Annotated in this window: 50 protein-coding genes and 5 pseudogenes (1 of these 55 running past the window's edge); 24 read left to right on the top strand and 31 right to left on the bottom strand. The window is 69.0% G+C overall.

Annotated features, from left to right (window positions below; all coding sequences use genetic code 11):
- The 4 genes in view from OG953_RS33680 to OG953_RS33665 are tightly spaced (at most 49 nt apart) and all read right to left on the bottom strand, a layout consistent with a single transcriptional unit that may run on beyond the window.
- On the bottom strand, positions 1 to 468 hold the 5' portion of the coding sequence (locus OG953_RS33680; protein WP_405689008.1) for a TetR family transcriptional regulator. It extends 153 nt beyond the left edge of the window; 468 of the gene's 621 nt are visible here — the first part of the coding sequence; its start codon is at positions 466 to 468; its stop codon lies off the left edge, out of view.
- Between the two features lie 49 nt (positions 469 to 517).
- Positions 518 to 1801 carry a hypothetical protein gene (locus OG953_RS33675; protein ID WP_405689007.1) on the bottom strand — a complete coding sequence of 428 codons (1284 nt, stop codon included), beginning with the start codon at positions 1799 to 1801 and terminating at the stop codon, positions 518 to 520.
- The gene (locus OG953_RS33670; protein ID WP_405689006.1) at positions 1798 to 2646 is read right to left on the bottom strand and encodes a hypothetical protein; all 849 of its coding nucleotides are present in this window, start codon (positions 2644 to 2646) and stop codon (positions 1798 to 1800) included. The genes OG953_RS33675 and OG953_RS33670 overlap by 4 nt, the downstream gene beginning before the upstream one ends.
- Positions 2643 to 4736, bottom strand: coding sequence for a right-handed parallel beta-helix repeat-containing protein (locus tag OG953_RS33665; RefSeq protein WP_405689005.1), 2094 nt, complete (start codon positions 4734 to 4736; stop codon positions 2643 to 2645). Before OG953_RS33665 ends, OG953_RS33670 begins: the two co-directional genes overlap by 4 nt.
- A 121-nt stretch (positions 4737 to 4857) precedes the next feature.
- Between OG953_RS33665 and hmgA the strand changes: the two genes are divergently transcribed.
- The 3 genes from hmgA to OG953_RS33650 all read left to right on the top strand — a co-directional run bounded on the left by hmgA (position 4858) and on the right by OG953_RS33650 (position 8326).
- Entirely contained in the window at positions 4858 to 6186 is a 1329-nt protein-coding gene (gene hmgA / locus OG953_RS33660) for a homogentisate 1,2-dioxygenase (RefSeq protein WP_405689004.1), read from the top strand.
- A 92-nt stretch (positions 6187 to 6278) separates the two neighbouring features.
- A complete protein-coding gene (locus OG953_RS33655; RefSeq protein WP_405692211.1) occupies positions 6279 to 7037 on the top strand; it encodes a GntR family transcriptional regulator in 759 nt (252 codons plus the stop codon).
- Between the two features lie 62 nt (positions 7038 to 7099).
- Positions 7100 to 8326: a type ISP restriction/modification enzyme gene (locus tag OG953_RS33650; protein WP_405689003.1), complete on the top strand. Its 1227-nt coding sequence runs from the start codon at positions 7100 to 7102 to the stop codon at positions 8324 to 8326.
- A gap of 22 nt (positions 8327 to 8348) precedes the next feature.
- Here the strand turns inward: OG953_RS33650 and OG953_RS33645 are convergent, their stop codons facing one another.
- The gene (locus OG953_RS33645) at positions 8349 to 9056 is read right to left on the bottom strand and encodes a TetR/AcrR family transcriptional regulator (protein ID WP_405689002.1); all 708 of its coding nucleotides are present in this window, start codon (positions 9054 to 9056) and stop codon (positions 8349 to 8351) included.
- A 64-nt stretch (positions 9057 to 9120) separates the two neighbouring features.
- Here OG953_RS33645 and OG953_RS33640 point away from each other — a divergent pair, with 64 nt between their 5' ends.
- Positions 9121 to 10098, top strand: a complete 978-nt coding sequence (locus tag OG953_RS33640) for an ATP-binding cassette domain-containing protein (RefSeq protein WP_405689001.1) — start codon at positions 9121 to 9123, stop codon at positions 10096 to 10098.
- A gap of 71 nt (positions 10099 to 10169) precedes the next feature.
- Positions 10170 to 10922 (top strand): ABC transporter permease, encoded by a 753-nt coding sequence (locus OG953_RS33635; protein ID WP_405692208.1) that lies wholly within the window; start codon positions 10170 to 10172, stop codon positions 10920 to 10922.
- A gap of 417 nt (positions 10923 to 11339) precedes the next feature.
- Here OG953_RS33635 and OG953_RS33630 read toward each other — a convergent pair whose 3' ends face one another.
- Positions 11340 to 11603, bottom strand: a complete 264-nt coding sequence (locus OG953_RS33630) for a hypothetical protein (RefSeq protein WP_405689000.1) — start codon at positions 11601 to 11603, stop codon at positions 11340 to 11342.
- 272 nt (positions 11604 to 11875) lie between these two features.
- A complete protein-coding gene (locus OG953_RS33625) occupies positions 11876 to 12685 on the bottom strand; it encodes an SGNH/GDSL hydrolase family protein (protein WP_405688999.1) in 810 nt (269 codons plus the stop codon).
- Positions 12686 to 12900: 215 nt separating this feature from the next.
- Between OG953_RS33625 and OG953_RS33620 the strand changes: the two genes are divergently transcribed.
- Entirely contained in the window at positions 12901 to 14004 is a 1104-nt protein-coding gene (locus tag OG953_RS33620) for a DUF5925 domain-containing protein (protein ID WP_405688998.1), read from the top strand.
- Between the two features lie 141 nt (positions 14005 to 14145).
- Here the strand turns inward: OG953_RS33620 and OG953_RS33615 are convergent, their stop codons facing one another.
- Positions 14146 to 14523, bottom strand: coding sequence for a GntR family transcriptional regulator (locus OG953_RS33615; RefSeq protein WP_405688997.1), 378 nt, complete (start codon positions 14521 to 14523; stop codon positions 14146 to 14148).
- A gap of 69 nt (positions 14524 to 14592) precedes the next feature.
- Between OG953_RS33615 and OG953_RS33610 the strand changes: the two genes are divergently transcribed.
- From OG953_RS33610 to htpG, 3 genes are all read left to right on the top strand, one after another.
- Complete coding sequence (locus OG953_RS33610; RefSeq protein ID WP_405688996.1) at positions 14593 to 15513, top strand: GNAT family N-acetyltransferase; 921 nt, start codon at positions 14593 to 14595, stop codon at positions 15511 to 15513.
- Entirely contained in the window at positions 15494 to 15988 is a 495-nt protein-coding gene (locus tag OG953_RS33605) for a DUF402 domain-containing protein (RefSeq protein ID WP_405688995.1), read from the top strand. Before OG953_RS33610 ends, OG953_RS33605 begins: the two co-directional genes overlap by 20 nt.
- A gap of 480 nt (positions 15989 to 16468) precedes the next feature.
- Positions 16469 to 18406, top strand: coding sequence for a molecular chaperone HtpG (gene htpG / locus OG953_RS33600; RefSeq protein WP_405688994.1), 1938 nt, complete (start codon positions 16469 to 16471; stop codon positions 18404 to 18406).
- Positions 18407 to 18422: 16 nt separating this feature from the next.
- Here htpG and OG953_RS33595 read toward each other — a convergent pair whose 3' ends face one another.
- From OG953_RS33595 to OG953_RS33560, 8 genes and pseudogenes are all read right to left on the bottom strand, one after another.
- The gene (locus tag OG953_RS33595) at positions 18423 to 19970 is read right to left on the bottom strand and encodes a trifunctional class I SAM-dependent methyltransferase/NUDIX hydrolase/VOC family protein (RefSeq protein ID WP_405688993.1); all 1548 of its coding nucleotides are present in this window, start codon (positions 19968 to 19970) and stop codon (positions 18423 to 18425) included.
- A 119-nt stretch (positions 19971 to 20089) separates the two neighbouring features.
- Positions 20090 to 21430, bottom strand: a complete 1341-nt coding sequence (locus tag OG953_RS33590) for an MFS transporter (RefSeq protein ID WP_405688992.1) — start codon at positions 21428 to 21430, stop codon at positions 20090 to 20092.
- Positions 21431 to 21637: 207 nt separating this feature from the next.
- Positions 21638 to 22369 carry an IclR family transcriptional regulator gene (locus tag OG953_RS33585; protein ID WP_405688990.1) on the bottom strand — a complete coding sequence of 244 codons (732 nt, stop codon included), beginning with the start codon at positions 22367 to 22369 and terminating at the stop codon, positions 21638 to 21640.
- A 169-nt stretch (positions 22370 to 22538) separates the two neighbouring features.
- On the bottom strand, positions 22539 to 22985 hold the full coding sequence (locus tag OG953_RS33580) for a MarR family winged helix-turn-helix transcriptional regulator (protein WP_405688989.1): 447 nt from the start codon (positions 22983 to 22985) through the stop codon (positions 22539 to 22541).
- 103 nt (positions 22986 to 23088) lie between these two features.
- A complete protein-coding gene (locus OG953_RS33575; RefSeq protein WP_405688988.1) occupies positions 23089 to 23955 on the bottom strand; it encodes a fumarylacetoacetate hydrolase family protein in 867 nt (288 codons plus the stop codon).
- Between the two features lie 42 nt (positions 23956 to 23997).
- The gene (locus OG953_RS33570) at positions 23998 to 25035 is read right to left on the bottom strand and encodes a cupin domain-containing protein (RefSeq protein WP_405688986.1); all 1038 of its coding nucleotides are present in this window, start codon (positions 25033 to 25035) and stop codon (positions 23998 to 24000) included.
- A 21-nt stretch (positions 25036 to 25056) separates the two neighbouring features.
- Positions 25057 to 26271, bottom strand: coding sequence for an FAD-dependent monooxygenase (locus OG953_RS33565; RefSeq protein WP_405688985.1), 1215 nt, complete (start codon positions 26269 to 26271; stop codon positions 25057 to 25059).
- Between the two features lie 205 nt (positions 26272 to 26476).
- Positions 26477 to 26710 (bottom strand): annotated as a pseudogene (locus OG953_RS33560) (hypothetical protein); the annotation flags it as partial.
- Between the two features lie 289 nt (positions 26711 to 26999).
- Here OG953_RS33560 and OG953_RS33555 point away from each other — a divergent pair.
- Positions 27000 to 27302, top strand: a pseudogene (locus tag OG953_RS33555) (class I tRNA ligase family protein); the annotation flags it as partial.
- Entirely contained in the window at positions 27248 to 27799 is a 552-nt protein-coding gene (locus OG953_RS33550) for a class I tRNA ligase family protein (protein ID WP_405692205.1), read from the top strand. The pseudogene OG953_RS33555 and the gene OG953_RS33550, both read left to right, overlap by 55 nt.
- Positions 27800 to 27854: 55 nt before the next feature.
- Here the strand turns inward: OG953_RS33550 and OG953_RS33545 are convergent, their stop codons facing one another.
- Positions 27855 to 28106: a hypothetical protein gene (locus OG953_RS33545; RefSeq protein WP_405688984.1), complete on the bottom strand. Its 252-nt coding sequence runs from the start codon at positions 28104 to 28106 to the stop codon at positions 27855 to 27857.
- A 600-nt stretch (positions 28107 to 28706) separates the two neighbouring features.
- On the opposite strand from OG953_RS33545, the gene OG953_RS33540 reads away from it, so the two are divergent.
- From OG953_RS33540 to OG953_RS33530, 3 genes are all read left to right on the top strand, one after another.
- Positions 28707 to 29687 (top strand): SIS domain-containing protein, encoded by a 981-nt coding sequence (locus tag OG953_RS33540; RefSeq protein WP_405688983.1) that lies wholly within the window; start codon positions 28707 to 28709, stop codon positions 29685 to 29687.
- 496 nt (positions 29688 to 30183) lie between these two features.
- Entirely contained in the window at positions 30184 to 33645 is a 3462-nt protein-coding gene (locus OG953_RS33535; RefSeq protein ID WP_405688982.1) for a DNA polymerase III subunit alpha, read from the top strand.
- Complete coding sequence (locus tag OG953_RS33530; RefSeq protein WP_405688981.1) at positions 33642 to 34679, top strand: ImpB/MucB/SamB family protein; 1038 nt, start codon at positions 33642 to 33644, stop codon at positions 34677 to 34679. The genes OG953_RS33535 and OG953_RS33530 overlap by 4 nt, the downstream gene beginning before the upstream one ends.
- 311 nt (positions 34680 to 34990) lie before the next feature.
- Here the strand turns inward: OG953_RS33530 and OG953_RS33525 are convergent, their stop codons facing one another.
- From OG953_RS33525 to OG953_RS33510, 4 genes are all read right to left on the bottom strand, one after another.
- The gene (locus OG953_RS33525) at positions 34991 to 35746 is read right to left on the bottom strand and encodes an MFS transporter (protein WP_405688979.1); all 756 of its coding nucleotides are present in this window, start codon (positions 35744 to 35746) and stop codon (positions 34991 to 34993) included.
- Between the two features lie 153 nt (positions 35747 to 35899).
- A complete protein-coding gene (locus OG953_RS33520) occupies positions 35900 to 36625 on the bottom strand; it encodes a cation transporter (RefSeq protein WP_405688978.1) in 726 nt (241 codons plus the stop codon).
- Positions 36625 to 36960 (bottom strand): ArsR/SmtB family transcription factor, encoded by a 336-nt coding sequence (locus OG953_RS33515; RefSeq protein ID WP_405688977.1) that lies wholly within the window; start codon positions 36958 to 36960, stop codon positions 36625 to 36627. Before OG953_RS33515 ends, OG953_RS33520 begins: the two co-directional genes overlap by 1 nt.
- 110 nt (positions 36961 to 37070) lie before the next feature.
- Complete coding sequence (locus tag OG953_RS33510; RefSeq protein ID WP_405692484.1) at positions 37071 to 37286, bottom strand: hypothetical protein; 216 nt, start codon at positions 37284 to 37286, stop codon at positions 37071 to 37073.
- A 275-nt stretch (positions 37287 to 37561) separates the two neighbouring features.
- Between OG953_RS33510 and OG953_RS33505 the strand changes: the two genes are divergently transcribed.
- The 4 genes and pseudogenes from OG953_RS33505 to OG953_RS33490 all read left to right on the top strand — a co-directional run bounded on the left by OG953_RS33505 (position 37562) and on the right by OG953_RS33490 (position 39997).
- Positions 37562 to 38599: a DUF3533 domain-containing protein gene (locus OG953_RS33505; protein WP_405688976.1), complete on the top strand. Its 1038-nt coding sequence runs from the start codon at positions 37562 to 37564 to the stop codon at positions 38597 to 38599.
- 346 nt (positions 38600 to 38945) lie between these two features.
- A complete protein-coding gene (locus tag OG953_RS33500) occupies positions 38946 to 39152 on the top strand; it encodes a hypothetical protein (RefSeq protein WP_405692482.1) in 207 nt (68 codons plus the stop codon).
- Positions 39083 to 39334, top strand: a pseudogene (locus OG953_RS33495) (hypothetical protein); the annotation flags it as partial. The gene OG953_RS33500 and the pseudogene OG953_RS33495, both read left to right, overlap by 70 nt.
- A gap of 150 nt (positions 39335 to 39484) precedes the next feature.
- Positions 39485 to 39997 carry a hypothetical protein gene (locus OG953_RS33490; protein ID WP_405688975.1) on the top strand — a complete coding sequence of 171 codons (513 nt, stop codon included), beginning with the start codon at positions 39485 to 39487 and terminating at the stop codon, positions 39995 to 39997.
- A gap of 573 nt (positions 39998 to 40570) precedes the next feature.
- On the opposite strand, the gene OG953_RS33485 is transcribed toward OG953_RS33490, so the two are convergent.
- A complete protein-coding gene (locus tag OG953_RS33485; protein ID WP_405688974.1) occupies positions 40571 to 41008 on the bottom strand; it encodes a hypothetical protein in 438 nt (145 codons plus the stop codon).
- Between the two features lie 469 nt (positions 41009 to 41477).
- Here OG953_RS33485 and OG953_RS33480 point away from each other — a divergent pair, with 469 nt between their 5' ends.
- Positions 41478 to 42356, top strand: coding sequence for a septum formation family protein (locus OG953_RS33480; RefSeq protein WP_405688973.1), 879 nt, complete (start codon positions 41478 to 41480; stop codon positions 42354 to 42356).
- 193 nt (positions 42357 to 42549) lie between these two features.
- Positions 42550 to 42894: a DUF2750 domain-containing protein gene (locus OG953_RS33475; protein WP_405688972.1), complete on the top strand. Its 345-nt coding sequence runs from the start codon at positions 42550 to 42552 to the stop codon at positions 42892 to 42894.
- On the opposite strand, the pseudogene OG953_RS33470 reads toward OG953_RS33475, so the two are convergent.
- The 3 genes and pseudogenes from OG953_RS33470 to OG953_RS33460 all read right to left on the bottom strand — a co-directional run.
- A pseudogene (locus tag OG953_RS33470) lies at positions 42891 to 43097 on the bottom strand (transposase); the annotation flags it as partial. The gene OG953_RS33475 and the pseudogene OG953_RS33470 overlap by 4 nt on opposite strands.
- Before the next feature lie 9 nt (positions 43098 to 43106).
- Positions 43107 to 43313, bottom strand: a pseudogene (locus OG953_RS33465) (transposase); the annotation flags it as partial.
- A gap of 91 nt (positions 43314 to 43404) precedes the next feature.
- A complete protein-coding gene (locus OG953_RS33460; RefSeq protein ID WP_405688971.1) occupies positions 43405 to 43854 on the bottom strand; it encodes an ATP-binding protein in 450 nt (149 codons plus the stop codon).
- A 240-nt stretch (positions 43855 to 44094) separates the two neighbouring features.
- Here OG953_RS33460 and OG953_RS33455 point away from each other — a divergent pair, with 240 nt between their 5' ends.
- From OG953_RS33455 to OG953_RS33445, 3 genes are all read left to right on the top strand, one after another.
- Positions 44095 to 44949: a helix-turn-helix domain-containing protein gene (locus OG953_RS33455; protein ID WP_405688970.1), complete on the top strand. Its 855-nt coding sequence runs from the start codon at positions 44095 to 44097 to the stop codon at positions 44947 to 44949.
- A complete protein-coding gene (locus OG953_RS33450) occupies positions 44946 to 45152 on the top strand; it encodes a DUF397 domain-containing protein (RefSeq protein ID WP_405688969.1) in 207 nt (68 codons plus the stop codon). Before OG953_RS33455 ends, OG953_RS33450 begins: the two co-directional genes overlap by 4 nt.
- Before the next feature lie 237 nt (positions 45153 to 45389).
- Positions 45390 to 46265 carry an alpha/beta fold hydrolase gene (locus OG953_RS33445; protein ID WP_405688968.1) on the top strand — a complete coding sequence of 292 codons (876 nt, stop codon included), beginning with the start codon at positions 45390 to 45392 and terminating at the stop codon, positions 46263 to 46265.
- A gap of 66 nt (positions 46266 to 46331) precedes the next feature.
- Here the strand turns inward: OG953_RS33445 and fxsT are convergent, their stop codons facing one another.
- The 4 genes from fxsT to fxsA all read right to left on the bottom strand — a co-directional run bounded on the left by fxsT (position 46332) and on the right by fxsA (position 54283).
- The gene (fxsT, locus tag OG953_RS33440) at positions 46332 to 50267 is read right to left on the bottom strand and encodes an FxSxx-COOH system tetratricopeptide repeat protein (protein ID WP_405688967.1); all 3936 of its coding nucleotides are present in this window, start codon (positions 50265 to 50267) and stop codon (positions 46332 to 46334) included.
- On the bottom strand, positions 50251 to 51606 hold the full coding sequence (fsxC, locus tag OG953_RS33435) for an FxsC protein (RefSeq protein ID WP_405692202.1): 1356 nt from the start codon (positions 51604 to 51606) through the stop codon (positions 50251 to 50253). The genes fxsT and fsxC overlap by 17 nt, the downstream gene beginning before the upstream one ends.
- 210 nt (positions 51607 to 51816) lie before the next feature.
- Positions 51817 to 54051, bottom strand: coding sequence for a radical SAM/SPASM protein FxsBH, inactivated beta-hydroxylase extension form (gene fxsBH, locus OG953_RS33430; RefSeq protein ID WP_405688966.1), 2235 nt, complete (start codon positions 54049 to 54051; stop codon positions 51817 to 51819).
- Between the two features lie 64 nt (positions 54052 to 54115).
- On the bottom strand, positions 54116 to 54283 hold the full coding sequence (gene fxsA, locus OG953_RS33425; RefSeq protein ID WP_405688965.1) for an FxSxx-COOH cyclophane-containing RiPP peptide: 168 nt from the start codon (positions 54281 to 54283) through the stop codon (positions 54116 to 54118).
- Positions 54284 to 54509: 226 nt separating this feature from the next.
- On the opposite strand from fxsA, the gene OG953_RS33420 reads away from it, so the two are divergent.
- Entirely contained in the window at positions 54510 to 55436 is a 927-nt protein-coding gene (locus tag OG953_RS33420; protein WP_405688963.1) for a DUF4231 domain-containing protein, read from the top strand.
- 58 nt (positions 55437 to 55494) lie between these two features.
- Here OG953_RS33420 and OG953_RS33415 read toward each other — a convergent pair whose 3' ends face one another.
- Positions 55495 to 55974, bottom strand: coding sequence for a hypothetical protein (locus OG953_RS33415; RefSeq protein ID WP_405688962.1), 480 nt, complete (start codon positions 55972 to 55974; stop codon positions 55495 to 55497).
- Between the two features lie 212 nt (positions 55975 to 56186).
- Positions 56187 to 57086 (bottom strand): S1 family peptidase, encoded by a 900-nt coding sequence (locus OG953_RS33410; RefSeq protein ID WP_405688961.1) that lies wholly within the window; start codon positions 57084 to 57086, stop codon positions 56187 to 56189.
- Positions 57087 to 57231: the final 145 nt, after the last annotated feature.

The following is a 57231-nucleotide window of genomic DNA, read 5'->3' as shown; positions in this document are numbered from 1 at the left end:
GGGGGAGCGGCCGAGGTGCCCGGAGAGCAGTCCGGCGAGCCTGTCGGCGACCCGGTGGTTGGCGTCACCGGCCGGGTCGTCGTCGGGGGCCGGAACGCCGAAGTCGACGAGGGCGAAGCCGGCCACGGAGCGCTTCATGGCCAGGTATTCGTCCAGGACGGCATCGATGGCGCTGCGCCAGTCGGCGGCCGGGATGGCGGCGAGGCGGGCGGTGATGCGTTCGGCGTAGCTGTCCAGGTTGCGCCGGGCGAGTGCATCGGTCAGCGCGCGCTTGTTGGAGAAGAACCGGTAGACGGAGCCGATGGGGACCTCGGCGCGGACGGCGACGGCGCGGGTGGACAGCTGCTCGTATCCGGTCTCGTCGAGGAGTTCGGCGCAGGCGTCGAGTATCCGGGCGAGGCGTTCGGCGCTGCGCTGCTGCACGGGGGCGCGGCGGAGGTTCGTGTTCGCATGGGGCACGGGATCCATGATGCCGTGGGTCTCCTCTGCGGGTGGCAGGTCGGTACCGGTGCGGCCGTCATGCGATGAGCAGGGACAGCCCGCCGATGGTGTACGTGATCATCAGGACCAGCAGCGGGAGTTGCCCCGCCACGGCGCGGCCGGGCGGGAAGAAGCGCACGGACCTGTCGTGGGCTGCGATGACGCCGAGTACGTGGCCGAGGACGATCGCGACGACCTGGAGCGTGGCGACGCCGCCCGGACCCAGGAGCGGCTCGGGCGGGACGGGATTGTCAGTGCCGGATGCCACCATGACTGTGCGCGGCCCTTCGGTGACGAAGAGTGTGAAGTAGTGGGCGATGAGATAGCCGAGGGCGATCGGGACGAGTGAGTGCGCGAAGGCGGTGAGGGGGTGGCGGAGTTGACCGGAGATCAGCCGGGTGACGCCGGCGCAGAGGGCATAGAGGGTGGCTACGAGGGCGACGGCGCCCAGGAGTCCGAGCGTGGCCGCGGTGGTGCGGCCCAGGGGTGAGGTCTGGACCGTGGCGATCCAGGAGGGGGCGTCCGAGAAGCCGTCGTAGGCGGTGGAGCCGAGCATGACGCAGACGGTGGCGACGAGTCCGGGGGTCTGCGGGGTGGCATCGAGGCCGTTGAAAGGGGAGCGGAGTACGAGGCAGCGGTCGGCGGGGCGGCGGCCGAGCGGGGAGAGCCGGGCGAGCAGCCCCGAATAGACCTCGAAGGCGTCCGCGTGGTCGAACCATCCGGCGCCGTGGCGGGCGGCGCCTGCGAGGTGGGCGGCGGCGTAGAGGGAGAGGAAGAGGAGGAGGGCGGTGGTCGATGCGGGGTCGGGGGCGACGAGTTCGAGCCAGGTGAAGGCCAGGAGCCCGGCCGCGGCGGGCCGGAGACCGAGGCGCAGGGGAAGGGGGCGGCCTGCGGCGGGATCGCGGCCGAGCGCGCGGCAGCCGAGGAGGTGGACGGTACGGAGCGGGTTCAGCAGTCGCCAGACGGGGCCGAGAAGGAGTGAGGCGGGGACGAGCCCGACCCAGAGGAGTACGTAGACGGCGCCGGGGGCCGGGTTGCGGTCCGGGTCGTCCGGACCGAGGAGGAGGTGGAGCGTGACGAACAGGGCGGCGGCCAGCCCGAGTGCGCGCACGGCGATACGGGTGGGGCGCGCATCGGCGAGGCGCTGGACGGCGGCCGGGAGCGGGCGGCCCGCCCGGTCGCCGCGGAATCGGGAGGAGGACCAGAGCAGGCCGAGCGCGAGAAAGGAGACGAAGAGCGCGGCGAAGGCCCCGGCGAAGGCGTAGAAGGGGGACAGCGGAAGGTCGTGCTGGGCGCCGATGCCATGGGCGAGGACGCTCACCGTACGACGAGTTGGGTCAGGAGCAGGTCGGACTCATGTGTCTCGACTTCGAAGAGCCCGGTGCGGTCGGCGGTGAACGTGAGGGTGACGGTCTTTCCTGCGGGCAGCCGGGCCTCCTTGTCGTAGCCGTGGACGTGGAGGGTGTCGGCGTGGTCGCTGCGGACCCGGAGTTCGATGATCCGGCCCTTCTTGATCTCGGTGCGGCCGGGGGCGGGGCTGACCTTGCCGTGGGAGACGACGATCTCAAGTGTCGTGTCGGGCCGGGGCGTTTCCGGTTGGTGCGGCGCGGGGGCGGTGGGCTGTGCGGAGGCAGTGGCGAGGGAGGTGGTGGCCTGGATCGGGGCGGAGTTCACGGCCCAGGCGGTGTGGTCGTCGGCGTAGAGGCGGGCGGTGAGGCCGGCGCCGCCGCCGGCGCTGCGGACGAGGGAGTCGGGGAGGTGGTACCAGGAGCCGTAGACCCGGGCGAGGGGGTGGCCGTCGAGGAAGAGGCGGGCGTGGCCGCGCCCGAGGAGAGCGGCGCCGCCCACGCTGTCCGGGGTGAACCGGAAGTTCTGTACGGAGAGATGGACGTTCCACCCGTCCTCGGAGTCCGGCCGCACGGCGACCGTCACCGCGGGGGCGCCCTTGGCGTCGACCTGGCGCAGCCGGTGGCCGGAGCCGTCGTCGGCGGCGAGGAGCCGGCCGACGCTGCCACTGGTCTGCTCATGGCTGGTGCCGGGTTTGTGGTGGGTGGTGGCTCGCCCACCACAGGCGCTCGCACCGAACACGAGGGCGCCTGCGGTGAGCACGGTGACGGCTGCGACGCCCGGCCGGGCGGGCCGCAGTCGCCTGCGGGAACGCTTCACGATGCATCTCCTTCCGGAGCGGCGGCCTGGGCGGGGGCCGGGGCGGCAGACGCGTCCACGCCCGCGTCCGGAGCAGGGCCCTCCTCCGAAGCTCCCCGTTCGCCGTGCCTGGCGGCGGCCACGACGGCCCACACCACCCAGATCACACCGAGCAGTCCACGGACCCAGGCCGGGCTGAGCGGTATCCACGGGATCATGAACACGGCCTTGTCGACGGCGTCGAGCAGGGTGAGCGCACCCAGGACCACCGTGGTCCAGCCCAGCCAGGGCCGTTCGCCCCGCAGCACGAGCCCGATCCCGGTCCACCACACCCCGGTCAGCAGCAGTGCCAGCGCGGGCACATAGGTGGAGGCCAGCCCCGTCGTCGATCCGGCCACATCCAGCCCGAGGCCGATCGCACCGAGCACCGTGACCGCGGTGGCGAGCCCGCTGCCGCGCAGTCTGCGCCACCACAGCACCCCGCCGACCAGCGCGAGCACCACCGCGACAGCCAGCGCCACCTGTACCTCGATGCGCTCGACGCCACGTGCTCCGTACCAGTCGCAGCCGGCCGGCAGCCGTCGCGCCTGCACGTTGTAGTCGGCGCAGACCAGCAGTTGGGCGAGTTTGACCGGTTCACCGACGAGCCGGTCGGTGCGTCCGGACACGGCGCCGCGCTCGGAGCCGCAGGTGGGCAGGGTGCGCGGGGAGGACGGCCCGGTGTCCGACTGCCAGCAGTTGCCGTCGCCCTGGCCGTCCCACCACACGTCGGTGCGGTTGGGCCGGGAGTTGCCCGCCTTGTCCGTGCCGAGGTGGTTGCCCGCGTACCGGTTGTGGTGGGAGGTGTCGGTCTGCTTGGACAGCGCGCTCTCACCGCGGATGAAGGCGGGGACCGCGGTCAGGACGAAGGCCGCGCGCTTCTGCCCGTAGATCCAGTTGTTCTCGTACAGGTTCCAGTTGCCGCCGGCGGTGATGATGCCGGAGCCCGGCGGCATGGAGATCTGCGGGCAGACGACCCCGTCCTCGTAGCCGCGGTCCACGGGCGGCTTGGCGCAGGTCCCGTCGGCGACATACGGGTAGTAGTCGGCGTTGTTGTCGTGGATCAGGTTGCGTTCGAAGCGGGCGTGGTTCTGCGGCAGTCCTGGATGGCCTGGGAAGGCGCTGTCCATCGAGGCGCCGCCCATGTTGTGGTCGAACTCGTTGTCGTGAACGTAGACGGAGTCGCCCGCGGTGCCGGAGTAGCCGACCATGTTGTGGTGGCTGCGGCAGCCGGTGATCTCGATCGAGTAGCGCGGGACCTCGTAGCCGTACCCGTCGTTGATGTCGGATGCGCTGCCGGGGTAGATGCCGGAGTCGCCGTTTCCGTACGACTCGCAGTTCTTGTACAGCCCGTGGTCGCTCGCGAAGGTCAGAAAGCCGTACTCGTCGTTCCACCGGGTGAGGACGGAGTCGATGACGAATCCGTCCTGCGCCAGGACATACAGGGAGTTGAACGTGGTGCGCTGGGCGGTGAAGTTCTTGAAGTAGATGCCGTCGGAGCCGTCCGCGCGGATCGCGTTGAGCTTCTGGTACTTGGCGTCGATGACGACATCCGTGCGCTCGGCGCCCGTCCCCTCGATCTGAAGGTTCTTCTTGCCGAGGATCGCCACCAGGTTCTGGTTGTGCGGGCACTGCGTCTGCTGCGCGTAGGACAGGATCTGGTAGCCGAGCTGGGAGTTGGGCGCCTTCAGACGAGTGCATTCCCCCGCCGGTCTGGGCAGTGAGGGCTCCTCCTCGTACAGGCCGGGCAGGATCGCGATGTTCATGCCGGGCCTGGCGACCGCGTCGACGGCCTGCTGCAGATGGCGGTAGCCGGACTTCAGGCATCGGTCGAACAGCTTCAGGTTCCGAGCCCGCAGCCCGTCGGGGAAGCCGGATATGCGGCGCTCGAAGTCCGCCCGGTCGCTCTTGCAGACCAGCAGATCCGGTTCGCCGGTGCGGTACACGGGGACGCTGCCGGTTCCGTCGGGCAGGGTGACCGGACGTTCCTCGTGCGCCTGGGCGGCCGGAGCCGCGAGGAGGGCGACGGCGAGCGCCGCCAGGACCACCAGAAGTCTTCGTGTCCACGACATGTGCGCGAGAGTAGAGCATTGTTCAACTTTTGGAACCCCCTGTGCACCACGAATGCCGTTGACGCGCCCCGATCCGATTCCTACGGTTGCCCATAGGATTTCTTCGGCACCGGGAGCGCACATGAGCGACATCGAGCAGGCGAGGAAGACCGCGGAAGGGCTTGAGCATTCCGCCGGTTTCGGCAATCAACACAGCTCGGAGGCAGTGCCGGGAGCGCTGCCGCACGGCCGCAACTCGCCTCAGCGCGCACCCCTCGGGCTCTACGCGGAGCAGCTGAGCGGCTCGGCCTTCACCGAACCGCGGGTGCACAACCGCCGTTCCTGGCTCTACCGGATCCGCCCGTCGGCCGCTCATCCCCCGTTCGTCCGTATCGACAACGGCGCAGTGCGCACTGCCCCGTTCACCGAATCCGTGCCCGACCCCAACCGGCTGCGCTGGGATCCACTCCCCGAGCCCGCGGCCGGGACGGACTTCCTGGCCGGCCTGTGGACCCTCGGCGGCAACGGCGACGCGTCGCAGCGCACCGGCATGGCCGTGCACCTCTACCACGCCAACTCGTCCATGACCGACCGGGTTTTCAGCGACTCGGACGGCGAGCTGCTGATCGTCCCGGAGCAGGGCGGCCTGCTGCTCCGTACCGAACTGGGCCTGCTGCGCGCCGAACCGGGGCACATCGCACTGATCCCACGCGGCGTCCGCTTCCGCGTGGAGCTGCTGGATGCCACCGCCCGCGGCTATGTCTGCGAGAACTACGGCCAGCCGTTCACCCTTCCCGACCTCGGCCCGATCGGCGCCAACGGCCTGGCGAACGCCAGGGACTTCCTCGCCCCCGTCGCCGCGTACGAGGACGACGACCGCCCGGTGGAGGTGATCAACAAGTTCTGCGGGAACCTCTGGTCCGCGACCTATGACCACTCGCCGCTCGATGTGGTCGCCTGGCACGGCAACCACACTCCGTACGTCTACGACCTGCACCGTTTCAATGTCATCGGCTCGATCAGCTACGACCACCCCGACCCCTCGATCTTCACGGTGCTGACCTCTCCGTCCGACACCCCCGGTCTGGCCGGCGTCGACTTCGTCGTCTTCGCGCCGCGCTGGCTGGTCGGCGAGGACACCTTCCGGCCGCCGTACTTCCACCGCAATGTGATGAGCGAGTACATGGGCCTGATCGAGGGCGCGTACGACGCGAAGACGGCCGGCAAGGGCGGCTTCGTCCCGGGCGGCGGCTCGCTGCACAACATGATGTCGGCGCACGGCCCGGACCGGGAGACCTTCGACCGCGCGAGCGAGGCGGAGCTGAAGCCGCAGAAGATCGACGACGGTCTCGCCTTCATGTTCGAGACCCGCTGGCCGGTGACGGCGACCGGGCAGGCGGCTACCGCCGACCATCTGCAGCGTGGCTACGACGACGTGTGGCAGGGTCTGAGCCGCAACTTCAGGCCGTAGGCAACGACGCCACTTCTCGGCCCCCGCGTCGTCGCGTCCGCTGTGTCGCAGTACGGAGAGACCAGGTGACCCAGGTGCCTCAGAGGCCCAAGATGCCCCAGGGGCATGCCTTCGCCCCCGATTCGCTGGTCCTGAACCGCAAACTGCCGCTGTGGTACCAGGTCTCGCAGTCGTTGCGCGCCTCGATACTGGGCCGCGCCAAGGACGCATCGGCGCGGCTGCCGACCGAGGAACAGCTCGCCGCGCACTACGGCGTCAGCGTCCTGACGATGCGCCAGGCGCTCAAGGAGCTGGAGACGGAAGGGCTGATCAGCAGGCACCGGCGGCGCGGCACCTTCATCGAGCCGCGCGCCCGCCGGGTGTCACCGGTCCGGCTGCTGGGCTCGATCGATGCGATCGTGGCCCAGCAGTCGGGCGAGCGGACCGTGGTCCTCGGCCATGGTCCGGTGGCCGTGCCGGGAGACCTCACCGAGTACTTCTCCGACTGCGCGGAGATCGTCAGCTACCGCCGGCTGCGCCGCGACGGGGAGAGCGACGAGCCCACCAACTGGGCGGAGAACGCGGTGCATCCCGAGGTCGCGGCCCGGCTCGATGTGGCCGATCTCGAACGCTGGCCGATGACCAAGGTGCTGCGCGACCGGGTCGGTGTCCGGATCGCGCGCATCACCGACACGGTCGAGGCGCGCCTCGCCGACCCGGCCACCGCCGAACTCCTCCAGGTGCCGCTGCTGAGCCCGATCCTGTTCTACACGGGCGTGACGTACGACGGGAGCGGCCGGGTGGTGGATGTGGCGCAGATCCGCTACCGGGGCGACCGGTTCTCCTTCTCGGTGACGGTGGAGGCGCACTGACGGCCCGCCCTCCGGCGCCGTTACGATGCCGGAGGCGGCGTGGCGACGGGGAGGACGACACGGTGGCAGCACGGGCGGCGGCCGGAGCCGGCGGGGACGACGGCATCCCGCTGCTCGACGACCTCATGCCATGGTCCGTACGGCCTCTGCGGACCGGGCGCTCCTGGGTGACCGCCCCGGATGCCGGTTCGCTCAAGGCCCGTTGGGAGCGGCTGGTTCGGGCGGAGGCCGCCGAACAGGAACGGCTGTTCCGGCCCACCCGTTCCCGTACCCCGCAGACCCCGGTGGCGGCACTTCCCGGACAGGCCGCCTCCACGGTCCGGTTCGCCCGCGAGACCGGACCGTGCCCCGAGCCGGTACGAATCCTGCACGGCCCTTTCGACGAACAGTGGCTGCTCCCCGATCACCGGCTGATCGATGCCGCCCGCCCCGAGCTGTGGCGGGTCTCCGACGGGCACCAGCTCTTCGCCGTCGAGCACGGTTACCTGCCCCAGGACGCCGGCCCCGCTCTCTCCGTGACGGCGCTGTTGCCGGACGGTCACTCCCCCGCCGGCCGGCCGGGCCGCATCCGGCCGCTGTACCGGCGCCCCGGCGGTCTCGAACCCAATCTGGCCCCCGGACTGCTCGCGCTGTTGCGGACCCGCCACGGGGATGCGGTCACCGATCGGTCCGTGCTGGCGTGGACACTCGCGGCGGCCCGCCCTTCCCCGGCCGGGTGCGTGGTGCCGCTGCCCGCCGACACGGAGCGCTGGTCGGCGGGGGTGGAGCTGGGGCAGGAGTTGCTGCGATTGCAGCTGCGCGGCGCCCGGGGTGGGGAGCGCCCGCGGCTGCCCGGTGGGCGGCGCCCCTATGTGCGGGCCGCGGTTCCACCCGTACCGACTGCCCTGGAGTACGACCCCGACGACGAGACGCTGACGCTGGACACGGGCCGTATCTCGCCCGTGCCGGCCGGGGCGTGGGAGTTCCGGGTGGGCGGGGTCCGGATGCTGGAGCTGTGGTTCGAGCGCCGTACGGCGGCGGCCGGAGCGGAGGACATGGACAGCCTGGAAGCGGTCAGGCCCCGGGCCTGGCCCCAGGAGTGGACCTCGGAGTTGCTGGAACTGATCACCGTGCTCGCCCTGCTCGACGGACTCCGGCCACGGCAGGAGGGCCTGGCCGACGGCCCGCAGATCACGGCCGACGATCTCCGCGCGGCAGGCGTCCTGCCGGTCCCTGCCATGGCCCGGCGGCCCGCATCGGTGCTCGACCATCAGGAGGAGGGCCCGGACGGGCAGTTCGCGCTGCTGTGAGCGGGCGACCTGGCCCCACTCCCTACCGGTCGAAGGAGTCCAGCACCCGGCGCAGCGCCCGGTCGAAGACCCCGTCCAGATCGATCGGCCCGGGGTCCTCGGCGAATCCCGCAGCCATCCGCGGATACTTCCCGGTCGCGATCTGGCTGATCAGGTAGCCGGTGCGTGCGGCGTGCTCCTGCTCCTCGGACCAGGGCAGTGACCGGCTGCGCTCCGCCGTGGCGATCTCGTTGGCCACATAGGTGGTGACCACACTGGTGACCATGGCGATGAGTTCCATCTTCTCGCCGAAGCGCGCGTCGACCCCGTCCAGGCAGCTGAGCGAGTACTCCAGATACCGCAGGGCGTTCGGACTGAAGCCGTACACGGGTGACATCAGCCGGGGCACCCAGGTGTGGCGGTGCATCATCTCGCGGGCCTGATGGGCCAGTGCGATGAGATCGGCGCGCCAGTCGCCGGACGGTTCCGGGAACTCGTACCCGCCGCTGACCGCGTCGAACATCAACTCGCACAGGTCCTCCTTGCGCGGCACGTAGTTGTAGAGCGACATCGTGCCGCAGCCGAGCTCCGCCGCGACCTTCCGCATGGACACCGCGTCGAGGCCCTCCGCATCGGCGATGCGGACGGCGGCTGCCGCGATGTCGGCGCGGCTGAAAGCGGGCTTGGGGCCGCGGCCCGCACGCTCGGGGCGCGCCCAGATCACTTCGGGTACAGCGGGTCGCCCCACCATTGATCACCACCTCTCCCACCATCGTAGTTACGTACACCGTACGTAGTGCGGTACGGTAGGCCGCATGACAACTACGTACGCTGTACTTAGTGAAGGTCTGGAGAAGCACTACGGCGACGTCCATGCGCTGCGGGGACTCGATCTCGCGGTCGCCGAAGGCACCGTCTGCGGAGTGCTGGGGCCGAACGGCGCGGGCAAGACCACCGCCGTCCGGGTCCTCACCACGTTGACGGCCCCGGACGGCGGAAGCGCCCGCGTGGCGGGCCATGACGTGGTGCGCGAGGCGGGCGCGGTGCGCGCGGCAATCGGCGTCACCGGGCAGAACGCCTCGGTCGACGGTGAGCTGTCCGGCCGGCAGAATCTGCGGCTCTTCGCCAAGCTGCTCCGGTTCCGCGGCGAGGCCGCGCGCGCCCGCGCCGACGAACTCCTGGAACGCTTCGAGCTGACGGAGGCCGCCGACCGCCCGGCCCGCACCTACTCGGGCGGCATGCGCCGCCGCCTCGACCTCGCCGCCAGTCTGCTGACCCGCCCGCGGGTGCTCTTCCTGGACGAGCCGACCACCGGACTCGACCCGCACAGCCGCAACCAGATCTGGGCGGCGGTACGGGAACTGGCCGGCCGGGGCACGACCGTCCTGCTCACCACGCAGTATCTGGAGGAGGCCGATCAGCTGGCCGACGACATCGTGCTGATCGACCAGGGCCGGGCCGCCCACCGCGGCACCCCCACCGAGCTGAAGGCCCGCATCGGCAACTACGCCGAAGTGGTCGTCTCCCATGAATCGGCGCTGGTCCCGGCGGCAGGCGTCCTCGATCAGCTCACCGGCACCGAACCGGTGCTCGACCACGAGCGCCGCACGGTGGGCGCCGTCGCGACCGACACCACGCTCACCCTCCCCCGTATCGTCCGCGAACTCGACGCGGCGGGAGTACCGGTGATCGACGCGAGCCTGCGCCCGCCGACGCTCGACGAGGTCTTCCTCCGCCTGACCGACCGCGGCGACGGCCGCACCTCCCCGCCCCTGAAGGAGACGGCAGCATGAGCAGCACAGCACTGGCCCACGAGCAGACCGTCACACCCGCCACAAGCACCCCGATCGCCGATGCCCTGGCCATGCTGGGCCGCCATCTGCAGCGGATCAAAGCAGCGCCGGGCGTAATGATCCTGACCCAGACCATGCCGATCACGATGCTGCTGTTCTTCGGGTACGTGTTCGGCAGTGCCCTGGCCATGCCGGGCCAGGAGTACCGCGCGTTCCTGGTGCCGGGCCTGCTGGCGGCGACGGCGGCCAACGGCATCATGGTCGGGATGTTCCAGGCCTCACAGGACTGCCACCGCGGGGTGATGGACCGGCTCCGTACGCTGCCGATGAGCCGCGCCGCCGTACCGTTCGGCCAGACCGCCGCCGATCTGCTGACCACGGCCATCGGCATGATTCCGCTGATCCTGGTCGGACTCGCGGTCGGCTGGCGGATCGAGGGCGGTCCGCTCGCCGCCCTGGGCGCCTTCGGGCTGCTGCTGCTCCTCCGGTTCGCCACGTCCTGGCTGGGCTGCTGGCTGGGCCTGCTGATCCGCAACGAGGAGATCGCCGGTCAGCTGGGCAGCGCCACCTTCATCCTGCCGCTGCTGTCGAGTGCGTACATCCCGACCGACAATCTGCCGCACTGGCTGCGGACGATCGCGGAGTGGAACCCGATCAGCGCCATGGCCTCGGCCACCCGCGAACTGTTCGGCAACGCGTCCCCGGCCGCCGACGCGGCCTGGCCGGTCGCCCACCCGGTGGCCGGAACGCTCGCGTGGTCGGTGGCGCTCCTCGCGGTGTTCGTGCCGCTGTCCGTACGGCGTTACGCGCGCGGCGGCGAGTGACCGCCACCGCGCGCCGCGCTCACCGGGGCAGCGTGGCGGGCCGGTCCAGGGTGCCGAGCAGGCTGATGAAGCTGCGGGTCACACATGTACACCTCCGGGGGTGGGGTGTCGTGCACTTGCCAAACGATCAGCAGACTGGACCCGGAGTTTTCTGCGTCAACATCTCGGGATGACGAAGATGTTACGTACACGATAGGTACGAGTGGGCGGACGTAGCCGCAGATGGCCGCCGTGCCGACGCCCGACGAACACACCGAAGCGCTGCTGCGAGCCCTGGGGATGACGGGAGAGCAGACAGCAGCGCAGCGCCGGGACGGTGTGATCGCCTGCGCGGCCCCGAGCGGGGGGCCTGGGCGACGGACCCTGGCCGGGGAGCCCGGGCGGTGAACCGAAGCGCGGTCGTGACGGGCCGTCGAGTCAGTGGCGGCTGCCGAAGAGCGAGCGTCGCAGTCGCCGCAGCGGCGCGAAGAGCGAGACCCGCGCACTCTTGCTCCGATGGCTGTGGGCGGCATCGCGCGAGGTGAGCTCACGCATCAGCAGTGTCGCCTCCGCAGCCTCCCGCTGCGGGACGGCAGGGCCGCCGAGCACCGCGAGATGGCGGTCGAGGCGCGAACTCGTCGCACTGCTCCCGCATGTGATGGCAGGCACACGCGGCCTGCTGCGCATCGTTATCTGTTCCATGTCACTCCCCACCCGTACGAGGGCACCCGGCCCGGGCAGGTTAACCCTATCCCCCCGCGACGACACCCGTGTATCCCGGTCACAGGATTGAGCACACACATACGGAGGCTGACGACCAGCTGCTCAATCCGCCCGATTCCAGGGCGAGTTGGACAGAACGGAAGCGGTTCGGCCGCAATGAATCGACGGGGTGCCGGACGGAGACCCCTGCGGACGGGGCCTCCTACCCGTCAGGCGGCTGAACGGGCCCGGCACATGTACTGGGTGGGGGGTCAGGCGGCCGAGTTGAGGCCGGGCAGGTAGCCGCCCGACTGTCCGGCCGCGGTGGGGTGGTACGACTCACCGATGTTGAGCCAGTTGAGGCTGTGCAGCCAGGCGCTTCCGGAGCAGATCTCGTGCCCGGCGAAGTTCCCCGCGACATCGGCGAAGGTGAAGCCGTGGTCGGCGGCGCGCTTGGCGGTCGCCGCGTTGAGGTAGTCGGCGGCACCGTTGATCGCGGTGCGCACCTTGTCACTCAGGCCGACGACACAGCTGCCACCGATCTTGTAGAAGCGCGGGTAGCCGAGGACGACGACATGAGCGGACGGCGCCTTGGTCCGGATCGCCGAGTACACCGAGTCGAGGTTGCCGGGCAGGGTGGTGTCGACATAGCTGCGGGCCGTGGCGATCCGGCTGAGGCAAGTGGCCTCCGACTGGAGGACACAGGTGGTCATGACATCGGAGAAACCCGCGTCATTGCCGCCGATGGAGATCGAGACGAGGTCGGTCGAGGCACTGAGGGGGCCGAGCTGGTTGGCCTTGACATCACCTGTGCGGGCACCGGAGCAAGCGGTGAAGCCGAAGGACGAGGGCGAGTTGGCGGCGGCCCAGAGTGCCGGGTAGGCCTTGGTGCTGCGCTTGCAGTCACCGCTGGCACTGTCATAACTGCCGGATCCGACACCCGAGGAGTACGAGTCGCCGAGGGCGACGTAGTCGACGGCCTGAACAGACTGTGCGGCGTTGGCGGTGGCCGCTCCGGTCAGAGCGAGTACGGCTCCGAGCACGAGCGAGGACGAGAACGCCACGAGTCTGGACATTTTCATGGAACCTCCCTTGGACCGACCGGCAGGATCTCCGCCTGGTCTGCCGTGTCCGTGGTAGCAGTACCCACACCCTCACCGGAAGTGTCCATGCCAAGTTGGTCCAATGAGTTCTCCTGCGCGTCCTGCTGAAGTTGCGTCATGTCCGCGGTCCGCCCGCCGGAAGCAGGGAGGAAGGTGGCGAAACCTGGGTGCGCCGGGTGCCCCCTTGCCGGATCATGGGCGCCATGTCTGCCAACCCTGAGTCCGCTCTGCCGATCCGGCTCACCGTCGACGACAGCGATTCCCCGTCCGACGTCGTCGACGCGCTGTTTCTCGGCCGCTTCGCGACGGGCGAGCAGCCGTACTCGCACAGCTCCTCCCTCGACCGCGTCAAGGCCGGGGCCACCTTGCTGCCCCCGGCCGCCAAGGTGCTGCGCGCCGCCCGCGACGACGACCGCAGCGCCACGCTCGCCGAGGGCGACGGCTGGACGCTGCTCATCTCGCGGTGGAACCGCGGCGCCGATGTCACGGTCACCGCGACCAGCCCGGAGCTGGCGCAGAGGATCCTCGGCCAGGCGACGGACGGCGCCCAGGACGAACCGGAACCGCAGCCCGAGAATGTGACGATGGGCTTCTGGTACGTGTCCCCGCGCCGCGGCCCGTACCGCACCACCCGGCAGATCGCCGCCGGTACGTGGGACGAGGTCCGCGACAACTACACGGCGCCGGTGGCCGATGCCATGGACCGGCTGATGAAGGTCACGCCCGACGACATCGCCGGCCGGCTGCTCCTGCTGCACGGCCCGCCCGGCACCGGCAAGACGTCCGCACTGCGCACGCTCGCGCGCTCGTGGCGGGACTGGTGCCAGGTCGACTGCGTGCTCGATCCGGAGCGGCTCTTCAACGATGTCGGCTATCTGATGGACATCGCGATCGGTGAGGACGACGGCACGGCGAAGGGCCGTTGGCGACTGCTGCTTCTGGAGGACTGCGACGAGTTGATCCGCGGCGAGGCCAAGCACACGGCGGGCCAGGCACTGTCCAGGCTGCTGAACCTCACCGACGGGCTGCTGGGCCAGGGCCGCAATGTGCTGGTGGGCGTCACCACCAACGAGGACCTGGAGCGGCTCCACCCGGCCGTGGTCAGGCCCGGGCGCTGCCTCGCCAGGATCGAAGTGGGCTCACTGAGTCGCAAGGAGGCGGCGGCCTGGCTGGGTACGGAGGAAGGGCTGGGCCGCGAGGGCGCCACGCTCGCCGAGCTGTACGCGCTGCGGCGCGGCAGCAGTCCCGCGTCGGTGCCGAAGCAGGATTCCGGTGCGGACGCGGGCCTGTACCTCTGAGCCCGGCGAAACCAAGCCCGTCCGGTACTTGAGGACGTCTTTCAAGCCGTCCGGCGCTTGCGGACGCCCTTCGAGCGCGTCCGGCGCTTGGCAAACCGGCGGCCGGACGGCGCCCGGACCCTGCCCCGCCCCGGCCCCGACTCATCGCGTCGCGTACGCCGCCCGTACCGCGTCCTCGGCCAGGGACAGCGCCTCGGCCCGGGACAGGCCCAGTCGCCGGGCCTGCTCCGCGTATTCCTGCGCCGCAGCCGCCGCATGCCGGTCCGCCGCATCACCGGCAGCGGCGATGAACGTGCCATTGCGGCCGCGGGTCTCGATCACCCCGTCGGCCTCCAGCGCCCGGTACGCCTTGGCGACGGTGTTCGCGGCGAGGCCGAGCTCCTCGGCGAAGCCGCGTACGGTCGGAAGTCTGAAACCGACGGGCAGCGCGCCGGAGCGGGCCAGTTCGGAGATCTGTGTGCGCAGTTGCTCGTACGGGGCGGTACCGGAATCCGGAACAAGGGCGATCTTCAGGGTCACGCACTGATTGTCCCCCACCGCCGGAAAATCAGCGGCGCCCCGTGCGGGAGCACGCGTAACGTCCGGCCCATGACTGTCCTCGTTCGCGACTTCCTGCCCGCCGACGCAGAGGCCTGGGTGCAGGTCCGGCGCGCCGCACTGCCCTACATGGTGACGACTCCCGAGCAGGTCGCCTTCGATCTGGCCTCCGCCCATCCCGACCAGCGCTACCGGCTGCTGGTCGCCGAGAAGGACGGTGAGCTCATCGGGACCGCACAGGTCGGTCTCGTCCACGACAGCCCCGAACCCGGCCAGGCGTTCTGTAATCCGTACACACATCCGGACCGCACCGGGCACGGGGCAGGTGGGTTGCTGCTGAGCACGGCCGAGGAGTACCTGGCGCGGGAGGGCGCGCTCGCGCTCTACACCTGGGTGCTCGACACCCCGTCGAACCGCGCGTTCGCCGAGAAGCGCGGCTATGCGCCGAGCCGCTCGGCCCATTTCCTCCACCTCGATCTGGCCAACGGCTCGCTGCCGCCCCGTCAGGAGCTCCCGGCGGACGTCCAGCTGCGTACCGCCGCGGACTTCGCGGACGATCCGCGCCCGCTCTTCGAGGCGGACGCCGAGACCACGGCCGACGAGCCGAGCGACACCCCGGCCGAACTGTCCGACTACGAGGACTGGCTGAATCGGACCTGGCGCCACCCCGGGCTCGACCACGAGTTGACTTCGGTCGTGGTGGTCGACGGGAAGGTGGTGGCGTTCAGCGCGGCGCAGACCGACGGCCTGACCCGCTACATGTCGGGGATGACCGGAACCCGTCGGGCGTACCGCAACCGGGGCCTGGCCAGGCTCGCGAAGAACGACTCGCTGCACCGGGCGCGCGCCGCCGGGTACACGGACGCGTACACCGGCAATGACGCGGACAACGGTCCGATGCTGGCGGTCAATCGATGGTTCGGCTACGAGATCTGTGCCACGGAGGTGCGGTTTGTCCGCAAGCTCGGCTGAGACCGCGCTGGTGGTCGCCCTGGTGAAGGCCGGGCGGACCAAGATCCGTTACCCGGCGGATGTGGTCCGCGACGACGGCACCCGGGTGACGGTGCGTGCGCCCTGGGCGGCGCCGGGGATCCGTGACTTCGGCTTCGTACGGTTCGAGCCTGGCGATGTGTTCACCGAGCACTACTGGCGCGACCGCTGGTTCGCCGTGAAGGAGGTCCGTACAGGCGCGGGCGAACTCAAGGGCTGGTACTGCGACATCACCCGTCCCGCCGTGCTGCGGGACGCGGAGCTTCTGGTCGAGGACCTGGATCTCGATCTGTGGGTGTCGGCGGACGGCTCGTCCGTGCTCCGTCTGGACGAGGACGAGTTCGAGGAGAGCGGTCTCGCCGAACGCGATCCGACGGCGGCCGATGCGGCCCGCCGGGCGCTGGACGAGCTGGAACACCTGGCCCGCGCGGAGGGCCTCGCGATGCTGCTGGCCTGACCGGCGGAGGTACTCGTTCCGGGTTCCGGGCGGACCGCCGCACGGTCCACCCGGAACCCGTTCCACCGCTTCCGCCAGCCGTCAGCAGCCAGCCGCCGGCTCGATGGCCGCAGCGGAACAGAGGGTTCGGCATGGCGGGGCCCACAGGAACCCGGATGCCCGCCTCCTCGGCCGCGGCCCGGTCCGCGGCCGACCACTCGGATTCGCCGCGCAGGGGCACGGGGACCTCACGGGCGATGCGGGGGTGGGGGTGATCCGGATGTCTCCGCCGTCGCCCGCACCGGTGCTCCATGTCCGTCGGCGCCACCAGGGAGAGCACGCCCGCTTTGTACTGAATTTCCGTGAGTTCGGTCCGGCCCTGCCGCCGGAACCGCACGACGGACACCCCTGACCGCCGGAACGCAGTTCCCGTGATGACCAGTTGATCTACAGTGCTCAGGTCAGTTCCCCACCCGGTGACCTGAGAAGGAATCACGGATTATGCCCACTGAGACGTTCGAGTTTCAGGTGGAAGCGCGCCAGCTTCTGCAAATGATGATCCACTCGATCTACTCGAACAAGGACGTGTTCCTGCGCGAACTCGTCTCCAACGCCTCCGACGCGCTCGACAAGTTGCGGCTCGAAGCGCTCCGCGACGACTCGCTCGGCGCGGACGTGTCCGACCTCCACATCGACATCGAGACCGACAAGCAGGCCCGTACGCTGACCGTGCGGGACAACGGCATCGGGATGTCGCACGACGAAGTGGTCCAGCTCATCGGGACCATCGCGAACTCGGGCACAGCGAAGTTCCTGCGTGAGCTCAAGGAGGCCGAGGACAGCGCCGCGGCCGAAGGGCTGATCGGCCAGTTCGGTGTCGGGTTCTACTCCAGCTTCATGGTGGCCGACGAGGTCACGCTGCTCACCCGGCGCGCAGGCGAGAGCCAGGGCACCCGCTGGACGTCGACCGGCGAGGGCACGTACACGATCGAGACCGCCGCCGACGCCCCCCAGGGCACCTCGGTCACGCTCCGGCTCAAGCCGGAGGACGCCGATGACCGGCTCTACGACTACACCTCTCCCTGGAAGATCAGGGAGATCGTCAAGCGGTATTCGGACTTCATCACCTGGCCCGTCAGGATGGCCCCGGAGACCGCTGCCGACGACGCCGCGGACTCCGGGGCAGGGGCCGACGACGCCCCGCGCGAACCCGAGACCCTCAACTCGATGAAGGCCCTCTGGGCGCGCTCGCGCGACGAGGTCACGGACGACGAGTACCACGAGCTGTACAAGCACATCAGCCACGACTGGATCGCCCCGCTCGAAACCATCCGGCTGCAGGCGGAGGGCACCTTCGAGTACCAGGCACTTCTCTTCATCCCGTCGCACGCGCCCCAGGACCTGTTCATGCAGGGGTACAAGCGCGGCATCCAGCTCTATGTGAAGCGCGTCTTCATCATGGACGACTGCGAAGCGCTGATGCCGCCGTACCTGCGCTTCGTCAAGGGCGTCGTCGACGCTTCCGACCTGTCGCTCAACGTGTCGCGCGAGATCCTCCAGCAGGACCGCCAGATCCAGTTGATGCACCGGCGTCTGGCGAAGAAGGTGCTGTCGACGGTCAAGGACATGATGTCCGCCGACCCGGAGCGCTACGCCACGTTCTGGCGGGAGTTCGGCCGCGTCCTCAAGGAGGGGCTGCTGAGCGACTTCGAGAACCGCGACGCCATCCTCGGTGTCGCCTCCTTCGCCACGACCCACGACAAGGACGAGCTGACCACTCTGCGGCAGTACGTGGAGCGGATGAAGGACGGCCAGGAGCACATCTACTACCTCACGGGCGAGTCCCGGCAGGCCATCGAGAACTCCCCGCACATGGAGGCGTTCCGGGCCAAGGGCGTCGAGGTGCTGCTCCTGACCGATCCCGTCGACGAGGTGTGGGTCGAGGCGGAGCCCGAGTTCGACGGCAAGCAGCTGCGGTCCGTCGCCAAGGGCGAGGTCGACCTCGGCACCGAGGAGGAGAAGAAGGAGGCCGCGACCGAGCGCGAGAACCGGCAGCAGGAGTACGCGGATCTGCTCGCCTGGATGACGGACCGGCTGAGCGAGACCGTCAAGGAGGTACGGCTCTCCTCGCGCCTCACCGTCTCGCCCGCCTGCATCGTCTCGGACACGCACGATGTGACGCCGGCCCTGGAGAACATGTACCGCGCCATGGGCCAGCCCGTCCCCCATGTGAAGCGCATCCTCGAACTCAACCCGGAGCACCCGCTGGTCAGCAGTCTCAACCGGGCACACGCCGAACGCGGCGAGGATGCCGGCACCGGCCTGGAGGAGACGGCCGAACTCCTCCACGACCTGGCGCTGCTGGCCGAGGGCGGCGAACTGGGCGACCCGTCGCGCTTCGTCAGACTGATGGCCGACCGCCTTGAGCGCACCCTGTGAGTGAAAAACGCAAGCCCTAGTCCCGGCGCCGCGCCCATGCATCGGTGTGCGGCGCCGGGTCCTCCGGCGCCGGACGGGCCTGCTGGAATCCGGCGACCAGCTCCACCTCGTACCCCGCCGCGTCCTCCAGATAGGCGGCGATGTGCCCGTCCCCGCCCGCGTGCGGGTAACGGTCCGGGAAGAGCGGCTGCCAGCCGTGCTCCGGGGCCCCGGCCACCAGTGCGTCGAGGGTGGCCCGGTCCCGGACGTGGAACGCCAGGTGGTTGAGCCCGGGACGGCGGCGGTCGTGCGTCTCCCCGGTCAGGTCGGATGACTGCTCGACCACCACATAGCTGTCGCCGCGCCGCCAGCTCCGCCCGTGTTCCCAGTGCTGGTACGGGACATGGCCCAGCTCGCCGAGCAGCCAGCCCCATCCCTGTTCGGCCGCCGGCAGATCGGGCACCCACAGTTCGATGTGGTGCACCCCGCCGGTGCGGGCCCCGCCGGCCGGCAGCGGGACGGCGCGGCGGATCGCGTGCGGCTGGTACGCCACGGTGTCGCCGTCCTCGTGCCAGTGGATCAGGAAGTGCTCCCCCGCGCGGTAGCCGTCGAGTCCCGCGCGGCAGTAGGCGACGATGTCGTCCGGCAGGGCGTCCAGCGGGAACCACGCCAGCTCGGAGCACTTGTCCGGTTCGCGGTTGTACGGCGGGCGGCCGGGGTCGTACTCCGCCTCGAAGAACCAGCCGGTCCTGGGACTGCCGCCGGGGCCTCGGTGCTGCATGACCAGGGCGACCCGCAGCTCGTCCGGGCCGAGTTCGACACCGATCTCCTCGGCGGCCTCACGGATCACCGCCTCGCGGACGTCCTCACCGTCCTCGACATGTCCGGACGGGCCGTTGAACAGCCCGTCCGCGTAACCGGTATTGGCCCGGCGGGCGAGCAGGACGTCCGGGCCCCGGCGGAGGATCAGATGCACATCGACGACCTCGGTGTGCCGGTGCGGCGGTTCGGCGCGGGCCACCAGGGCGTAGCGCTCGTCGTCGACCTGCTTGCCCCACAGGGTCGGATCGTCGGAGAGCCGCTCGTGGTGGATGCGTTCGGTGAGCTCCGAGAGAAGTCCGGTCAGCCGCTCGGAGGAGAGGCCGACGCCGCCCCGGACGCCTTCGATCAGGATCAGTCGGCCGCCGGGCCGCAGCAGGGTGAACCAGTGGCGCAGGACTGCCGCCGGATCAGGCAGCAGAAACACGACATGTCTAGCCATGATCACATCGAACTGCTGCTTTCCGACCGGTGGTTGGGCCGCATCTCCGAGAAACACCCCGGTACCCGTCCCGGCGAGCTTGGCCCGTGCCTGCTCCACCATGCGCGGCGACCGGTCGACGGCGGTGACCCGGTGCCCCTGCCCGGCGACGAGCAGCGCAAGGCTTCCGGTGCCGCATCCCAGGTCGAGCACCTCGGAGCGCTCACCGGGCAGCCAGCTCTCCAGCCGCTGCGCCCAGGCGTGCCGGACCGCCGGGTCGAGCAGCCCGTGATCGGGCTCCTCGTCGAAGGAGTCGGCTGCGGAATCCCAGTCGATCGTCGTCATGGGTCGATCGTGCCATCCGGCACTGACAACGGCGCTCCGCGGGCCGGATCGTGATCGGCTTGCGGTAGTGACGGCCGTCCCACCACCCGACGCCTCAAGTGATCCATTTACGGTCGGTCCTATGCCGTTGCGGCGGCCTGGTCGGCAGTTGGGACAGAGGGCCTACCGCCGGACTGCATGAAGAACAACAACACGCCGGCAGCCGTGAAGATCACGCCGACGGCGATGTAGAGGGCGTGTGGTGTCCAGCCGGCATCCAGCAGCCACCCAGCGGCAGTGGGGGCGACGATGGCACCGACGCGGCCGACACTGATGGCAGCACCGACTCCCGTAGCGCGCAGACGGGTGTCGTAGATGGCTGGGGTCAGCGCGTAGAGACCCGCGATGCACCCGTTGACGGCGACGCCGACGACTGCACCGAAAGTGAAGGCCAGGGCAAGATTTTCGGTCGAGACCGCGAACGCCACCACGAGCAGACCGGAGGCGAACAGATAGCCACGGTTCACCTTCACCAGTGCGTAGCGGGCAGCCAGTACGCCAAGGAGCGCAGTGCCGAACATTCCGCCGAGATTGAGCAGGGTGCCGCCGGTGAGACCCTGGGTGGAGGACATGCCGGCTTCGACGAGCAGGGTCGGCGTCCAACTGGTCACGAAGTAGAAAGCGGCCATCACCAGGAAGAACGCGGACCACAGCACGAGCGTGGCACGGCGCAGGCCCGGTGCCAGCAGGAGACGGAATCCAGCACTCAGCCGGTGAGCAGCGGCAGGGTGGGGAAGCGTGTCGAGTTCCGCGTGTCCCATGCGCCGGGCAAGGTTGTTGATTCTGGAGAGAGCCCCTGGCGGCCTCTGCGTGATGAGGAAGTCGAGAGACTCCGGTAGCAGGAACAGCACCAGGGGAATGGCGACCACGGTGGCCATGCCGCCGGCGAGGAAGACCGAGCGCCATCCGAAATGATCGATGAGGGTGACGGACGCGAGGCCGCCGACTGTCGCGCCCACCGCGTAACCGGTGGAGTTCAGGCTGACGGCCAGGCCGCGCCAGCGGCGGGAGGCGAACTCGCCGGCGATGACGTTGCTGGACGCAAGAACAGCACCGATGCCGATGCCCGTGACAATGCGCAGCAATCCCAGTTGCTGCCAGTTCTGACTCGTCGCGGACAGTAGCATGCCCGCAGCCGCCAGCCCCAGACCGCCCAGTATGACGGGCTTTCGCCCAATCCGGTCCGCCCAGGGTGCCACGAGCAGTGCTCCCACAGCCATACCGATGAGGCCACAGCTGAGGAGGAGCCCCAGTGTGCCGGAACTCAGATTCCACTCGCTGGAGATGGTCTTCCCGGTGAAGGCCATGACCAGGACGTCGAACCCGTCGAGCGTATTCAGCAGGACACACACACCGATCGCGCTCCACTGAAAACGGGTCATGGGCCCGTTGTCCAGGGCCTCGCGCAGGGGCGCGCTCACCGGACGACTCGCTGGGTGGCATGAAACTCGAAACGCATGAACATGGGGGCACTCCGTTGTCGACTGCGATAGGGCCGACGCCTTTGAACCAGCTCACATCCAGCGGCTCGCTCCAGCAGTCGGAGCACACATGGTCCGAATCCGGCGCGGCTGCAACCAGCCTCTTTTCCGTATGCCGGGAAACCATTTACTTCGCGAGAAAGACGGTCAGGAAACGGGCACGTGAAGTGCGCGGTTGATGGCACGGGCGCTGGTGAGGACGAGGTCAGCCAGGGCGGCAGGGGTGGCAGAGCCGCAATGCACGACAAGTGAAACGGCCGCGACGACCTCTCCTTGCGGGGACCGCACCGGCGCGGCCACCGAAAGCGTGTCGAGCGACAACTGTCGGTCGCTCACCGCGTAGCCGCGTGCACGAACCTGTGCCAGCACCCCTCGCAGCCGGTTGGCATCGGTGATCGTATAAGGCGTGTTACGTACGATGGGCCGTTCCAGCACGTCGTTCTGGACGGAGGCCGGTGCGTGGGCGAGCAGGGCCAGCCCCGCGCCTGTCGCGGTGATGGCGAGTCGGCCGCCTACACGCGTGAGTGTCGGGACTGCGCAGCTTCCCCCGATCCGCTCGACGAACACTGCCTCCGTGCCTTCGCGCACGGCCAGCTGCACATTTTCGCGGGTGACCAGCGAGAGATCCTCGAGGTAGGGCAAGGCTCGCTCGCGCAACCCCTGACCGCGTGGTGCCAGCGAGCCGAGCTCCCACAGGCGCAGCCCGATGCGATAGCGTCCCTGGGCGTCACGCTCCAGTGCTCCCCAGGTGAGCAGTTCTCCCAGCATCCGGTGGACGGTTGACACGGGCAGTTGCGCTTTTCGCGCCAGCTCGCTGAGTGACAGGTGAGGGGACTGGGCGCTGAAGGCGTCGAGGATCTGTAGGGCGCGGCTGATCACAGGTCCCGTACCGGAGGCGCCTTTGGCCTGTGCTTTTGGGCTGTGTTCCGGTCCGTCGTCCCCGGTTGCGCGAGAGTAATCTTGCAGCAATGGCTGACTCCTCGGACAGATGGAGAGTTCACAAGTCGTCCTGATCCGGCCGGTGGATGAGCCGCGGTGCAGGAGGCTGTCAACTGCCTGTCGGCGACGTGACTTCCATGTCGGCGATGGTGCGCAGCACACTCACGGCCGAAGCGCGTTCACTGGCGGGCAGAGCCGACAGAAGCTGTTCGTTGACGCGTTGCGCGGGCGGGATGAGGGAGCTCAGAAGGCGGTCGCCATCGTCGGTCAGACTCAGCAGAGTGCGTCTACGGTCCGCCCCGTCCCGCACTTGATTGACGTACTCCTGATCGGTGAGGCGGCGGACAATGAGATTGACGGTGGAGCGGTCCAGCGAGGTGACGGAGGCGAGAGTGCGTTGATCGATACCGGGCTGCTGCCGCAGAGCGTTGAGAACGGCGAATTGCTGAGAGGTGACCTCTTGGGAAACCTGAGCAGCCCACATCGCGGTATGCACCTGCTCCGCGCGGCGGATCAGATGCCCGATGTAGTTCTCCAGGTCCAGTGCGCGTGCCACGGTGTTCCATCTTTCTTCCGCTGAGGTGGTGCCCTCCTCCCGGACGGCAGGCCCATCCGGGAGTCTACGAGCGAGCGGCATTGCCCCGGTGCGCGCCGTCCCGTCAGCGGGAGTGGTGCCCGGGGCGTTGCGCGTAGGCAGTGGCCCCCGACCCGTCCACGCCGACTTCGAGGCGTCCGACGCGCTCGATCTCCAGCACGACGCGATCGCCGTGGCTGAGCGGGCCGACACCCGCTGGGGTTCCGGTTGCGATCACGTCACCGGGGTGCAGTGCCATGACGGAACTTGTGTAAGCGATGAGCTCTCGCACGCCGAATATGAGATCTGCCGTATTGGTCCGCTGTCGTGTGGTCCCGGCGACGTCACAGCGAAGGTCCAGCGTGTCCGGGTCCGGGATCTCGTCCGCGGTCACGATCCAGGGTCCGATCGGAGTGAAGGTGTCGAAGGACTTGCGGGTGGAACGGTCTTCGCCGGAGCGGACGGTGATGTCCAGGACGCAGGTGTATCCGAAGACGTAATCCAGCGCGTCGTCACGTGAGACGTGGGAGGCGGCGCGTCCGATGACGACGCCCAGCTCGCCCTCCTGGTCGGTCCGCTTGTCGGTGTAGGGCAGGAGGATGTCCTGACCCGGCCCGATCACGGAGGAGTTCGCCTTGAGGAAGACGCCGAGGTCGGCGACCGAGGTGGTGTACTCCATCTCGGCCTTGTGGTCGAGGTAGTTGACGGGAGCGCCGATGATCTTCCCCGGGCGAGGAAGGGGCGCTTCGAGTGTGGCCCCGGCCAGGGGGGTGCGGGGGGCGCCGGTGAGGTCCAGCGGGCCGGTGTGGCCGTCGGCCAGGCGCTCGATGTGGCGGTGCAGCGGGCCTTCGGGCCCGTAGGGGCCGGTGCCGGCGAGCTGTTCGGTCACGTCGATGATGTCGTTGCCGTCGACGAGTCCGAGCCGGCCCCGGTTGAAGAGAGTCAGACGCATGTCATGTTCCTTGCTGTGGTGAGCGGTTGGACGTCCGGGATGTCAGGCGCCGGGGTCGGATGCCTCGGTGCGGTACAGGCCGAGCGAGCGCATCACCGGTTCGTCACTGTAGGAGAAGAGGACGGCGTCCTGGGAGGCGGACGCGTTGAGGTGCCGGTACGAGGCCCAGCCGGGGACTGCAAAGGTGTCGTGTTCGGACCAGTCCAGCCGTACGCCGTCGACCACGGTGGCACCTTCGCCGCGGACCACGTTGAAGATCGTGGACGCTGTGTGCCGGCGGCCCGCTCCCTGGAAACCGGGGCGCAGACGCTGCACCCGGCAGCCGATCGTCGGCATCACCGGGCCACCGGTCCAGGGGTTGGTGTACTCCAGCACGATGCCGTCGATGTCGCTGCCCTCAGCGGTGTCCGCGACGGCGTCGAGGGCGCGTGCGGTCTCCGCCCAGGTGTAGCGGGTGACGGGTGAGTTGGGCCCGTCGGGGGTCAGCCAGGCCGGTGTGAGGCGGCCGTGCAGGAACTGCCGACTGCCCGCGTCGTCGGGTCGGGTGACCGGCTGCAGACGCTGCGGGTACTGCTCGTAGAAGCCCGCCTCCAGTGCGTTGACCAGGGGATAGTCCAGGGCGTCCAGCCAGATCATGGGCGCGTCACCCTGGTGGGTGTGGTCGTGCCAGTGCCAGCCGGGCGTCAGCAGCAGGTCGCCGGGGGCCATGTGGACGCGTTCCCCGTTGACGGTGGTCCAGGCGCCGGTGCCCTCCAGGATGAAACGGAACGCGTTGGAGGTGTGCCGGTGGGCCTGGGCGGTCTCGCCGGGCAGGATGATCTGCAGCCCGGCGTACAGGGTATTGACGGTGGCCGGCGGGTCGGTGAGACCGGGGTTGACCAGCATCAGTACCCGGCGCTCGGCCTCGTCGAGGGACAACGTCTGCGAGAAGTGCAGCAGGTGAGGGCGCAGGTCCTGCCAGCTCCAGCGGTGGGGTACCGCCCGGCTGCGGGGCTCGGCGGGGAAGAGGTTGCCGTAGAAGCGCCACAGCGGGGCGGCACCCAGGTTCTCCAGAGCCTTGTAGGCGACGTCGTCGGTCATGGTGGTCCTCCGTACGGTCGGTCAGGCGGCGGAAACGATGTCGGGGGCCGGTGTCCACACCCAGGAGATGTCGTCGAAGTCGTGCGGGGAACGGGTGGCGAGCAGGGCGTTGCGGACGGTGGCGCCCATGCCCTCCAGGTGGCACAGTTCCCCGAAGCTGCGGGCCGTGGTCTGGATCAGGGACGCCCGTGCCTGGCGCCGCTCGGCATAGGAGGCGAAGGCGTCGGCCGCGTCTGCGGACTCGACCAGCGCACGGCCGAGGGCTGCAGCGTCCTCCAGGGCCTGGCAGGCGCCCTGGGCCAGGTACTGGAGCATGGGGTGTGCCGCGTCGCCGAGCAGGGCGATGCGTCCGTATACCCAGGTGTCGACCGGTGCGCGGTCGAACAACGGCCAGCGACGGTCGCGGGAGACCAGCGGCAGTGCGGCACGCACGGCCGGGCACGTGCCGGCGAACCGCTCCTCGAGTTCGGCCTCCGTGCCCCAGTCGTCCGACTCGGGCCGGTAGTGGTCGCTTTCGAAGACCGCGACCTGGTTGTACAGCTCCCCACGGCGCACGGGGTACTGCACGAGGTGCATACGGGGGCCGGCCCACACCATCACCGCCTCCGAGGCGGCAATCTCCGACATACGGCCCGTCATCCGGACGGTGGGCAGCGCGCCGCGGAAGGCGACGTAGCGGGAGCAGACCGGATCACCGTCGCCGACCAGTGCCTGGCGCAACACGGAGCGCAGCCCGTCGGCGGCCACCACCGCGTCGGCCTCCAGGACCTCCGTGGTCCCCGCGAAGTGCAGGCGGACGCCGGAGCCGTCCTGCTCGACGCGGGCGACAGTGCGTCCAGTGTGCAGGGTGATGGCGGGATGTGTCCGGCAAGCGGTCAGCAGCGCCGTGTGCAGGTCCGTGCGGTGGGTGACCAGGTACGGGTGGCGGAAGCGCTCACGGAACGCGTCGCTGTGCAGGTCGAGTTCGGTGATCCGGTCGCCGTTGAGGGCATCCATCATGACCAGCCGGGGCGGCACGACGGCCGTCTGCCGCACCTCGGCCAGGACGCCCAGTTCTTCCAGTGCCAGGGATGCGTTGGGGGCCAGCTGCAGGCCGGCTCCGATCTCGCCGAACTCGGCCGCCCGTTCCACGAGCGTCACCTGCCTCCCCGCGCGGGCGGCGGCCAGGGCGGCAGCCAGCCCGCCGATGCCTCCGCCGACCACGGCGAGTTGCGGGGATGTAAAGGACGACGGCATACGGCCTCCTCGTTGAGACGGGGGATGGGCGGCGAGCGGAACGCGGGGCGGTGCCTGCAAGCCAGCCGGAACAAGTAATCAGTACACCAATCATTGGTGTACTGACGATATTAGGTGCGGGTTACAGAGCGGTCAACGGGTCCGAGGAAGGTTTTCCGCAGCTTGCGCGGTGGTGGAGCGCCATGCCCTGGTCAGCAGGCGGCCGCGACACCGTCGAGGCGGAGCGGCGCCGGAGCGTACGGCTGCGGGTCAGCGTCGAGCAGCCGGTCCGGTCGGCGTAGCGCACGGAGAGCGAGAGCCCCCGGCACACCTGCCCGTCCCCTCGCATCCTGGCCCCCAGCTCCTCGGTGAGCGACATGAGCGCGCGGCGCCGCCGCTCCCGGTCCAGCTCGTCGCGCGGGAAGGACCGTTCGGCGGCGATCGACCGGGACCCCGCGTCTCGCGCAGCGGCCCCTCCGGATCGGGGTGGGGGAGCGGACGGGCGTCCGTCCATGCCGGGCCTCGATGCATGACGAAGAGGACGTCCCCGCGAACGGGATGACTACGACCCAAACACTCGCTGAGCGTCCATCAGCACCTGCCGCAGGCAACGCCCTTGTTCCATGGCCCCCTTGACAGCCCCGTGAAGCCTGGCCATGATCTCAACGAATTCAGTAAAGATCCATCGCCAATGCAACGCAATCAGTTCCTTAGGGCGCAGTTAGCAACCCATATCGTGGAATCTGACCATGGAGGTGAGGCGAGTCACCGCGGCTCCACCGACCCCCAACGGCGACCTCCACCTCGGGCACCTCGCGGGCCCGTACCCCGGTGCCGACATCTATGCGCGCGCCTGCCGGCTGCGCGGCCGTCGCAGCGTCTTCGCCACCGGCCCGGACGTGCACCAGAGCTGTGTTCCGGCCAAGGCCCGGGCGCTGGGAGCCGAACCGCTGGAGATGGCCCAGGGGTTCGCGGACGAGATCGCGGGGATCTTCGCATCCGCCGACTTGGCCGTCGACCCCTACGTCCGCCCCCAGCACTCGGCGTTGCACCGGGAGACGGTGACCGCGTCTGCACCGACCTGGTCGATCCGCGCTGCACCACGTGCGGAGCCCAACCGTCCCGCCGGGAGTACGAGAGGCTGGTGCTGCCCCTCAGCCAGTACGCCGACCGGCTCGCCTCCTACCACCGGCACACTGCCATGAGCCCCCAACTCCAGTCCCTCTGCCAGGACATGCTGGAGCGCGGGCTGCCGGACATTCCCGTCAGTCACCCCACCGACCGGGGCCTTCCGGTGCCCGTCGAGGGCTTTGAGGACCAGCGGATCTACGTCTGGGCCGAGAGGGTCCCCGACTACTTCGCTTCCTTCATCGAGGCACTGGGCGAGAGCGGCGAGGCCGCCGACTGGCGGAGCCTGTGGAACAGGCCCGACACCGAACTGGTGCAGTTCTTCGCCTTCGACAACGGCTACTTCCACACCGTGCTGCGCCCCGGCGTCATCTCGGGTTCAGACGCCTTCACTGCAGCTCAGAGCCCCGTGGCAGCGTGAGGGACATAAGGCACGAAGGGAGCGCCAGGCAAGCCGATGGAAGTCCGGCCCTGGACTACTCATAGACCTTGGCTGCTTGGAGCGCGCGGGCGATGAAGGTCCAGTCACCGCCTGCTGGAAGCTCTTTGCCAAGGTTCTGATAGAAGCCTGGGGAGTCATGCACCCACGCGGCGAGGGCTTCCAGGAAGGTGGCGAGGGTGTTGTTCTCCCACACGTCGCCTTGCTGCAGGAAGTCCTGGTGCAGCCTGCGGACGAAAGCGGCCAGCTCCTCGCGGCTGCGGATCTCATCATCTGGAGTAAGGGACATGCCGGCAAGTATCCGGTGGGCCCGTAGGCGCCCCTCTAGGCCTCAGGGTCGACAGAAGTGCGTTTGTAGTGACATGGGTAGGGATAGGAGTCCCCCCCCGTCCGCGTAGACAGTCCCATCCATCTGCAGCTCTCCATGCTCCAAAAAGAATTACAGAAACTGGATGTCGTTGTGATTCTTGAAATTAAGTACCAGATAGGGCGGCAGGCCAGGGTCTTTGTTGACCCCATGTCATTTCCCGTCGGATGAACGGCGTGTCACCTGCGCGTCCGGCACGGGGCCGTCCCACTCGACCGGAAAGTCTTTGCTGGAAAAGGTGCAATCGTCACGTAGTCGAAGTATCGGCGATCCGCATTTCCGCTCCCCGTCCCATCGGCCGACCAATTCGGAATGAGTTACGGCCTCTGGAGTGACGACGGGTTTGCCTGTCCGCGCACGAGCTGTGCGGGCTGCTGGACCGGGCCGGTTTCCAGGTCGCTGACGTGTACGGCGACTACGACCTGAACCCCTTTCACGTGCACGCGCCGCATCTGATCATCACGGCCCAGCGCGCCTGAATCGTCCATCCATCCCCGCACTACGAAAGAGAAGTGATCCGCCGTGACCTCGACGACTGCCCTGTCCGATGTGATCCGTACCCAGGCCGACGCCCTCGCGCGGCTGGCCGACACCGACCTGTCGGGCCCCGCGGAGAGGCTGGCCGGAGCGCGGCGCGTCCTGCTCATCGGCACCGGCACCAGCCAGCACGCCGCCGAACTCGGCGCCATGATGCTCAGCCACGCCGGGATCGACGCCCGCTGGTCCTCAGCCGCCCTGTTCGCTCGCTGGGGGGCGCCGCTGCGCGAGGGTGACGCGATGGTGGTGATCACCCACACCGCCGAGACCGCCTTCGCCCTCACCTGCCGGAAACAGGCTCTGACCGCTGGGGTGCCGGTCGTCTCCGTCACCGGCCTCGGGTCCGGCTGGCCCGAGGCCGTCGAGACCGTCGAGCGCGAACGGTCCGAGACGTACACCGCCGGCTACACTGCCGCGCTCGCCGTCCTCGCCGGCATCGCCGCTCGTCTGGGCGCCGAGGAGTACGGCCCCCAGGCGCTGCGGCGTACCGCCGAAGCGGTACGGGCGGCGGTGGCCGACCCGGGGATCGACGAGATCGCCTTCCCTGCCCGATCCCTGGCCCTGATCGGCGCCGGCCCGTGGGGCGTCAGCGCGCGGGAGGGCGCCCTCAAGATCCGGGAGGCGTCGCGGACCCTCGCGGAGGGCTTCGAGGCGGAGAACTACCTCCACGGCTCGGCGGTCCCGTTCGGCACCGCCGACGGACTGGTCCTACTGGAGCCCGCGCGGGACCCGGACGGGCTGGTCGCCGCGCTCGGCGCGGCCGCGCGCCTGGAGGGCATCACCGTCAGCACCCTCGCCGACAGCACCGAGGACCTGCCGCCCGTCCTGGCCCAGCTGCCGATGACCGCCCGGCTTCAGCTGCTCGCGGACCGGTTCGCCGGAACACGATGCCAGAACCCCGACGTGGCCATCGTGGGCGCCTGGGCGGAGAAGCACCTGTGGACCCTGGGCGCCCCCACGGCCTGATGTGAAAATCCCCCGATACGTCAGCGGAAGACAGACACCGAAATGCAGCGGCTCGCGCGCCAGGCCAAAGATCAACGCAAGGCCGGGTGGGAGGAGCGGATCTGGAGGTCGCGGAAGAACGGCGACATCGCCGAGGCCCTCGCATGCGTTGGTCTGCGGCATGCTGCCCGCGTTGGATGCGGCGGAGAGCACCCCGCCGAGTCCTGCAGGACCTGGCGGCGGCCCTGACCGCGTCGCAGGATCTGGAGCCGCAGGCCTGGGGCGTCTCCGAATCCGGGGACCTGCACTGGAGCTGACGCGAGCGGGCTCACCCCTTATACAGCCGCCAAAATCCCGCGAACATCTCCGCAACCGGCGGAACCACCCCCTCCGGCATCCTCTCGGGCACGACAGAAACGATCGCACGTTCGAATCCTGAGCTACAGTTATCGAACGAGCGTACGATTGAAGATATCGGGCGGACGGTTCAAAGGGGGCGAAGCGATGGAGGTGCGACATGACGGGCTTCGCCCACCTGCACGTCGCATCCGGTTACTCCATGCGCTACGGCGCCGCCCACCCCGAGCAATTGGTGCGGCGGGCGGCCGAGCGGGGCATTTCGGCGCTCGCGCTCACCGATCGGGACACGGTCACCGGTGCCGTCCGGTTCGCGGAGGCCTGCGCAAAGGAAGGAGTCCGGCCGATCTTCGGCATCGACCTCGCAGTGGAGGCCGTCGCACCCCCTCCTCCCGCACAGCGTCGCCGCACGCCGGCGCGCGGTGGTGCGGATGTGGTCGAACCGCCTCTGCGGTTCGTGCTGCTGGCGCAGAACCGGACGGGATGGGCACGGTTGTGTCGCATCACGTCGGCCGCCCATGCCAGTGCTGCGAGTGCCACGCCAGGCGGAGCGCCGGTAGTGCCGTGGGAGGCATTGCGGGAGTACGGCGGTTCTGGCCTGACGGTGCTGCTTGGCCCCCTCTCGGAGCCGGTCCGAGCGCTGGCCGCGGGCCGGGAGGATGTCGCGATGAAGCTCCTGGCTCCGTGGCAGGAGATCTTCGGAAGCGGGGTGCGGCTGGAGGCTGTCGCGCAGAAACGTTTTAGCGTCGGTCCGGGGTCCCTCCGTCTGGCCGCCCGCACTTTGGCCTTGGCCGACCGCACCCGCACCACCGCCGTGCTTTCCAACGCGGTCCGTTACGCCGACCCCGACCAGCACCGACTCGCCGATGTCCTGGACGCCGCGCGGCTGCTGCGGCCCATCGACTGGCGCCACCTGGACAGCAGGCAGCGCTGGCTCAAGGACGAAGGAGCGATGGCGGGCATCGCGCAGTTGATCGCCGAATGTGCAGGCGCGGGCCCTCGGCGGGCAGACCGCCTGATGGCAGATACCGCAGCCACGGCTGCCGCGTGCACCGTGGATCCTGCGACGGATCTAGGGCTGGGCACGCCGCACTTCCCGGAGCCGCAAGTGTTCGGAGCCGAGCCTGGGGCGGGCAGCGTGGCACAGTTGCTGCGCCAGCAGTGCGAGGCCGGTATGGCCCGGCGTGGCCTCGACCGCGACCGCGTCGCACTCGACCGGCTGGACGAAGAGCTCGCTGTGATCTCCAAGTTGAACTACGACTCGTACTTCCTCGCCGTCGGCCAGGTTGTGGCCGACATCCGGGAGAAGGGCATCAGGGTCGCTGCCCGCGGCTCGGGCGCCGGTTCGGTGGTCTGTCACGCGCTGGGCATCGCCACGGCCAACCCGCTCGACCACCACCTGCTGTTCGAACGCTTCCTGAGCGTGCGCCGGGCGTCGCTCCCGGACATCGACATCGACGTAGAGTCCGCCCGGCGGCTGGAGTGCTACGACGCGATCTTCGAGCGGTTCGGCAAGGAACGGGTGGCGGTCACCGCCATGCCTGAGACCTACCGGGCCCGCAGAGCTCTGCGAGATACCGGCCTGGCGCTGGGCATAGCGCCGGCAGAGGTCGACCGGATCGCCAAGAGCTTCCCGCATCTGCGGGCCTCGGACATCACCGGTGCGCTCGCCGAGCTGCCGGAACTGCGACAGCTGGCGTCCGAGGCGGGACGATACGGGCCGCTGTGGGAGCTTGCCGAAGGCCTCGACTCCCTGGTCCACGGCATGGCCATGCACCCCTGCGGCGTGGTCATCAGCGACGCGACCCTCCTGGACCGGCTGCCGGTGCAGCCCACGCCGCAAGGCGACTACCCCATGGCAATGGCGGCAAAGGAGGAGATCGAGGCGCTGGGCAACATCAAACTGGACGTTCTGGGTGTCCGTATGCAGTCCGCGATGGCCCATGCCGTCTCTGAGATCGAGCGGACGACCGGCAACCACATCGATCTGGACGACCCGGAGCAGGTGCCGCTCGATGACGTCTTCGCGTTCAAGCTCATCCAGGAGAGTCAGACCCTGGGTCTGTTTCAACTGGAGTCACCTGGTCAACAAGATCTTTTGTCCAGGTTGCAGCCACGCGATCCTCAGGACGTCATCGCCGACATCAGCCTCTTCCGTCCCGGGCCGGTCGCGGGCGGCATGCCCGAGCGGTACATCGCCGCACGCCATGGCGGCACACCCACGTACGCCCATCCAGACCTTGAGCCAGTGCTCGCTGACACCTACGGCGTGACTATCTGGCACGAACAGATCATCGAGACGCTCTCGGTGATGACCGGCTGCGACTACGCGCTGGCCGAGATCGCGCGGCGAGCACTCGGCGAGAAGGAGCGACTGCCCCGAATCAAGGGCTGGTTCCACCACCAGACACGCGCCCGCGGCTACAGCGTGGAAGTGCGGGACGAGGTCTGGAAGACCATCGAGGCCTTCGGCGCCTACGGCTTCTGCCGGGCGCACGCGGTCGCCTTCGCCGTACCAGCCCTGCAGAGCGCCTGGCTCAAGGCGCACTACCCGGCATTCCTGCTGGCCGGCCTTCTCGAACACGACCCCGGTATGTGGCCCAAGCGCGTCCTCGTCTCCGACGCCCGTCGGCGTGGCGTGCCGGTTCTGCCCGTCGACATCAACCACTCCAAGGTGAAGCACACCGTGGAGAAGGCCGACGGAGAGCAGTGGGGCGTGCGGCTCGCGCTGTCCGCGGTGCACGGCATCAGCGAGAAAGAGTGCGCCCGGATCGAGGAGGGCCAGCCGTACGGATCGCTGTCGGACTTCTGGCAGCGGGCCCATCCCGGCAGACCGGTCGTCGAACGCCTCGCGGAGATCGGCGCCCTGAACTCCCTCCACGACGGACGCCTCACGCGCCGCGACCTGCTGCTGCAGATCGCCGAACTCCACCGGGCCTCCCGCACCCGATTCGTGGGCAAAGGCCAACTGCCCATCGACACGAGCGCCGTCGGCGGAGCGGAGCCGAGCGGCCTGCCGGAGATGACCGGACGCGAAGCCCTGAGCGCCGAGTTGAGCACCCTCGGCATCGACGTCTCCAAGCACCTGATGGAGCACCACCACCGACTGCTGCGCGAGATCGGCGCGACCGATGCGGCCCACCTGGCCGGAATGCGCCCCGGTCAGCAGGTCATCGTCGCCGGCGTACGGGCCTCCACCCAGACCCCACCGATCGCCAGCGGCCGACGCATCATCTTTGTCACCCTGGAGGACGGCTCCGGCCTGGTCGACCTGGCCTTCTTCGAAGACTCCCACCCGGCCTGCGCGCACACCGTCTTCCACAGCGGGCTGCTGCTGGTCCGCGGCACGGTCCAGGTACGCGGCACCCGCCGCACCGTCGTCGGCACCATGGCCTGGGACCTGGACCGGATCGCCGCAGCCCGCCGCGACCACGGCCCCGAAGCCGCCCTCGCCCTCCTCGGCGCCGGCCACCCGCACCCGACCCCCGCGCAGCCGCGGCGGACCCTGGTCAACGGCACCACCGGGGCTCGGCTGCACCCGTACGCCGACCTGCAGCCCGCCGGCAGTCGTTCGGCCGACCTGAAGAAGTTCGGCTACACCAGCCCAGGGAGTGCAGGATGACCACAGGTCAGCGGCACATCGCCCACCTCCATCTGCACGCCGCTTTGAGCGAGGCTCAGTACGACGACATAATCGAACTGATGTCTGGCGTCACGCCGCACGTCCAGGCCATTCCGCCCAACGCCGTCCAACTCGACCTGACATCGGCGCTCAGGTACTTCGATCTGTCCCCCTATGACCTGGTCCAGATGGCGAAGCTCAGGCTGAAGGCCCTCTACAACATCGACAGCAGCGCCGGGCTCGCGAGCAACCGCATGCTGGCTGTCATGGCGGCCGACGCGTCCGCGCCGGGAGACACCACCTGGGTCCCCACCGGACAAGTGACCGATTGGTTGTACCCGCGACCGGTCACCGCTCTGCCGGGGATTGGCCGCGCCACAGCGGAGACGCTCAGCAGGTACGGCCTGCACACCATCGGCCAGATCATCGACATGCCTCCGGTTACCTTGCAGCGACTTCTCGGCGCGGGTCCTGCTCGGCTGCTGGCCGAACGCGCTCGTGGCCACGATCCCCGCCCGGTCACCCCGTTGGAACCGGCAGCGCACCTGATCGCCGACCTCGTGCTGGAGCGGGACTGCCTGGACCCGGCACAGCATCACCGTGCGGTCCTGGGGCTTGCCGACCAGATTGGCCAACGCCTGCGTGGCGAAAGCCAGATCACCAAACGGCTCACCCTCACGGTGCGGTACGCCGACCGCAGCTCCACCACGCGTACCCGCGCGCTGCTGGAACCCACCAACCACTCACCCGCCCTCGCGGCAACTGCCCTGGGTCTGCTGAACGCCCTGGGGCTGCAGCGAGCGAGAGTCCGCGCCTTCGCGATCCGCGCCGACGGCCTGCTGCCAGCCAATGGTGCCTACCGCCAGCTCTCTCTGGATCCCAGCGATACCCGTGCCCGCGCAGTCGAAGCTGCCGCAGACCGTGCCCGTCGACGCTTCGGGCCGGAGGCCGTACGTCCAGCCACTCTGGGCCGACAGCCCGCTTTGTCCGAGAACCACGCGCAGGAGGGCGGGCCCAGGTGCGCGGCGCAATGACCGTCCGGGCCCGCAGGGTGTGGACACCACGGGCGCGCGCCGCGGCATCGGGGTGGGAGTCCATCGCCTGAAGGAGACGCTGGAGAAGGAGCGCCAGTCCACCTGCCGGCAGCGCCACGTGGCAGAAAAGGGGCGTTCGGCCGGAAACGGGCCGCACGCCCCTCGTGCTGCGCCTGTTGGCGCCCTGCAGGCTGCCGGGCCGGACGGGGGTGACCGGCCCGGCAGCCCATGGACGCGGCACGGCACGGGGGATGAAACCGCACCGCGCCCGTCCTGGCCGCACCGGCACGGGCCGAGGCGGCCAGGAGCCTTTACGGTGTCGCACTCTCGGCCTTCGCCGCCGGCTCGGCCGACTCGGTCAGCAGCGGTGTCTTGTCGCGCGCCGGCAGCAGCGCGACGACCAGGACTGCGGCGACCGCAGCGAGGCCCGCACAGATCAGCGACACCGTCGACATACCGGCCACGAACGCGTCCCGTGCCGAGTCGGCGATCGTCCCGGCCTGTGCCGCGGGGAGCTTCTCGGCGGCCTGGAGGGCGCCGGCCACGTTGTCCCGGATTGCTTCCTGTGCCTGCTCCGGAAGGGCGGCAGGGATGTCATCGTCGACGTTGTTACGGTACGCGGAGTTCAGCGAGCTGCCGAGGACGGCGACGCCGACGGACGCGCCGATCTGCCGCATGCTGTTGGCCAGCGCGGATCCTGCACCGACCTGGTCGGCGGGCAGGGAACTGAGGATCGCGTCCAGCGTGGTCGGCATCGTGAAGCCCAGCGCCAGGCCCATGACAGCCAGCGCGGTACCGGTGACCAGGAACTCGGTGTCGGGATCCACAGTGGCCAGCAGGCCGAGTCCGGCGACCCACAGCACCATGCCGACGGCGACGATCACCTTCGTGCCGATCCTGCCGACCAGGCGGCCGCCGACACCCGCGGCGATGATCAGCGCGCCGATCATCGGGAGCAGGCGCAGCCCGGTGTCCATGGCGTCCTTGCCCTGCCATGGATGCTCCTCAGCAGGCGCAAACTCAAAGTCGATGTAATGCCGGGCAGCGGCCCGGCAGGACAGGGCCACGATCGGCACAATCCGTCGTGGCCGGAGTGCGCACGAGCGCACCGAGAAGCCCCCTGAGCAGTTCTGTGTTGCTCAGGGGGCTGATACGCAGTCCCCTCTTGAAGTCTTCTGGGCGCCAGGGCCCGGCTGCCGCGAGCGGCAGCCCTTGTCAGGTCAGTTGCAGCAGGCGCATCCCGGGGCGCAGCCGCAGGTGTCTTCGGTTCCCGTGGGCTTCGCGTCGGCCTGCAGCGTGCTCAGGCCGGCCGGTGCGCAGCAGCCGTCACCGCGCCATGCCTCCCGGCCTTCCTTGACCGCGATCGCCGCTATGACCAGCGCGGCGACCGGGTCCGCCCACGACCAGCCGAGCGTGGTGTTGGCGACCAGGCCCACCAGCAGCACGGCCGACAGGTAGGTGCACAGGAGCGTCTGCTTGGAGTCCGCGACCGCCGATGCCGATCCCAGCTCGCGGCCCGCCTTGCGCTGCGCGGCGGACAGGAACGGCATGACGGCCAGCGACAGGGCCGCGAGCACGATGCCCGGGACCGACGACTCCGCTTCCCCGCTGCCCGTCAGCGCGCGGATCGCGTCCACGCTCACGAAGGCTGCGAGGGCGAAGAACGACACGGCGATGATCCGCAACGCCTTCTTTTCCCGCGCTTCGCGAACTGCGTGCTCGCGTGCGGAGAACTGCCAGGCCACTGCCGCCGCGGAGGAGACCTCAATAATCGAGTCCAGCCCGAAGCCCACCAGGGCGGAGGACGATGCAATCGATCCCGCGGTGATCGCGACGACCGCCTCGACCACGTTGTACGCGATCGTGGCGGCGACCAGCAACCGTATGCGGCGGGCCAGGACCTCGCGGCGGGCAGGGACAGGTCCGAGGGATGTCTCCGCGGTCATCAGCAGCAGCCCTTCTCGTCCGTGTCGGGGCAGGTGCTGTCCGCAGCGACAGCCAGAACGGCCTCGCGCAGGTCGTCCAGCGCGTGTCCCAGCCGGGGGTCGGCGAGCTCGTACCGGGTGCGGCGGCCCTCCGGCACGGCCACGGCCAGGCCGCAGTCCCGCAGACACGCCAGATGGTTCGACAGGCGTGTGCGGGAGATCCCGAGGGCGTCGGCCAGGTCGGACGGATAAGCGGGAGCTGCGCGAAGGGCGAGCAGCAGGCGGCAGCGGATCGGGTCGGCGAGGGCGCGGCCGAACCGTGCCAGCACCTCGATGTCGGTCGCGAGATTCAGCACAAGCGAAACGATACACAGGATCCTGAATTCAGGGAATCGTGGATAGATGCGGGTCAGCGGGCAGCCGCTGCCTGCGGGAGGCATCGCGCGGGCAGGTGGTCCCGGGCTGCTCAGTGGCCGTGCGGTTCGCCCCGGTGGATCGGACCGTGCGGGTCCTCGCAGTGTCGCGCCGGAGTCACACCACTCCCAGGGGCGGCGACTTGGAGGACCTTCTCCGGCTGGTGGTCCACCTGGAGCGTCGTGTGCGTGATGCCGTGGTCGCGAGCGACAAGGCGCTCCAAATCGCGGCGCACCGCGTGGCAGTCGCCGCCGGTCTCGACCAGCACGTGCGCGGACAGTGCCGCCTCCTGGGAAGTGATCTGCCAGATGTGCAGGTCATGGATCTCCGGGCGGCGAGCCGCAGCGATCCGGGTCCGGCGCCTTGGCGTCCATGGTGAACGGCTTCGAGGCGCAGGTCGTCGCCGTAGATCTCCACCATGGACCCAAGTTTCGAACATTCGTACGATACTCCGGGCGCGGGACTCCCCCGGGCCGGCGCTCCGGTCAGCCATTCGGCCCGGTCCCACCTGCACGAACGGCCGACGCCCCGGACCGTGGGAGCATGACTTTCGCTGACGAGGTGAAGAACGCCGTCACTCCACGGGCCGCGCTGCTCGTGATCGGTGTGCTCGGACTGCAGCTGCTGTTCATCGCGTCCTACGTCGGGGCGCTGCACAAACCGAAGCCGACGGACGTACCCTTCGGGGTCGTCGCACCCCGGCAGATGTCCGCACAGCTGATCACCGAGCTGAAGAATCTCCCTGGCGGCCCGCTGGACCCCCGTGCGGTCGCCGACGCGGCCACGGCCCGCGAGCAGATCCTGAACCGCGAGATCGACGGCTCCCTGATCGTCAGTCCCCAAAGCACGACCGACACCGTGCTGGTCGCCTCCGGCGGGGGTGCCGCGCTGGCCGACACCCTGACGAAGATCATCACGAAGGTCGATCTGACCCAGCAGCGCACAGTGCGGTCCGTGGACGTGGCCCCGGCCTCCGACCAGGACTTCGACGGGCTCTCGTCCTTCTACCTGGTCGTGGGCTGGTGCGTGGGCGGCTACCTCTGCGCCTCGATCCTGGCGATCAGCGCCGGCTCCAAACCCGCCAACCGACAGCGCGCGGTGATCCGGACCGGCGTCATGGCGCTGTACTCCATCGTGGGCGGGATCGGCGGCGCGATCATCATCGGCCCGATCCTCGGCGCCCTGCCCGGAAGCTTCTGGGGGCTGTCGGGGCTGGGGGCGCTGACCGTCTTCGCGGTCGGCATGCTCACCCTCGCCCTGCAGGCCCTCACCGGCATCGTCGGCATCGGCCTGGCCGTCCTGATCGTGGTGATCGCGGGCAACCCGAGCGCCGGCGGCGCCTTCCCGCTGCCGATGCTCCCGGACTTCTGGCGAGCGATCGGCCCCGCGCTGCCGCCCGGGGCGGGCACCTGGGTGGCACGCTCGATCGCGTACTTCAAGGGCAACGCGGTCACCGGACCACTGCTGGTGCTCTCCGCGTGGGCGGTGGCGGGCACGCTCGTCACACTCCTGATGGCCATGCGCCGCACACCGGATGATGTCGCCGGTGACACCGCGCCCGTGGGCTCGACGACCGCCTGAACCCAGCGGATCGTGGCAGCGCGAGCGCTCATCGACATCCGGGAACCGCGCGCTGCGGAACGTCCGGCCGGGTCTCCGGTCGCATCCTGAAGGATCGTGAGGAGACCCGGTGTCCGCTCGATGTGACCTCCGTCGAGGGCGTCGGCGACTGTGTCGTCCGGATCTGCCGGGGCGCCGTCGAAGTCGGTGAAGAGCAGCGCACGCAGCTCGGGGCTCGGCCGGAATGGCCCTCCGCGTCGGCTGGAGCCTCGTTGCGGCCCGACACGTACGGACAGTGCAAGGCCGTGCGTACAGTCGTGCTCGGGGGCCCGTTGCGAGGGCCGCACGGAAGACAGGCGGAATCTGGATGACGGACATCACCACAGTCGACTGGTGGGAGCTGTTGCCGGCCGACATCCGCCGGCAGGTCGACGGATATGTCCTCCAAGACGCACGTCTTTCGGCGCTCCGCGTTGTCTTCGAAGCCGGCCGTACCCACGGTCTGGGTCTACAGATCTGCGCACGGGCTTCGCAAAGGCGCTCCGAGCGCAACCCCGACCAGACGTCATCGTGATCCTGACCGACGGGCAGACGCCCTGGCCGAGCGCGCAACCACCGTGCCGGACGGTGGTGGGTCTGTTCCCTCGGCAGCAGGCAGCCGGGTCGTGGGACGAGGACGATCCCGATTACGTCCCGGACTCGCCGCCCGCGTGGGCACGAACGGTTGACATCGGGGCGACTCCCGCTGCTCGGTGAGCCCCCCAGGGGATCCGCTCGATCACGCCGCCCATGCGCTCCGTGCCCGAGTAGGGGCAGAGACCGCCGCCAAGCCATTCATCCGCCCCGGGTACTGTCCGCTTGTTCGAAACGAGCCCTGAGTCAGAGGCTGCACGCGGGAGGGACGTCATGAGTGGTCCGGAATCGGTCGACAGTACGTGGAAGCTGAGCAACGAAGAGGGCGGGGTGCTCGCAGGCCGGTGGTGGAAGTGGGCCCTGTCCGCCCCTGACGGTCGCAGTCCGGTCGAGGACACAACGGGCGAGCACGCCGCCTGGAACCAGCCGGACGACCTCTGGTTCCTGGCCGGCACCTACGGCGGCCACGTGGTGCGACGCTGCGCGATCCCCTCGGACCGGCCGGTCTTCTTCCCTGTGCTCAATATGCAGCACACCAGGTCGTACTCGAGGATCCCCCAATCCTTGACGGTGGCAGAGGCCACGGCATCGCTCAACAGCATTCCGTTGCCGCTGCAGGAGTTCTCCGCGCCGTTCAGGACGGGGCTGACCCAGCGCTACGCGTGGGGCATCTGGGGTGGCATCGCGTCGCTGACTCCCGGCCAGTACGTACTGGAGATCAAAGCCAGGGCTACGAACGGTTTCTGGGTCGACACCACCTACCACCTGGAGTCGAAGGCCTCCTGATCCGGACCGCTCTGCGAGTGGTCCGGCGCAGGGCGGGGAGCGGCGGTCGGGCGCTGAGCTCTGACCGTGGGGGTGATGGCCCTGGACAGGGCCACCGGCGCCCGCCTCCACCCCCGTAGCTCTCCGAGAGCATCGCTTCCGCCCAGACCCGTCTCGGTGGAGGCGTCGCGAACTGTGCAGCCCCAGCGGCTCGCATGGGCGTCGATCAGGAGAAGGCCGCGACCCGAGTCGGCATCGGTGGGGACGGGGACCGGGTGGCGGCTGAGGCGGGAGGCGGTCCGAGCGGATGTCTGTCACCTCGACGCGGACCGCCTGAGGCAGAAGCAGGAGCGCCAGACGGAAGTGGCGGCCGGGAAGTCTGCCGTGGTGCTCGCGTTGGCCGCGAACTCGGTGGTGACGAGGGCGATGGTTCGAGCAGTCTCGGAGTCGTACGGGCTGCCGCACCCCTCGGTGAGCTGCTGGACCGCAGGGTACGGGTCAGCCGGGCGCCATGGGGGGTGCTGCTGAGGCGAGGCTGAACTCGGTGCTGGGGCGAGTGGTTGGTCCGAACAGCCCGACCGTCGAGCGGCTGCGCTATCGCCTTTCCAGTGTCCACTTGCCCCAGGTGGAGATGGCGAGGAAGCCGCTGCCCGGGATGGTGACCACGCCCCGGATGTCGCTGTGCCGGGTGAGAGTCCTGGCCTCGCCCCCGGAGACAGACGTGAAATGCAGTTCACCGTGTTCGGCGGCACCCAGCCAGGCAAACGACACGCGTGCGTGGCTGTCGAAGTACACAAGTTCCTCGTTCCTGCCGCACACGGTGTCCGCCAGCACAGGGAGTTCAGCCGCCTCGACGGTTTGCAGGCGCCAGCGGGAGAAGCCGGTCCCTGAGCTCGGCTTCGGCTTGTCCCGAGTGACCTCCACCCGGTTGTAACCGGCGGGTAGCAGCACTCTGCGCACCCCGGGCCCGTATGTGTACAGCAGTTCCCCGCCGTGCACCTTGCGCGTCGTCGATCGCCGCAGCGCGTGCACCCTGAACGATGTGGTCAGGCCCCCCTTGAACTCCAGGGGGACCGGCCGCTGAGTCCCAGCAGGCTGTGGTATCTCAACTTCCCGCCCTCGCCACCCGCTCGCCCGGAACCGGCCCTCTGTCGGCATGGACTCCCCCTCCTGCTCACCAGGTCCGAACGTAATGGATGCGACGCTCCCGCCGACGTCGTTCCCATAAGACCGACCGGCAATTGGGGGGCGGCCTAAGTGTGGGGGGATTCTCTCCCTGGCGTCCGCGTGTGCGGTGCGCCTCGAGCCGGGTTCCTGGTTCCTCCCCACTGATGGGCGGTTCACTTCTCGACCACTCTCAACCGCCGGACGACAACTCCTCCGGATATCACCTGCACCACCACCGCCGGTGCACCAAAATGCCTGCGCACAGCACTGTCACTGACATGCCATACGATGCGCACACCTGTTCACAACCCTTCCGTTTGAGGATTCCCACGTCATGACTCTCGGTGTCACGTCCCGTTCCCTGCGCGGTATATCCGCTGTCGTAGCCCTGCTCTCGGTCGGAGCGGTGGGATGCTCCGAAGCCCTCGACAGCGCAAAGACCGGCGCCAAGAAAGTGGTTCGCCAGCGATCGGTCTTCTCGCTCGCGACCGGCGACTGCTACAACCCGAACAACGGGGCGCCCAAGGGCGAGGAGTTCAGCGTCGAGGTCGTGCCGTGCAAGGAACCGCACAAGGGCCAGGTCGTCGGTGACTTCAAGATCGACGGGCAGTCGGCGTACCCCGGTGAGGACAAAACCGCACAGATCGCCGACGAACGATGCCCGGCCGAGGCGCAGAAGTTCACCCCCGACGCCTGGGCCCTGCCCAAGGGCGTCGACGTCTACTACTACTCCCCCACCAAGGAGAGCTGGGCGACGGGCGATCGGGCCGTGACCTGCACGTACACCAAGGAAGCGGGCACGTTCTCCGGTTCGTTGAAGAGCAAGCCCCTGGACGCCGACCAGCTCGCATACCTGAAGGGTTCGAACGCCGTCTACGAGGCCCTGTGGACGAACCAGCCCGAAGCAGAGCATGTTGAGGACGACTTTGCCGGCTACAAGAAGCAGGCCAAAGCCGTTGCCGCCGCGCTCGACACCCACCTCACGGCCCTGAAGAACATTCAGCAGCCGGAGACCGTCAAGCTCCGTGCACGGCTGAAGGAAACCGCCGATGCGTGGGAAAAGGCCGCCTCGGCCGGTGACACCGACGCCTTCTACCTCGCCTACGACCGGGCCTTCACCGGTATCGACCCGGGCAAAACGGTCGCCGCCCGCAAGGAGCTGAAGCTCGCCACCACCGTCCCGGCGGACGAAGCCGAGGTCTGGGCCGGCTGACCCGGTCGGATCACGTCGTCCGGCCGGGCCCCTGCCGGACGGCGGGGGCCACCGCCGGATCCGGCACGTCGGCCTGCGTAGGGCCTTCGGTCCCGGCATCCTGGATATGACCACGTGCCGGGACCGAAGAACAGCCCCGGAGCCTGAGAACGCCTAACGAAATGAGTGGCGGGGAACATTAGGCTCGGTGGTCATGAGTCAAAGTGGTTCGCAAGCGGCAGCATTCTTCCGAGACGTCCGCCAGAGCCGAGTTGTCTGGCTTGTCCGGGATGACGACGGAAGCCCAACTTCCCTCTCCGCGGACGGCACGCGAAGTCTTCCCTTCTGGTCGACCTCGGCCCGCGCCCAGAGGGCGGCGAAGATCTGGGGGCATGGGCTACGGGTCGAATCCATGTCCCTGGAAGACTGGCGCGCCCGCGAACTGCCCGATGCCGCCCGGGAGGGACTCCTGATCGGCATCAACTGGAGCGGGCCGCGCCTCGTCGGCTGGAGCTTCACCCCGATGGAAGTTCTCAACCGACTGGCGGCGGCTGACTAGCTCACGGGGTCGCTCGCCAGAGCGCGCAGTCGCCGCCAGCAGATGAGTGCGCATCCGAGGGTGAGGAAGGCTTCGTGGATGTCGTCGCGAATCTCCCAGCGGGTCCGCAGTCGACGCAACCAGTGCAGGTGGGCGAACGCGCGCTCCACAACCCAGCGTTGCTTGCCGAGGCCGGAGCCGTGCTCGGTGCCGCGGCGGGCGATCGACCCGAAGCCGAGTTCCTGCGGCAGGTGTTCCCAGGCGATCCCGGTGTGCAGCACGAACAGGATGCCCTGGAACACCAGCCGGTCCGTATGCCGCTTGCGTCCTGGATGCCAGGTCCGACGCTTGACCTTGGGCAACAGCGGCTCGATCACCGCCCGCAACTCGTCATCGACTTCCCACGGCTTTGACCGAGCCACCCCGTACCCCCGGATCATCAGTCCCGGAGTGATCCAACCACTTGGAAGATCATTTCGTTAGGAGTTCTAAGTAAAGATCGACTGGACCCAGCTGTCCTCCGTGCCGCGCTCAGGAGGAGCAAGCCACCTCCGCCCAGACCGTTTTGGTGAACGCGTCGCCAACGGTGCAGCCCCAACGGTCCGCGTACGCCTCGACGAGCAGCAGACCACGGCTCGATGCCGCGTCGGCGGACACGGGTCCCGCTGCCGGGATGGGCGGCAGGCGCTCCGGGCGGGTGTCGGTCACCTCGATACGAACGGCGTGGGGCAGAAGGAGGAGCGTCAGCCTGAAGTCGCGCCCGGGGAGGCGCCCGTGGGTAATGGCGTTGGCGGCCAGTTCGGCGGTGACGAGGGCGACGGCTTGAGCAGTCTCGGAGTCGTACGGACTGCCGCACCACTCGGTGAGCTGCTGCACGGCGAGGGTACGGGCCAGCCTGGCGCCACGGGGGGTGCTGCTGAGGCGAAGGCTGAACTCGGGTGCTGGGCCGAGTGGTTCATGGGTGCTTTCCTGTTGCTTCACGACGCCATCGTGGAACTCGGCAGATATCGCTGACCAGGCGCGATGACCGTACGGGATATCGGTGGTACGGGCCGGACGGATTTGCGCCGCCCTGAGTTGTACGGGTCTTGTACGGGAGCCGTACGGGGCAGGGGCCGTGTCCCTGGAAACGTCGATTGCGTTGAACCTTGCCCAGTCGTAGTGAAGTTGAGGAGCACTACGGGTATTTGCGGGCGGGGCGTGAACGGTGGCGGAAAGGGCGTGAGGGCAGTGCGGGATACGCGGAACAGCCGCGCGACGAAGACAAGGGAGGACAACGACCTGCCGGGGGTGTGGGTGGCCTACGGCAAGCTCCTCCAGCACCTGCGCAAGCGGGCCGAGTTGAACCAGCAGGCGCTCGGAGATGCCATCGGCTACTCCCTGGAACAGGTCGCCTCGGTCGAGCAGGGGCGGCGACCGGCAAAGGAGGCGTTCACCGTCGCGGCGGACCGGGTGCTGGCTGCGGGCGGCTTGCTGGAAGTTCTCCAGGTCGATGTGGACCGGGCGAAGCTCCCGCAGTTCTTCCGTAACTTCGCCCTCATCGAGGCGGAGGTGCTGAGCCGCTTCTCGTACGACCCGCTGCTGGTGCCGGGCCTGCTGCAGACGGAGGCGTACGCACGGGCCGTGTTCGGCGGCCATTGCCCTCCGTTCAGCGAGGAGATCATCGACCAGCACACGGAAGCGCGACTGAGCAGGCAGAAACTTCTGACGCGGGATCCGCTGGCGGAACTGTCGTTCATCATCGGGGAGGAGGCGTTGCGAAACCCGGTGGGCGGCGGGGAGGTGATGCGGAAGCAGTGGCAACGCCTGCTGGAGGTGGGCTCGTTGCGGTCGGTGGAGGTTCAGGTGATGCCTGCCGGGCTCGGATTCCACCCGGGCCTGGACGGGCCCTTCGTCCTGGTGGAGACGAAGGAGCTCCGCCGCCTCGGATACATCGAGTCCCAGGAGGTCGGGTGCGTCGTCAGTGATCCGGCTGAGGTCAGCGCCTTCGGGTTGCGATATGGCAAGCTGCGATCGCAGGCCCTGAACGTCGAGGCGTCTGCGCGGCTCATCGAACAGCTGGTGGGAGAGACATGAGCGTGGAGCAGGTAACCGAGAGCGTTGACGAGCTGCACTGGTTCAAGAGCAGCCACAGCGGATCGGGCGGCGGCGACTGCGTGGAAGTGGCTGCCGGCCCCGGTGCGGTGTATGTACGGGACTCGAAGGTCGCGGGTGGCGGACCGGTGCTGCGGGTCGGGCGGGGCGAGTGGGTGGCGTTCGTGACGCTCGCGCGGGGGTAGCGCCGACGAGGCTTCCTGATCGGAATCGACGGGCTCGCCCGCATCACGTGAGGTGATGCGGGCGAGCCCCGGCAGGCCGGATCGAGAACTGCCCGAAGGCGCCGCACGATTACGCGCCCCCGTACGCCCCCACGGTTTCCCAACAGACAGTCCCGGTAAGCGCTCTGATGAGCCATCATCGAATCGGGCGGGAAAAGTCGGGCACGCGGTGCCCGCACCATACAGAGGAGGCGCGGAGTGCGTAATCGGGTGCGCGCAACGGACGGGCGGCATCTGGTGGTGGAGCGTCTGGGCGATCCCCGCGGCAGACCGGTCTTCCTGCTCCACGGAATGCCCGGCAGCAGGCTCGGTCCGGCTCCGCGCGGCATGGTGCTGTACCAGCGCAAGACACAGCTGATCACCTATGACCGGCCGGGCTACGGCGACTCCGACCGGCTGCCGGGCCGCTGTGTCGCCGACGTCGTTCAGGACGTACGGGCCATCGCGGACCACCTCGGGCTGGAACAGTTCGCCGTGGTGGGCCGATCCGGTGGCGCCCCGCACGCCCTGGCCTGCGCCGCGCTGATGCCCGAGCGGGTCACCCGTACCGCCGCACTCGTCGGGCTGGCCCCCTGGGGCGCCGACGGCCTGGACTGGTTCGACGGGATGGCCGCCTCCAATGTGCTGGCGTACTCCACCGCGGCGGCCGATCCGGACGGGCTCGCGGAGTCGTTCATCTCGCGGTCCGCGGTGATCAGGAAGAACCCGGTCAGGCTCATCGACGATCTGCGCCGGGAGCTGACCGACTCCGACCGGATGGTGGTCAACGACGCCGGGGTCCGCACCATGCTGCTGCGCAACTACCGTGAGGGGCTGCGCACTTCGGCATGGGGCTGGATCGACGACGCGATCGCTTTCAGCCGTCCATGGGGGTTCGACCCTGCGGACATCACGGGTCCGGTGATGCTGTGGCACGGCGAGAAGGATGTGTTCTCGCCGGTGGGCCACTCCCGCTGGCTGGCCGAGCGCATCCCGAACTCCACCGTCGTGGTGGAACCTGCGGCCGCGCACTTCGACGCGCTGCACGTCCTGCCCACGATCCTCAACTGGCTGCTGGAGCCGGCTGCCTGCTGAGGAACGGACCCAAGAGGGACAGGAAAAGACAGGGAGCGTCCGGTGGCGGCCGGACGCTCCCGTGGCTCATACCGCCGTCGGTTCCAGTTCGCGCTCGAACCGGCGCTCGTCCCGGGCGATCCGGGTCATCGGGTGGTCGTCACCGAGCTGCCGCGACAGCTCCTCGACCGTCTCCGTCCTCAGCCGCAGCGCCTCGTCCTTGCGCCCCATCGCATCGAGCGTGACCGCCATGTTCGACATCATGGCCAGGGTCTCCGGGTGGTGCGCACCGAGGACGTGCCTGAGCTGTCCTGCCACCTTCCGTTCGGTCTCCAGCACGATTTCGAGATCGCCCCGTTCGGCCGTCGCATTGGCCAGGTTCATCACGCAGAACAGGGTGTTGGGGTGCTCGTGCCCGTACACCTCCCGCATCGTCGCGACCACCCGGGTCAGCACCTGCTCCGACTCCTCCACCGCGCCGGCCCCCAGCAGGTAGACGCCGAGGTTGTTCAGGGCGGCCAGGGTGTACGGGTGCTTCTCCCCCGGCACCTTCATGTACTGGTCGACGACCTCCTGCGCGGTGTCCCTGGCCTCGGCCGCCTCGCCCGCCGCGAACAGGTCGGCCGCCAGATTGAGGTCGCAGGCCAGCCATTCCGGGTTGGCGGCGGTGTACTTGGCCCGGTACCGGGCGCGGGTGGCCACCGTGAGCCTGCGGGCGTCCTCCAGTCTGCCCGCCCGGCGCAGCGACACCGCCAGGCTCTTCGCCGCGCTCAGCGTGCCGGGGAAGGACCGGCCGAGCGTGGCCTTGTAACTGTCGTACGTGCGGCCGAGGATGCTGACCGCGTCCTCGTACCGCCCGACGTCACGCAGGTCACGGGCCAGGTTCATCGCCGAGGAGAGGCTGTACGGGTGTTCCGCGCCGAGCACCTCGACCCGCCGGTCGAAGACGTCCTGGTCGATCTCCCTGGCCTTGGCGTACTGCCCGATCGACCGCAGGGTGAACGCCAGGTTGTTGGCCGCTGCCAGGGTCCTCGGATGCGAATCGTGGAAGATCTGGTTGAACCCGTCGGTGGCCTCGGTCGCCAGCTCGATCGCCATGGTGTACTCGCCGAGCGTGCCGAGGTCCGTCGCCAGACTGCTGGTGCTCATGTACGTGTGCGGATGCTCCGGTCCCAGGACCTCCCGCTGCGTCGCCAGGGTGATCTCGTCGAGCTCCTTCGCCTCCACGTAACGGCCGCGCGAGCGGTAGATGTTGGCGAGGTGGAAGCAGAGGTAGAGGTACTGGATGTCCCGCTCCCCCAGCGTCTCCTTCCAGATGGCGCGCAGCTCCTCGCCTAGGGCGGCAGCGGTCCTGAAGTCACCTCGCTTCCAGAGATAACGGACCCGGTCGATCAACAGCCTGCGGGCCTCGGGCTCCTTGCAGTTGCGGGCGTCGGACGGGACGAGGTGCGGCCAGAGGGTGGCGAACTGCGGCCAGGTCGAGGGGTTGTCGATCGGCTCGTCCTCATCGGGCCGGGCACCCGCCAGAATGCGGTGGACGGCATGCCGGGCGTCGCGCTGCTCCTCCTCGCTGAGCTGTGCCCGGATGACGGCCTGGACGAGACGGTGCACCTGGATGGAGTTGGAGACCTGGTCGACCTTGGCGAGGGCGAACCGGCCGATCTCCCGGATGACCCGGCCCAGCACGAGCTTCTCCTGGAGCGAGGCGTCGTACGGCTTCAGCGCCTCGATCATCTCCTTGCTGTACAGGAGGTTCCCCGAGATCGGCTCGGGGGCGAAGAAGGCGCAGAGCTGGAGCAGCCGCACCGCGGCGGGCGAGCGCTCCTTGAGCCGTTCGATGGAGATGTTCCAGGTCGCCGCGACCGGCTGCGGGTAGCCGGCCGGCTGGTTGAGCGCCAGGACCTCGGGGGCCTGCTGCGCCAGCTGTTCCAGATAGGTGTCGATCGGGGTGGCGGTCTCCGCGATCCAGGCCGCCGCCTGTTCGACGGCGAGCGGCAGGTCACCGACCGCGGTGGCCACCTGGGCGGCGTCCTCGTCACTCAGTCCCGGGGCCCGGCGCTGGAGGTGTTCGATGGACTCCTCGCGCAGGAAGACGTCGACGGGCAGTGCGTCGCCGTGCTGGGACCAGGCCTGGTTCCGGGAGGTGACCAGGATGTGTCCGGAGCCGCCCTGCGGGAAGTAGCGCCGGAGCCGTTCGGGGTCGTCGGCGTTGTCGAAGACCAGCAGCCAGCGGTCCGAGGGCACGCCGCGCCGCAGCAGGTCCACGGCTTCCTGGGAGGCGGCCGCCATGTCGTCGCCGCCCTGCGCGCCGAGCCGGACGGCGAGCTCGGCGAGCCCGGCCACCACGTCGTCGGTCTGTTCGGAGGATATCCACCAGACCAGGTCGTAGTCGGCCATGAAGCGGTGCACGTACTCCAGGGCGACCTGGGTCTTGCCGACACCGCCGAGTCCGTACAGGGTCTGCGGTTGCGGCAGCACGACGGCCATGCCGCCGCCGAGCTGGTCGCGCATCCGCTCCAGGACCAGGGAGCGGCCGGTGAAGCCGGGGTTGCGCGGCGGTGCGTTCCAGATCCTGGGGACGGTACCGGGGAAGCGGGGTCCGGGCGACACACTGTCGGTGAGCTGTACGGGCCGGTCCAGGGCGCGCAACAGGGCGGCGGTGGCATGCACCTCGTCGAGCCGGAAGAGATCGACGGGGTTGCGGTCGATGTAGGGCGCGGACAGCCGTACGTCACCGACCCTGAGCGGCAGCAGATGGCGCCGGCCACCGCCGGGGTCCTCCGCCACGGCACGCTCCCAGAGGTTCACCGCGCGCTGCGACTTGAGGTAGGCGCTGGAGAGCAGCACCACGGTACGGGCGGCGTTCTCCGCGGCGGCGGCCGCCGGTTCCGGGGTCTCCCGCTCGGCGGACACATCACGCGGTACGACGCGGAACCCGGCCCGGGTGAGCACGGATTCGATCCAGTCGGCCCACATCCGGTTCTCCGCCACATAGCTGAGGAAGAGATCGGCGGGCAGCGCGGGCCTGCGCCGGGTGAACGCGTCACGGATGCGCAGCCGTACCTCTTCGCCGACCGGCGGCATCGAGGTGATCTGCTGGTCGGTGATGACGGAGGTGAGCCGTTCGAAGGCGGAGAGCAGTGAGTTGGTGAGACCTGCCTCGTCGCCGAAGGTCGCGAGGGTCTCCTCGTAGGCGTAGTACGGGCGGTACGGAATCTCCACCGCGCCCCAGTAGGCGGTGAGTTCGTCCCCGGACAGATCGCGCGGGAGCCGGTCGAACTTCAGCCGGGCCAGCGCCCGTCCGGCATCGGCCTTCTCCTTCTCGCCCTCGTCGATGCGCATCGGGACGGGGAAGATGGAGATGGGGCGGCCGGTGTAGCGCTCGGAGATCTGCCGGGCGACGGAGGCGGCGCCGTCTATGGACTGGTCGCTGAGGGTGAAGCAGTCGACGAGGACGTCGGGCAGGTGGACGGTGCAGATGTCGGCGATGTCGCTGAGGCCGGTCCGGCTGTCGATGAGGACGTAGTCGTAGTTGGCCTTCATGTCGTCGCGCAGGGCGTCGAAGAAGTGGCCGCCGCCGAGCCGGTCGTAGAAGTTGTCCCAGTCGAAGGTGGAGACGGTCGCGGAGTATTCGCGGTTCTGCCGTCCGGCGGAGACGAAGTCGAGGGTGCCGCCGTGCGGGAATTCCCAGCCGAGCGCCTCGGGTGTGAGGGATACGGCGTGCGGCTGGATACGGGCGTAGTCGCGGTGCCAGTCGTCGGCGCGCTGGACGGGGCTGGTCGCAGCCCACGCGTACTCGGTGATCAGATCGATGACGCCGGTGGTGGCACCGAGTGTCGACGGGTCGAGGAACGGGTGGAAGAACCGGTGGAGCCCCGGTGCCTCCAGGTCCCAGTCGACGGCCAGTACCCGTTTTCCGTTGGCGGCGAGTATCCAGGCGGTGTTGGCCAGAGCCATGGTGCGCCCGGTGCCGCCCTTGTACGAGTAGAAAGTGACGATGCGCCCGTCACGACTGGCCGTCATCCGTGTCCTCCGCATCCGTCGCAGGGTCATGTGTCTCGGGGGTGTAGTACGTCTGCGCCATCGGCCCCATCAACCGTGTTCGTTCGGTGTGTCCGCCACCGGTGGCGGGTGGGTAGACCGCCGCGTGTCTCAGGTACTGCTGGGCCGCCACCTCGACGACCTGCGGCAGGATCTGCCCGAAGGCCTCCATGCTGGGTACGCCCTTGGCGGCGGCGCGGCAGTAGGCCCGCCCCTGGCGCATCTTGGTCGGCATGGTCTGTTCGAGTTTCTCGGTCAGTTCCGCCTCGGCCGCCCTGCTCTCGTGGTCCTCGCGATTCCACGGCACGACCATCGTCACCCAGGGGCGGTTCTCGGCGTCGAAGGCGGCGAGCCGCCGGCGCCGGTCCTCGTCCTGCAGGGCCCAGCGGTCGACGAGCAGGATCTCCGGTCTGCTGGGCGGCTGTTTGCCCTCCGGGTGCCCGGACTCCTCGTCGAAGGAGGAGATGGTCGCCTGGTAGTTGAGGGAGCGCACCAGGTCCTCGGCGACATAGGCCAGAGGGCGGGCGGCGGCCGGATGGTAGGGATTCCAGTCCTGCGGGTTGTCGCCGTAGCACTCGGCGTTGCGTCCCTCGGGCAGGTCGTGTCGGGTGGGAGCGGCGATGGTCACCTGCATGGGGCGGGGCCCGCCGAATCCGCTGTTCGGCGGGCCGAAGGCGCTGGGGGCCAGCCGGTAGTCGACGGGGCGGCCGGTGCCGATCCTTATGGTGTCGGCGACGTTGACGATGCGCTTGGCGAGTTCGTACACCGCGCGCTCGTACTCCTCGGTGAAGAGCTTGAGTTTGATCAGTCCGTAGAGTCCGTCGCTGACGTAACGGTCCCCGAAGTCGCGGTGGTTGAACTGTAATCTCTCGGCGGGTCCCGGGAGTTGGCTCGGCGGTACCGGCACCCAGAGCGCCGGGACGATCGCCTCGGCCGGCTGGTTGGAGCGGGCCCGGTAGTGGATGGCGCGCTGGGCGAAGGCGTACCACTCCTTGCCGCACATCTCGCTGGCGAAGTAGCGCGGCGAGAACAGCGGAACGAACACCCGGCAGGTGGCGAGCACCTCGCCGAGCCGCTCCGACCAGCCCTCGCCGGAGCGTATCTCGCGGTCGATGAACCCGGCGGGGGCGCCCGCGGGCAGATCGGTCATGGCCATCACATGGCCGCAGAGATCCTGGAAGAGCCGCTCGACCCACATGTCGGGGTCCGTTCCACCGCCGTACCCCGGTGTATGTGCATAACTCAAGAAGAAGTACGGCCGATGGTCCGCCGCTCGCTGCTGCGTTGTTGCGTGCACACGACCCCCGTCCTGTGTGAGCACCCGCACCCGAGGATTGAAGTGAATGCGAGCGAATTCATCATTCCGGAGCGGACGTTGCTCCACCCCCATGGCGTTCGGTCATTCAACGCCAGTTTTCAGTCATACGTTCCCAGGTTCAGTCGATCATTCCTTGATCGAATTCGGTCTGCGTCCGTTCCTCCCAGTTGTCCTGTGCGTACCGACGACCCCGGCTAAACCGGAATGCGAGCCTCAGATCTCTTTTCGCATCTGATCCAGCAGCCGTTTCCCACTGATGGTCAGCTCGGCGGCACCCTCCAGCGTGTCGAGGGCCTGCGGTACGCCCTCCAGATAGCTCGGCTCGAAAGCCCCCAACGCCATCCGCTCATAGGTGTCGGCCAGCAACCGGGAAAACGGAACTGGTTCTTCCCGCCAGGGCATCCGATGTTCCCAGGAGCCGTCTGCCGCGTAAAGATCCGTGACATCGCGAAGCGCCCGCAATTCGGCCCGACGGAAGCCCCGCAGCAGCGCGAACGCCAACTCCTGCGCGCTGCCGTCCGGGGAGATCCCCAGAGCGCCGTATCCGTGCCGCCCGACGGCGGGCTCCGCCGGGGCCAGACGGGTCAGCGGTGTGAGGGTGGTGAGGCAGCCCGCCATCTCCCCGGTACGCCCGGGCGCCTTCGCCTCGATCAGCGTCCACGCCGCGCCGGTCCTGGCCTCCAGGTCGGCGGCGGCCCGGTCGTCGAGGGCGTCCGCGGCGGGCACGGAGAAGCATGTGCGGTACGGGTCGAGGTCGTCGAGCACGAGGCCGGGCATCGAACCGGGCGTCGCGAGCCGGCGCAACGGCCGCCAGCCGGGACCGGCCGCCTCCGGCCGTACGACCCGCAGTTCGGCCGCGTCACTCCCTTCCCGCCGGACCAGGAAGCCGTCCTCGGTCGCCCGCACCAGTGCCGTGCCGTGCTCCCCCGCATCCGCGATCCGCAACTCGCCGAGACCGGGCAGGAGGATCCTGCCGCTCGAGAAGGTCACCCGTACGGGCAGATCGAGGCCGCCCCGTACGGCGGCGGCCGCGAGATACACCGGCATCCGACGCGCCACCTGCACGGCCCCGGGCCGCTCGTGGACCAGCTCCAGCGCCTGGAGCAGCCAACTGCGGGTGTAGGGATGGGCCAGCACCTCGTCCAGACCGCGGGCCCCCTCCTCGGACGCCTCGATGGTGGCGGTCAGCTCCCAGGCGGCCTCCCACCGCTCGTCGCCCCTCCGTCCGATGTCGGCGTTCAGCTGGGCAAGCAGGGTGCGGGTGAGGTCCTGCTGGGCGGCGAGCAGCTCGACGGGCTCGGCCACCGCGGGTGCGACGAGGGCCGCTGCGCTGCGCGCCTCGATGCCACGCACCAGGGCCTCCAGATCGGCGCAGTACACGGACGGGTTGTCGAATGCGCCGGACGGCCCCGTGGAGCGGTACCGGTGGGTGTAGAGGCCACCTCCGCACGAACGTACGACCGGGCATCGGCGGCAGGTCTCGCTGACGCCGGCCAGTCCGAGCTGGCGGGCCCGCACCCCGGGGTGGGCCGCGACCTCGTCGAAGGTGTGGGTGAAGACATCGAATCCGGTGGCCGCCGCGCCTTCGTAGGCGCTCTTGAGCGAGTCGACCTGCTCCAGTTGGCCGTCGGTCTCGACGACGACGAGATCGGTGGGGGCGAGCCCCAGGGACTCGGTGAGGCTGGGGCCACCGCTCAGTGTGGACAGCACCGAGGAGAAGAGCCGTACCGGCACCGGGCGCCCCTGCTCCTGCCAGCGGTCGAAGACCGCGAGAAGCCAGTCGGCGTAGGCGCTGGGCGAGCTGTCCGGGCGGGGTGGCGGCTCGTCCCAGGTGGCGTGCGGAAGCAGGAAGTCGATGAGCGGCGGGTCGAGCTCGGTGAGAGCGTCGAGGACCGCGCGCGGGTCGTTCTCGATGTCGACGGTGCACAGGAGCCCGAGGTTGAGATGACGGTAGCGCTCCTGCTGAAGCAGCTCGACGGCCTTGAGGACCAGAGGGTGGCTGCTGCGTCCGTCGGCATAGCGGCGGTGCCGGTCGTTGGCGGCTCGGTCGCCGTCCAGGGAGATGCCGACCTTGACGTCGAACTCGTCGAAGAGGTCGAGATAGCGCGGGCTGAGCTGGAGTCCGTTGGTATGGATACGGAGGTCGAGCTCCGCGATGCCTTCGAAGGCGGAGGTGAGCTCTTCGCAGACGCGCCGCAATCGGGCGGGGCCCGCCAGTAGAGGCTCCCCTCCGTGCAGGATCACTGACACGGAGGGCAGTGCATGTGTCTTGGCATGCTCGGCCAAACGTTGAGCAGTCCGGAAGATGACATCATCAGAGATTGTTCTCGGCCGGGTTCGCCAGCTCTGATCTGCATGTTCATAGACATAGCAATGGTCACAGGCAAGATCGCACCTGCTGTGAACCTTGAGAACGACTTCGCGGAAAGGGACCAGGGGTCCTGTCATTCCACCAGTCTAGCCAGCCCGAAGGGGTGCTCGGGGCATTGGTTCGGAGTGCCGAGGCGTCGGTTCAAAGTGCCGAGTTGAAGGTCGATGCCTGGGTGGGGCGACCGGCTGACGCGGCATGCACACGACCGAGCTTGCGGGCAGCAGAAGTGCCGCGGACATCGATCTCGGCGAGCGGCACACGGTTCTTCTTCGCAACAGCGAAGGAGAGGGAGGATTCAGAGGTCTTCACGGCCGTCCTTGAGGGGATTTGTTCCGATGGAATGGTTCCAGACAGGAATGCAGCAACGGTATCTTCACCATTGCAGTGTCCGGCGGCACGACTTTACTCTCATGGCCTCGGTTGGCAACTGAGGACGCCCAATTGGAACAAGAGCGTCATGTGGGACCGTCCCGGATCGAACAGAACCACCGATTCCACCATTGAGGTGACGACATAACCGCAGACGGGAGTGAACATGACGGCGATTCCCGGACCGCTGCAGAGCATGGTGTTCAGGAACGCCGACCTGCCGGCGCTCTTCCATCACACGGACGCGTCGGCCATCGCAAGCCAGCGGGAGGCCGTGAACACCACCCGTGTCCAGCTGATTCTACTGGTCATCGGCGCAATGCCGGCCACGGTGCCCTGGCACCTGGAGATAGCTGACACGTTTCAACTCACCGATGCCATAGGCGTGTTGGCCTATGCGGGTGTCCTGATCACGATGTACCTCACCGCCCAGCGCAAAGCAAAGTCGCAATGGCAACTCAACCGCTCGGCAGCAGAGTTCATCAAGTCGATGTGCTGGCGTTACTCGGTGCACGGCTCGCCTTTCGACACCACCACCCAGCACCCCGAGGCGGTGTTCGCGAATCGCCTCGAAGAAGGTCTTCAGGAGCTCCGGAAGGTGGGGTGGACCGACCCCCGCGACCTGACGGCGGATTCGGGCGGGCTGATAACGGACTCCATGCGCGATTTGCGGAACAAGGCATTCACCGTGCGCAAGGAGACATATGTACGGGACCGGCTGATCGAGCAGCGCAGTTGGTACCGCAGGCGTCAGGAGGTGTCCCGGCGGGCCACGCTCGTCTGGTCGACCACCATTGCCGTACTGGCGGCGCTCGCCCTGGTGTTCGCGCTGCTGCGGACGTTCTCCGTCGCCCAGTCCTTCGCACTGACGGGGGTGCTGTCGGCCGCCGCGGCGGCCTGTCTGGCATGGAGCGAGATGCGCCGCCACCACCCGCTGATCTCGGCCCACTCGCTGGTGGAGCAGGATCTGGAGGCGATGCAAGTGGCGATGGAGACCACGCTGACCGAGCGTCAGTGGCCGCGGGCGGTTTTCGAGACCGAGCGCATCGTCTCCCCGCAGCACACCGACTGGCTTGCCCGGCATCAGATGTGACGAATAATCAGTCGGGGCCGACGCGACGGTCGTATACGAAGAGGGCCGCGTGAACCGGTCAGCCGCGCTCCACGCCCTCGCGCCAGATCACTGTGACCGGGCGGCCCAGACTGCGGGCGTACGTCACGATGTCGCCGGTGCCGCCGAAGCCTCGGGCCGGCCTTCCGTCCCACACGGCGAGCAGCCGGTCGCAGTGGTCGGCGATGTACGCGCCCGCCGCGTAGTACGCCTCGTCGGTGGAGTGCGGGTAGTCCAGCCGGACTTCCCGGACCGCCCGGTCCTTGAGGGCCTGGTAGCGGGCGAGTTCGGCTGCGTCGGCGAAGCAGGATTCGTAGTCGCCGCTGGGGATGACCACGGTCAGATCCGCACCGCGGGCCAGGGCGAGGTCCGCGAAGAGCTGGTCCGCCCCCACCGCCAGGCTGGAGAGGGCCTCCAGGGAGCCTTCGAAGCCGCAGAGCGCCGCCTGTAACCCGGCCAGCACATGGGCGTGGGCCTCCTGCGGAATGCTGCGATGGCCGGTCACTCCGATGCGTTTCACGGACCTGGAACCCCCTGAGGTGTCTGCCGGGGGTTCCCGGAGGGCATCCCTCCGGAAGGCACAGCATCCGCCCCCGTTTGCTCCTGCATGACCGACCTGCCCCACATCCTCTCAAAAGCCGCGGGGTGAACGGGAGCCCCCGCCCCAGGATTCGGGCGGGGGCTCCGTCTCGGCCGACTGCCCGTTCGAGGGCCGGACCGGGGTGCCTGGCGTCAGTAGACGCTGACCCCGTACGCGCTGAGCGCCTCGGTGACCGGCTGGAAGAACGTCGTACCACCAAAGGAGCAGTTGCCGCTGCCGCCCGAGGTGAGACCGATCGCCTTGGAGCCGGAGTAGAGCGGACCGCCGGAGTCGCCGGGCTCCGCACAGACGTTGGTCCGGATCATGCCGTAGACGATGTCTCCACCGCCGTAGTTGACCGTGGCGTTGAGGCCCGTGACGGTGCCGCTGTGGATGCCGGTGGTGGAGCCTCGGCGGGTGACCGACATGCCGACGGTGGCGTTGGCCGCGCTGGTGATGTCGACGCTGCCGACGGTCCCCGGGTGGGCGAGTGAGGTGTTGTCGTAGCGCACCAGGCCGTAGTCATTGGTCGGGAAGCTGGATCCGACCGTCGGGCCGATGCTGGTCGAGTTGGAGGAGTTGGTGTACCAGGGCGGGTTGCCGTCGGTGCAGTGACCGGCGGTCAGGAAGTAGTAGGTGCTGCCGCTGCGGACGTTGAAGCCGAGGGAGCAACGCCAGCCAGGGGCGTAGATCGCGTCGCCGCCGGACAGCAGCTTGCTGAGCTTTCCGGCGGTGCGCTCGATCCGCAGGGCGCCGGCGTTGGCTCCGGCGGACTGCTTGATCTGCTTGATCTCGGCCTGCGAGACCGTGCTGTCCACGGTGACCACGAGGGTGTCGGTCGCCGGGTCGATGCTCCAGGCGGTCCCCGCCACATCGGCGCCGAGTACCGCGTCGCTCGCGGCGGAGAGCTGCTCGGCGCTGAAGGTTGTGGTGGTGTCGGCCTGGGCGGAGGGGACAGCGAGTGCGGCGACGGCGACAATGCCTGCGGCGACGGCGACAGCCCTGCTGCGTCTCGCGGTACCGCTGAGGGGGATGGTGCGCTTGATCCTCACTTTTCATTCCTCCCGAGGGGAAGTCGGGGATCCGCCTGTGGGGTGATCGGACCCGTGAGGCGCAGTCGTTCGCACGGCATGTCCGCTGTGCGGATATGCCGTGCTCCTGACAAGCGCTGTTCGGGAGTATTCAAGGCGTCAACTT

It is taken from the genome of Streptomyces sp. NBC_00057, from assembly GCF_045041165.1.
Classification (GTDB): domain Bacteria; phylum Actinomycetota; class Actinomycetes; order Streptomycetales; family Streptomycetaceae; genus Streptomyces.
The sequence above is the reverse complement of the archived record's forward strand: the minus strand, read 5'-3'. Positions and strand labels throughout refer to the sequence as shown.

What these genes read in the sequence shown, in the direction of transcription:
- OG953_RS33665 (WP_405689005.1), bottom strand. Translation starts at nt 4,736, where the DNA reads ATGTCGTGGACACGAAGACTTCTGGTGGTCCTGGCGGCGCTCGCCGTC.
- hmgA (WP_405689004.1), top strand. Translation starts at nt 4,858, where the DNA reads ATGAGCGACATCGAGCAGGCGAGGAAGACCGCGGAAGGGCTTGAGCAT.
- OG953_RS33655 (WP_405692211.1), top strand. Translation starts at nt 6,279, where the DNA reads ATGCCCCAGGGGCATGCCTTCGCCCCCGATTCGCTGGTCCTGAACCGC.
- OG953_RS33645 (WP_405689002.1), bottom strand. Translation starts at nt 9,056, where the DNA reads ATGGTGGGGCGACCCGCTGTACCCGAAGTGATCTGGGCGCGCCCCGAG.
- OG953_RS33640 (WP_405689001.1), top strand. Translation starts at nt 9,121, where the DNA reads ATGACAACTACGTACGCTGTACTTAGTGAAGGTCTGGAGAAGCACTAC.
- OG953_RS33635 (WP_405692208.1), top strand. Translation starts at nt 10,170, where the DNA reads ATGCTGGGCCGCCATCTGCAGCGGATCAAAGCAGCGCCGGGCGTAATG.
- OG953_RS33630 (WP_405689000.1), bottom strand. Translation starts at nt 11,603, where the DNA reads ATGGAACAGATAACGATGCGCAGCAGGCCGCGTGTGCCTGCCATCACA.
- OG953_RS33625 (WP_405688999.1), bottom strand. Translation starts at nt 12,685, where the DNA reads ATGAAAATGTCCAGACTCGTGGCGTTCTCGTCCTCGCTCGTGCTCGGA.
- OG953_RS33620 (WP_405688998.1), top strand. Translation starts at nt 12,901, where the DNA reads ATGGGCGCCATGTCTGCCAACCCTGAGTCCGCTCTGCCGATCCGGCTC.
- OG953_RS33610 (WP_405688996.1), top strand. Translation starts at nt 14,593, where the DNA reads ATGACTGTCCTCGTTCGCGACTTCCTGCCCGCCGACGCAGAGGCCTGG.
- htpG (WP_405688994.1), top strand. Translation starts at nt 16,469, where the DNA reads ATGCCCACTGAGACGTTCGAGTTTCAGGTGGAAGCGCGCCAGCTTCTG.
- OG953_RS33595 (WP_405688993.1), bottom strand. Translation starts at nt 19,970, where the DNA reads ATGACGACGATCGACTGGGATTCCGCAGCCGACTCCTTCGACGAGGAG.
- OG953_RS33575 (WP_405688988.1), bottom strand. Translation starts at nt 23,955, where the DNA reads ATGCGTCTGACTCTCTTCAACCGGGGCCGGCTCGGACTCGTCGACGGC.
- OG953_RS33570 (WP_405688986.1), bottom strand. Translation starts at nt 25,035, where the DNA reads ATGACCGACGACGTCGCCTACAAGGCTCTGGAGAACCTGGGTGCCGCC.
- OG953_RS33565 (WP_405688985.1), bottom strand. Translation starts at nt 26,271, where the DNA reads ATGCCGTCGTCCTTTACATCCCCGCAACTCGCCGTGGTCGGCGGAGGC.
- OG953_RS33545 (WP_405688984.1), bottom strand. Translation starts at nt 28,106, where the DNA reads ATGTCCCTTACTCCAGATGATGAGATCCGCAGCCGCGAGGAGCTGGCC.
- OG953_RS33535 (WP_405688982.1), top strand. Translation starts at nt 30,184, where the DNA reads ATGACGGGCTTCGCCCACCTGCACGTCGCATCCGGTTACTCCATGCGC.
- OG953_RS33530 (WP_405688981.1), top strand. Translation starts at nt 33,642, where the DNA reads ATGACCACAGGTCAGCGGCACATCGCCCACCTCCATCTGCACGCCGCT.
- OG953_RS33520 (WP_405688978.1), bottom strand. Translation starts at nt 36,625, where the DNA reads ATGACCGCGGAGACATCCCTCGGACCTGTCCCTGCCCGCCGCGAGGTC.
- OG953_RS33505 (WP_405688976.1), top strand. Translation starts at nt 37,562, where the DNA reads ATGACTTTCGCTGACGAGGTGAAGAACGCCGTCACTCCACGGGCCGCG.
- OG953_RS33500 (WP_405692482.1), top strand. Translation starts at nt 38,946, where the DNA reads ATGACGGACATCACCACAGTCGACTGGTGGGAGCTGTTGCCGGCCGAC.
- OG953_RS33490 (WP_405688975.1), top strand. Translation starts at nt 39,485, where the DNA reads ATGAGTGGTCCGGAATCGGTCGACAGTACGTGGAAGCTGAGCAACGAA.
- OG953_RS33480 (WP_405688973.1), top strand. Translation starts at nt 41,478, where the DNA reads ATGACTCTCGGTGTCACGTCCCGTTCCCTGCGCGGTATATCCGCTGTC.
- OG953_RS33475 (WP_405688972.1), top strand. Translation starts at nt 42,550, where the DNA reads ATGAGTCAAAGTGGTTCGCAAGCGGCAGCATTCTTCCGAGACGTCCGC.
- OG953_RS33450 (WP_405688969.1), top strand. Translation starts at nt 44,946, where the DNA reads ATGAGCGTGGAGCAGGTAACCGAGAGCGTTGACGAGCTGCACTGGTTC.
- fxsT (WP_405688967.1), bottom strand. Translation starts at nt 50,267, where the DNA reads ATGACGGCCAGTCGTGACGGGCGCATCGTCACTTTCTACTCGTACAAG.
- fxsBH (WP_405688966.1), bottom strand. Translation starts at nt 54,051, where the DNA reads ATGACAGGACCCCTGGTCCCTTTCCGCGAAGTCGTTCTCAAGGTTCAC.
- OG953_RS33420 (WP_405688963.1), top strand. Translation starts at nt 54,510, where the DNA reads ATGACGGCGATTCCCGGACCGCTGCAGAGCATGGTGTTCAGGAACGCC.